This window comes from Pseudomonas emilianonis (assembly GCF_023072625.1).
Taxonomy (GTDB): Bacteria; Pseudomonadota; Gammaproteobacteria; order Pseudomonadales; family Pseudomonadaceae; genus Aquipseudomonas; species Aquipseudomonas paraveronii.
Map to the genome: position 1 here is coordinate 1 of NZ_JAKNRV010000005.1, position 47,882 is coordinate 47,882.

Below are 47,882 nucleotides of genomic sequence, written 5' to 3' on the forward strand. Positions count from 1 at the left end.
TTTGATCAACAGACCGAAGCTGCCGCCAATGCCGCCCCGGCCGAGCAAGGCGTGGAACAGGAAAATCGTCGAGCGGCCGAGCACTTCGATGATGTCGATGCCGGAGCGACCGAAAAGGCGCACCTTCGCTGTACAGGCGGATGCAAATCCCCGGCTCGACCCGGCCGCACCGGCCTTTACGCTGGTTGGCGCTGGCCTGGGAGATCGCCTCGATGGGCAGACGCTGCACCTTGGCGCGGTAGCTGTAGCGGCTGATGCGCGCGGTGCCGCTGTCGATCACATAACGAATGCCCGGTACGGTCAGCGAGGTTTCCGCGACGTTGGTCGCCAGCACCACGCGCCGGCCGGGGTGGGACTGAAAAATGCGCTGCTGTTCGGCCGGTGACAGGCGCGCGTACAGCGGCAAAATCTCGGTGTGCTTGAGCTGGGCCTTGCGCAGCATGTCGGCGGCGTCGCGAATCTCGCGCTCGCCCGGCAGGAACACCAGCACGTCGCCAGGGCTGCGCCGTTCGCTGCGTTCATAGGCGGCGATTTCATCGAGAGTGGCGAGGATCGCCTGGTCGACGGTCAAGTCGTCCTCGACGCGGTTGCCCTCCTCGTCCTGTTCCAGGGTCAGCGGGCGGTACCAAGTGTCCACCGGGAAAGTACGCCCCGACACCTCGACAATCGGCGCATCGTCGAAATGCTTGGAAAAGCGCTCCAGATCGATGGTCGCCGAGGTGATGATGACTTTCAGGTCCGGGCGACGCGGCAGCAGGGTTTTCAGGTAGCCGAGCAGGAAGTCGATGTTCAGGCTGCGTTCGTGGGCTTCGTCGACGATGATCGTGTCGTAGCGTTCGAGGTAGCGGTCGTTCTGGGTTTCCGCCAGCAGGAAGCCCGGGCAGCCGATACCGCGCACAAATCGAAAGTCATGGGCGCCGCCAAGGTCGCAATCATGTCGATGAACGTGACCGAGGAACTGGCCAAGGCCCTGGTCATGAAGATCTATCGAGGCGAAGTCCCGAACATCACGATCAGCTTTTGAGGCGCCCATGAACACAAATCCACGCCTATCCGCCCAGCTTGATTGGATGAAGGTAGGCGCCTTCTCGCCTGAGCAATTCACCGGCGAACAGCGCAAAGAGTACGAAGACGAAGCCCGCCGCATTCAGCGGCAGTGGGATAACCAACCAAACTGAGGAACTCAAATGTTCAAGAAAGCCGAACGCAAGCAGGCCGCTGCCGGGGATAAATTCGGGCGGCTCACGCTGGTCGAGCCGTGCGGCCTGGTCGGTGGGCGGCCAGGATGGAAATGCACTTGCGACTGCGGTTCGGTCGCCAACATCCGACGCAATCGCTTGGTGAGCGGCCACACGAAGTCGTGCGGGTGCATCAACAAGGAAGGCAATGCCACAAAGCATGGGAATAGGCGGAGAAGCGGCATGACGCCGACCTACGTTTCTTGGTGCGCAATGAGTCAGCGATGCAACGACCCTGGGCGTGATGGATTCGCCGGATATGGCGGGGCTGGCATAACTGTGTGTGATCGATGGAAGTCGTTCTCTGCATTCCTTGAAGACATGGGTGAGCGCCCAGAAGGTACGACCATCGACAGGGTCGACGGAAAACTCGGTTATCAGCCGGGAAACTGCCGGTGGGCTACCGACATCGAGCAGGCGAACAACAAGCATACAAACCGGACATATCGCGCCGGTGATACAGAGCGAACCCTAAAGGAATGGTCGGAGATCAGCGGGATACCGGCCTCATGCATACATAAACGAATCAACAAGCTGGGCTGGCCAGTAGAGGCCGCCATCAGCACGCCATCAAGGGGTAATCGTCATGTTCAAGAAAGCTGAGCGCAAACAAGCAAAACTTCGTTTAGCGCTTGCTGGGCCATCTGGATCAGGTAAAACCTACTCAGCCCTACTCCTTGCCATGGGCCTTGGCGGGCGTATCGCGGTGATCGACACTGAACACGGCAGCGCCTCGCTGTACGCCGACCTTGTCGACTTCGATGCGATGGAGTTGCACGCGCCCTACTCACCTGAGCGCTACATCGACGCAATCACTACGGCAGAGCAAGCCGGGTACGAAACACTGATCATCGACAGCTATTCGCACGAGTGGACCGGCTCCGGCGGGTGTCTGGAGCAGAACGAGACCGTGGCCCACCAGAAATTCCGGGGCAACACTTGGGCGGCCTGGAACGAGACCACGCCGCGTCACCGGAAGCTGACGGACAAGATCCTGACCAGCTCGATGCACATCATCTGCACCATGCGTAGCAAGACGGAGACCGTCCAGGGTGAGGGCAAGAAGATCCTCAAACTGGGCATGAAGTCCGAGCAGCGCGACGGCACCGACTACGAGTTTACGGTTGTGCTGGACCTCACCCACGACGGGCATACCGCTACCGCCAGCAAGGACCGGACGAAGCTGTTCGACCAGCCTGAGCTGATCAGCGCCGACACTGGGCGGCGCCTGCTGGTCTGGCTGAATTCTGGGATCAGCCCGGAGGAGCGCGCCAAGGAACTGCTGGTGGATGCGATCGCCGATATCCGTCAAGCAGTGGACATGGCTGCGCTGGAGTCGGCCTATAACGCTGGGCGCGTAATTGTCCACGGTTTCGACAACCTCAAGCCTGCACTGGTCGCCGCCAAGGAGATCCGCAAGGCTGAACTGAACAAAGCGAGGCAGTCAGCATGATCAGCAACCACCTAGGCATGGTCGAGGCTCTTCGGCCAGCATCGAACGAACTGGCTCACAACATCGAGGCCTTCTTGAGTAAAGGAGGGACTATCCAGGTACTGGAAGTGGTTGTTAAGCCGCCACCTGCCAGGCATCACCCAGAACCGAAGCCAAGAAAGGAAAAGGCCCGAGCGTGCATCGCGGAGCCAGTCAAGTTCCTGGACAAAATGGCGCTCCGGGACATCGAGCGCGATGAAAGGAGGGTCATGCGCGAGAAAGCCAAAGCGGATGAACTGGAGTACATCAGAGGGCTGGCCGAGACCATGACCTATACCCAGGCTATCCTGAGAACCGGCATGCACATACGGTCATTGCAGCGGCTTGCACAGCTTGGCGGATTCAAATTCCAGCCAGCAGATACGCGAGGCAAGAAGGATCTTCGGTTTGTCGATGAAGAGCGTGACGCCAGAAACGCCACACTGATCCGCGAACTCTTGGCGCGAGGCTTCAGCAGGAATCAGGCGCGAGAAAGCATCCAGACCAACCGGAAAAACTTCGAACGGTTACTGGATAAGTTCGATATCGACTATCCGAAGGCAACCAAAGGCCCGGCGCCGGCATTCTTCCCTAAGCAAGCCCATTCGGCGTGACCAATTCATGCGCCGCATAGCCCGCTCCCAGCAACGCAAACGTCAAACCTGGCTCGCACTGCCGGCCAGCGGAATAGAAGAGGTAGGCCATGGCTGCAACTCAACAGCAGCGATCTGCAAAGAGCGCGGCGAAACGCAAGGAGCTTGGCGAGGAAGAACTCCGGCACCGGGTGCGAACTGGCGACAAGCAGATGCTTGCCGACCTCATGGCCTGGACTGAAGACACTGAGCAGGCATCGGTAATCGCTGGATGCCTTCGCTACGTGCACTCGCTCGGCAAGGACGGCGCAGCAGAAGCACTTCGTTCGCGCCACAAAATCGAAGTTAAAGAAAACGTGGCGGCAGAACTCTACGCCATCGGCCAGCGCCAAGCATCACGGCTCGACGCCGAAGAAGCATAACCCGCCCTACTCGCTGCATCCGGTAACCGGAGGGCGGCGCCTGACTGGAGATAACCCATGAGCAACTACATGTACAAGACCACCGCCCCGGCCGTGGTTGCCGCCGTCATCGCCTGGGATGCCAAGCGCTCAGCCTGGAATACACAGCGCGCCAAGCTGGGCCAGGTGTTCGGCGGAGAAACATCTCCGATGCGCTCGGGCAGCCGCAGTTATGTCGGCGGAGTGAAACTCAGTGCAAGCCGGGATCTTGACGTGCATTGGTGTCGCCCCGACCAGTACGGCTACCGCGCTCTTCGGTCCAGCGCCAAGCCAGCGAAAGGCACCTCGAAAGAAGATCGCGCCGCGCAGGTCGTCGAGCACGAGCGCTTGAGCACGTTGTGGAAGGAGCATTGCCCTGCGAGCATTGATCAGGACGAAGCATGGGAAGCGATGGGCCTGAACCCTGGAGCCCTGTGGCTGGGCGGCGGCGTATTCTTTGAGTTGGACGGTGCGGTCTATTTGAACCTGGGCATCCGGCTTGAGACCGGCGTCGAGCAGATTGAAGGCGCTGCCGAGATCCTCGGCAGCGAGTTTGAAGCAGCGCGACAGCAGGTGTTAGGCCAGCGTAACGCCGCTTGAATTGTTACTCCGGCCTGGATAGCACCAGCGCATGTGCATCACTGATCTCTTGCGCCGCCTGACGCCCATATTCGTTGCTGGCAATTTGATAAGGGCTGCCGCTATCGATGATGTATATGCCAGCCTTTTCAATGATCTTTCTGACGTCCGCACCGCTTGTTTCGGCGGCTGCAATTATAGCGACGAGCGCCTGCTCCAATGCGACTTCACGATCTGTAGGCATCTGTCTCTCTCCTTGATCCGGCTCCATGCCGGTCACCCGTAATACCCCATATCAAACCAGAGTTCCACTACCCCACTCGGTGACGACATGCCTGATATGTACTCAGAGCAGCACACACGGCTGCTCAAAGAAAAGATCGCCTACGACCCAGAGACCGGCTTGTTCACTTGGAAGGTTGATCATTGCCGCCGCAAGACAGGCGAAGTGGCTGGCTCGATAAAACCTGATGGCTACGTCTACCTGAAGCTCCACGGGCAAACCTACGGCGCTCATCGGGTTGCATGGATGCTGATCACAGGGTTATGGCCGGAAGGCCCGATTGACCATCGAGACGGCGACCGTAGCAACAACCGACAGACAAACTTGAGGTCCGCCACGAGGGCGCAGAACAACGCGAATGTGCCTGGCCGAGGCGCGTCAGGGCTGAAAGGCGTGTGTTACAGCAAGGCGGACCGTAAGTGGAAGGCTCAACTCTGTATCAATGGAAAGCAGACATGCCTGGGATATTTCCATACTCCCGAGCAGGCGCACGCGGCATACCAATCAGCAGCCAATCAGCACCAGGGCGAGTTTTCGCACCACCGCTCACGAACAATCTGAACACAAAATCCCCTAAAACGAATCACGCCAGCCGGCGAGGATCCCCTATGTCCGCACAACAGAAGAAACACCCCTTCGATTTCAAAACCCAATACGGACTCGGCTTCAACCCTCAGGACGATGAGATCGTTGTCGACTTCTTCTGTGGTGGTGGCGGCGCTGGTACCGGCCTAGAAATTGGCCTGGGCCGCGCGGTGAACGTGGCGAAGAACCACAGCCCTCAGGCGATCAGCATGCACACCGTGAATCACCCAGGCGCCCAGCACTTCACCACCGACGTGTTCGAGGGTGATCCGGACACCGAGTGCGGTGGCAGGGCCGTGGGCTGGTTCCACATGTCGCCGGACTGCACGCACCACTCCCAGGCCGCCGGCGGCCAGCCGCGCAAGCGCGAGATCCGCAACCTGTCGTGGATCGGCCTCAAGTGGGCAGGCATGAAGCGCCCCCGGGTGATCAGCCTGGAAAACGTGAAACAGATCCTGCAATGGGGCCGCTTGATAGCCAAGCGTGACAAGGCCACCGGCCGCGTGGTGAAACTCGGCGGCGAGATTGCAGCACCTGGTGAAGTTGTGCCGGTGGGCCAGCAGTTCCTGATCCCTGACCCGAAGCAGCGCGGCCGCACTTGGCGCCGTTTCGTGGCCCTGCTGGAAGGCATGGGCTATGTCGTTGAGTGGAGGGTTATCAGGGCGTGCGACTTCGGCGCGCCGACCAGCCGGGAACGCCTGTTCATGATTGCCCGGTGCGACGGCCAGCCGATTGTGTGGCCGGAGCCGACGCACGCCAAGAACCCAGCCAAAGGCCAGCAGAAGTGGAAAACAGCCGCTGACTGCATCGACTTCAGCGACCTGGGCAAAAGCATCTTCGGCCGCAAGAAGGACCTGGCCCCGGCCACCCTGCGCCGCGTAGCCAAGGGCATGAAGAAGTTCGTTATCGACAGCGCGGCCCCGTTCATTGTGCCGATAGCCAACTGGTCAGGGGAGACGGTGCAGTCGGCCGGCGAACCACTGCGCACCATCACCTCCTACCCAAAGGGCGGAGCCTTCTCGGTGGTCAGCCCGATCATTGCCCCGGCAACACACCAGGGCAGCGATCGCATCAATGACCCGCTTGACCCGTTGCCGACAGTCACCTGCGCGAACCGCGGGGAACTGACGCTGATCAGCCCCGTGATGGTTACCGCTGCCCACGGCGAAGGGAAGCCGGGAGGCGTTCAGCGCTGGGGAGACGGTTGCAAATCCTCTGCTGACCCGTTGGGCACCGTCACAGCAAGCGGCGGGCACTCGATCGCATCAGCACACCTCGTGAAGTTTCGATTCAACGACGCGGGCAAGGCGCTGGATGAGCCGCTGCCGACCATCACCAGCGGCGGCAACTATCAGCGCCCGGCCGGTGCCGCTCACGCCATGGGAATATCCACGGTGTTCATGGCGCAGATGAATGGCGGCTTCAACACCACCGACGCAAAGAGCATCGAAGACCCGATGACCACGGTGACCAACACCGGCAGCCAGCAACAGATGGTGGCGGCGAACCTGGTGCACTTGCGCGGCAACTGCGATGCCAGGGACGTAAATGATCCGCTGCACACCATCAGCGCCGGCGGCCAGCACCACGGGTTAGCCAGCGCATTCATGGAGCGGGCATTCGGCGGCAGTGTTGGCCAGGGCCTGGACGATCCGGCACCGACCATCACCGCCGGTGGCGGCGGCAAGAGTTCCTTGGTGTCGCTCACCCTGTCGCCCGAACACGAAGCCGGTGCACTTCGGGTCGCTGCTTTCCTGATCAGCTACTACGGCACCGAGAACACTAGCGCTTGTGACTCACCAGCACCGACCATCACCACCAAGGATCGCCTCGCAATGGTCACCGTAATGGTGAAAGGCACGCCATACGTGATCGTCGACATCTGCCTGCGGATGCTGAAGCCGTCGGAACTGTACAAGGCCCAGGGCTTCCCGGCCGACTACATCATCACCCACGGCGCGGACGGAAAGCCGTTCACCAAGACCCAGCAGGTGCACATGTGCGGCAACAGCGTCAGCCCACCGCCGATGGCAGCACTGGCCAGGGCCAATGACCCTTGGAGGATCAGATCGGTGAACTCGCTGGCGGCTTAGTATCTTCCGGAAAATAAAAAACGCCTGTGAGATAGCTTTTGTTAATTTCAGGCGTATTTCCATTTATGAAAAGGTGTCGAATATCGTTCACATCGTCAGAAAACATTTTTATTCTGTCATTACCCTCACTTTTGAAGTGTGTTCTATGGCGCGGGACTGTAATCGCGATTCTGTATTCACTCTCAATCGAGTAAATATCCCTCTTATAAAACAAAATGCTATCCACGTCAGGAAACGCATCCGCCATTATTGCAGGATAATAACTTACATCTTTATGAATCACGGACATACCTTCAAATTTCTGAACAGCTATAGACAGAAAATGCAAAAGGTTCTCTAGGTCAATCTCTAAGCAGACATCAGCATTGAAGCGATCGAAAAGCACCTGATCATTAGGCTTACTACTAAGGCAAACACAATAACACCTGTCTACGGGCATACTTAGAACAGTACCTCCCACCATATCTGCCGGATTTATTTCCTTATCATTCACATAAAGCCTGAAATACTCTTTAGGTATTTCAAAAACCTTTGTACGCTCATCATCCCTTATTAACTCATTTTCCATTACTGAGTAATGAATTATATCGCTGAAACGCAGTCCAGACTTTCCTGAAATTATGTCACCAAGAAACTTCCTCTTCCCATAAAGATATTTTTTCACTTCCACTCCTTAGATTGAAACTGGAGGAACATCATGCCGTCAGGTGCATTTTGCAGCAAACGGATTTACCTCAGCGGCCCCATGACCGGCCTGCCCGGCCTCAACTTCGCCGCCTTCCACGCCATGACCACCAACCTGCGCGCCGGCGGCCACACCGTCACCAACCCCGCAGAACTGAACACAGACGGCGGCACCTGGAGCGACTGCATGCGCCGCGACATTGCAGCCCTGATGGACTGCGACACCGTGGCCACCCTGCCCGGCTGGGAGCATTCAAAGGGTGCGCGCCTGGAAGTCCTGATCGCCGAACGCCTCGGCATGACGGTTGTGAATGCCCATGATCTGGTGACGAGGGAGGCTGTATAACACAATCATTGTAATCATCTGTGTTAGTTGACCAACGCTACGACGGCACATCCGAGCAACTATCTATCGCTGAAACTGATGGTTCAAATATGGCCGCGATACACCGCCAACGCTGGATGACCAGTATGCTCACGAACTAGCATTCGGCGGGAGTGCTGGCTAGTATTGAAAGATTCGGTATCAATCACCAATTCCAATTAAACTGACCTATAAGGTTTTACCGTTATTTTTATTGAGCAGCCACGGATATGTGTTGACAAAACTCTCAAACAATACCGGCTGCGTCTTGTACAATTTTTGAAAATAGTCAAGACACCGGACACGTTTATCAGGATCAATCGCTGAATTAACTCCATCAGCCAAAGTTGCATTTGGCCCCATTTTAATTGCCTTATTTGCATTTATTGTTAGATCACGAAAGTCTCGATTGCTTTGCATCGCACAGGCATATAAAGCCTGACCAACTAATTTTCGCTCATTTTCATCAAGCCCTGACGGATCAGCATCTAGCTCTAAAAGCTTTTGAAAAAAGTCTACTTGAGCTTTTGACTGCTCGAAATCTAATGCAGGACTTGAACTAAAAACATCTATAATAGATACAACAGAAAAAGCTACACCGATGAGCGCAGACACCCATGAGACCGACGAAGCCCCAAACTCCCAGACAATAAACGAAACTGCAGATGACGCTCCAGCTATGAAGAATACCAAGGCAGACCAATAGCGAGCGTCATAAACTGCCATACCCCCTAGCACTAAGCCTGTCAAAAACAGAATCGCACCAACAACTAAACGCCAAGTACTCATCTTATCTCTACATCCATGTTTTTTTGAGCGAAGCAGCATAACTAGAAACACAAAATATTTCTAGATGTAAAACCTTCAACTAGCCGCTATAGCGGCCAAGGAACTGTCATGCCTGAACAAAAGATAACGTTCGTGAATGGCCTGCCCGCCAAGTGCGGCTGCAAGATGGAATTCAGCTCTGGCGGCGGGCACTACTCCGACGTGCTTTACGTCACTCCCTGCGAGGCGCACAGCGGCATCAAGCCGTTCGGGCCGGTCGAGGTGAAGCGCGATGCAGACGGCTGGTGGTATCACCCGAACATTCCGAGCTTTGGCGAAGGCGAAGACCCGGCGCCCTACATTGCCTGGGTCAAGGAACAGGGACTGGAACTGAAAGGCTGGCACTCTGGCGACGAGCTTGAGGATCTACCTGGCGAGGATGCCGCGTGCACCGCCTGGAATCCCGAATCGCCAGGCCCTGAGTGGTTCCTGATGGGGATCTTCGATACGGATGACGGCCCCTATGTGCAGTGGGCACGCCGGGTGACGCCATGATCGCCACCCTCTGGTTCGCCTACGTCTTCATCTACAAGGGGCCAAGGCCATGAATACCTATCGACACACCTTCGCAGCTGTCTGCCCTTCCGACGGAGAAACGATCATCTACCGCCTTGAGTTGCGGTCGATCACCATGATTCACGTCGAGCACATCAAGGCTGCAACAGCTCTGATCAAAAAGGGTTGGCACGAGCAGATCGCAGACCGCCTGGCTGAGTCCTTGGGCGGCGATCAAACCATCATCGCCACGCACCAGGGTGTCGAAATCGAAACAGTGAGGCTTAGCGGATGATCCATTACCACGGCTTGCCGATAACGCCAGAGACAGCCGCTGCAGCTGCGATTGGTGGTGGCCACGCCTTCGTGAGCTTCAGCGATCCCAGGCAACTCGCACTGGCGGCTCAAGTCTGCCAGTCGTTTGCCATCGACAACGGAGCGTTTTCCGCCTGGAAGCAAGGCAAACCGGTTACCGATTGGCAGCCGTTCTACCGCTGGGCGGCCGACGCAAAGCTGATCCCCGCCTGCGACTTCGCGGTGATACCTGATGTGATCGACGGGGACGAGGCCGCAAACGATGCACTGATCGAGGAATGGCCGCTGCCACGATGGTTTGGCGCACCCGTCTGGCACATGCACGAAAGCCTTGAACGCCTGGAGCGCCTAGCGAGCAGTTGGCCAAGGGTTTGCATCGGCAGCTCGGGCGACTATTCCCAGCCGGGCAGCGCCGCATGGTGGATGCAGATGAGCAAGGCAATGCGGGTGATCTGCGACGATGACGGAAGGCCTATGTGCAAGCTTCACGGTCTACGCATGCTTGACCCGGCAATCTTTGGCCATCTACCCCTATCCAGTGCGGACAGCACGAACATAGGACGGAATATCGGCATTGACCAGGCTTGGCGCGGCACGTACTCCCCGCCCACCAAAGAGGCGCGTGCGTCGGTAATGCGTAGCCGCATCGAGTCGCACAACTCTCCGGCCCGCTGGACTTACCAAATCCCAGAGCCTGCGCCAAAGCAAGGCGCACTGCTCTAACCCCAATCCCCCTACATGCCTGCCGGTGAACGGCGGGCGAGGTATTCCCATGCCTGAAATCAAATGCGAGTTCGGCCATAAGCAAAGCATCGGCACCGATGCCTGGGTCGAAACACTCACCTTGGACCAGATGAAATACGCCCGCGACCAAATGGCCGAGAAGATCAAGGCGGCCGAAGCCCAGCCAAAGCGCTGTGTTTGGCGCGTGTGCCGTGGCGGCCTCGCAGAGGGGAACTACCGCGAGGAAGACTTCGAGGACGCGGCCGATCATCTGGTGCGCATCTTCAAGGAGCGCTTCATCGAAGAAGCGAAGGCTTTCGTCGCTCACCACTACGGGACACTGCGATTCGAACGTGAGATCCCGCACCTCTCGGTCGAGCTGGTGAGCCAGTTCGAATACGACACTGAGTGGTTCCCCGCCAAACCCTAACCCACCTTCTGCCGCCCAGCGCGGCGCGGAGCAGTACCGCTATGGCAAACAAATCTGCCGCCCAGGTAGCGCCAATCCCGCCCCGATTCATACGGGCCGGTGATGCCTACGGCTACCTCGGCATGTGCCGGGACGAATTCAACAAGACGGTACGCCCTAACGTCCGCGAATTCCCCATTGGAAAACAGGGGGTAGGGTTTGATCGGTTGGAGCTTGACGCGTGGGCGGACGCCTACGTCGAGAGCAAGTCGATTGAAAAGGCGACCAATCAGGACAACAATCAGCCCCGCAGCGAGCGCCATGCGCGGGCCACAGGAGCAACGCCATGGCCCAAAAAGCAATCACCGGCCTCCAGCAAATGCCGAACGGCATCTGGAAGATCGACAAAAAATACAGAGGAGAGCGAATTCAAGAGAGTACTGGCACTTGTGACCGCGCCGAAGCAGAGCAGTACCTGATCCACAAGCTGGAGAAGTTGCGCCAGCAGAAGGTGTATGGCATTCGGCGGGTTAGGACCTGGCGGGAGGCGGCGACTCGCTTCCTGCTTGAAGTGAAGGATCAGGCATCCATCCATATTTCGGCGACCTATATGGAGCAGCTCGACCCGTTCATTGGCGACATGCCGCTGACTCACATTGATGACGATGCGCTTGCCCCATACGTGCGATCGAAGCTGAACCCGGCGACGGGCAAGCCGGTCACGAACAGGACTGTGAATATCGCGCTACAGCGGGTTATCCGGGTTTTGAACCTCTGCGCACGAAAGTGGCGAGATGAAGAGCGCCGACCATTACTCGACGTGGTTCCGATGATTTCTCTGCTGGATGAGAAGACGAACAGTCGGAAGCCCTACCCGCTTTCATGGGAAGAACAGTCGATCCTGTTCGCCGAGCTTCCGGCGCACCTTCAGACCATGGCAATGTTCAAGGTCAACACGGGGTGCCGGGAGCAGGAGGTTTGCAAGCTTCAGTGGAATTGGGAGATTGCCGTACCTGAGCTGGGAACGAGTGTGTTCCTGATACCGGCTGGATTTGGAGGAAGGAGCGCAAGGGCTGGAGTGAAGAACCGGGACGAGCGCCTGGTCGTGATGAATGACGTTGCCAAGTCAGTGATCGAGAAGCAGCGCGGCAAGCATCCGCTCTACGTGTTCCCGTTTGGCAAGCCAGATGGCGAGGGGAATGAAACTACGGTTCACCGCATGAACGACTCGGCCTGGAAGAAGGCGAGGATTCGGGCGGCGAAGAAGTGGCAGGAGAAGTTCTTGCGGCCGGCACATGACGGCTTTGCCAGAATCCGCATACACGACTTGAAGCACACCTTTGGGAGAAGGCTGCGTGCCGCTGGCGTGACAGAGGAGGATCGGAAAGCGCTGCTCGGCCACAAGAACGGAAGCATTACCAGCCACTACTCAGCGGCGGAACTGGATCAGCTAATTGCGGCGGCAAACAAGGTATCAGCAACCGACTCGCGCGCACCAGCGCTCACGATTCTGAAGAGGAGGGAAGCGTGAAGAAAAAGGCCAGGGTCACTTGGAAAGTCACTATGGCAGAAACAACAAAGCCGCTAAAAAGCGGCTAAGTCGTTGAAAAATATGGTCGGGACGGAGTGATTCGAACACTCGACCCCTAGCACCCCATGCTAGTGCGCTACCGGACTGCGCTACGCCCCGACTAGGCGTGTTACTGGGTTCGCTTCGCAACGAAGCTATCAGGAATATACCGCAAGCTTTTGAAATGTGGAAGTATTTTAAAAGCCTGAATCATTTCTTCAGAACCACCAGCACATCTTCGAGTTCGGAGATCATCTGGCGGATCAACTGCTTGTATTGGGTGGTGTCGTCTTTGGCTTCATCACCGGACATGCGCTGGCGCGCGCCGCTGATGGTGAACCCCTGGTCGTATAGCAATGCACGGATCTGTCGGATCATCAGCACATCCTGGCGCTGATAATACCGACGGTTCCCAGTGCGTTTGACGGGGTTGAGTTGAGGAAACTCCTGCTCCCAATAGCGCAGCACGTGCGGCTTTACCGCACAGAGCTCGCTGACTTCACCGATGGTGAAGTAGCGTTTGCCGGGGATGACGGGTAGCTCGTCGTTATGACTTGGTTCCAGCATAAGCCTCAACTCGGGCCTTCAACTTCTGCCCTGGACGAAAGGTGACCACACGGCGAGCCGTGATCGGGATTTCTTCTCCCGTTTTTGGATTGCGGCCAGGCCGCTGGCGTTTGTCCCGCAGGTCAAAATTGCCAAAACCGGACAATTTGACCTGTTCGTTGTCTTCCAGAGCGTGTCTGATTTCTTCAAAAAACAGCTCGACCAATTCCTTGGCCTCGCGCTTGTTCAGACCCAACTCTTCGTACAGACGTTCCGCCATCTCAGCTTTCGTCAAAGCCCCCATACGTCACTTCCTTAACGTGGCGTTTAACCTTTGTTCGAGCGATGTGAGGATATTTTGTGTCGTGGTATTCACCTCATCGTCATTAAGAGTGCGCGATGGATGCTGCCAGGTCAAGCCAACTGCAAGGCTTTTTCTATGCGGATCAATGCCTTTACCCTGATAGACGTCAAATAGCCTGAGGTCCGTCAGCCATTCGCCTGCATTTTCACGGATTACATCCAGAACAGCCGTGGCGGACACTTCGCGATCAGCGATCAACGCCAGGTCGCGACGTACTTCCGGGAAGCGCGACAGCTCGCTGAATTTCGGCATCTTGCCCGAAGCGACTTCGGCCAGGACCAGTTCGAAAACGAAGACCGGACGGTCGAGACCGAGGGTTTTCGACAGTTCCGGGTGAAGCGCGCCGACGAAGCCCACCAGGCGACCTTCGCGCTCGATACGCGCCGTCTGGCCCGGGTGCAGCGCCGGATGGCTGCCCGGCACGAACGTGAAGTCGTTCAGTGCTCCGGCAAAACCCAATACGGCTTCCACGTCAGCTTTAACGTCGAAGAAGTCCACCGCATCGCGGCCTTGGGCCCAACCTTCCGGCAAGCGGCTGCCGCAAACAACACCGGCGAGCATCGGCTCTTGCTTCAAGCCATCCAACTGCCCGACGAAACGCAGGCCACTCTCGAACATGCGCACGCGGTCTTGCTGGCGGTTCAGGTTGTGGGAAAGCGCTTTAACCAAGCCTGGCCACAACGACGAACGCATGGCGGCCATATCGTTGGAGATCGGGTTGGCCAACAACAGCGGCTCGACGCCTGGGTTGAACAGTTCGAACTGCTTGGGGTCGATGAAGCTGTAGGTCACCGCTTCCTGATAGCCACGGGCAACCAGCAGACGACGCAGTTCAGGCAGGTGTGCGCGCGCTTCAGCCTTGGGTTGCGGCGCCAGGCGCGCTTGCGGGTAGCGAACCGGCAGACGGTTGTAGCCGTAAAGACGGGCCAGTTCTTCGATCAGGTCGACTTCGAGGCTGATATCGAAGCGATGGCTTGGCACTTCAACGAGCCACTGCCCGGCTTCACCCGCAGCAATACCCAGGCCAAGGGCCGAAAGCAGACGCTCGATTTCAGCCGGCTCGATCACCAGGCCGAGCATCTGCTCAACACTTTTGGCGCGCAGGGTGATCGGTGCAATCGACGGCAGGTATTGTTCGCTGACGGTTTCAGTGATCGGGCCCGCCTCGCCACCGGTGATTTCCAGCAGCAGGCCAGTGGCGCGCTCCATGGCTTCACGCGCCAGTTTCCAGTCCACGCCACGCTCGTAGCGGTGCGACGCATCGGTGTGCAAGCCGTAGGAGCGGGCCTTGCCGGCAATGGCGATCTGGTCGAAGAACGCGCTCTCAAGGAAGATGTCACGCGTGGTTGCGGACACACCGCTGTGTTCGCCACCCATCACACCGGCAATTGCCAGGGCGCGGGAATGGTCAGCAATCACCAGGGTGTCGGCACGCAGGCTGACTTCCTGGCCGTCGAGCAGAACCAGCTTCTCGCCCTCTTCCGCCATACGCACACGGATGCCGCCATTGATTTCGGCGAGATCGAACGCGTGCAACGGCTGGCCGAGTTCAATCATCACATAGTTGGTGATATCGACGGCAGCGTCGATGCTGCGCACGTCGGCACGACGCAGGCGCTCAACCATCCACAGCGGCGTTGGCTTGGACAGGTCGACGTTACGGATCACACGCCCCAGGTAACGCGGGCAAGCGTTCGGTGCCAGCACTTCAATCGGGCGCACTTCATCATGCACCGCAGCGACTGCGGCAACCACCGGCCGGGTGACGGGAGCGTTGTACAGCGCGCCTACTTCACGAGCCAGGCCCGCCAGGGACAGGCAGTCGCCGCGGTTCGGGGTTAGGTCGACCTCGATGCTGGCGTCTTCCAGTTCCAGGTAGACACGAATGTCCTGGCCCACGGGCGCGTCTGCCGGCAGCTCCATCAGGCCGTCGTTACCCTCGCCCACCTGCAGCTCCGCCTGGGAGCACAGCATGCCGTTGGACTCAACGCCACGCAGCTTGGCCTTCTTGATCTTGAAATCGCCCGGCAGTTCGGCGCCGATCATGGCGAACGGAATCTTCAGGCCCGGGCGCACATTGGGCGCTCCGCACACGACCTGGAACGTCTCCGTGCCATTGCTGACCTGGCACACACGCAATTTATCGGCATCGGGGTGCTGCTCGGTGCTCAGCACCTCGCCCACGACCACACCGCTGAATACGCCGGCGGCCGGAGTAACGCTATCGACCTCAAGACCGGCCATCGACAGACGAGCAACCAGCTCGTCGCGACTTACCTGCGGGCTTACCCAGCCACGCAGCCATTGTTCACTGAATTTCATCCTGCTCTCCTAAAGATTCGTTACGACTAGCGAAATTGCGCGAGGAACCGCAAGTCGTTGTCGAAGAACAGACGCAAGTCGTTCACGCCGTAACGCAGCATGGCCAGACGCTCAACACCCATGCCGAAGGCAAAGCCCGAGAACTCTTCCGGGTCGATCCCGGACATGCGCAGCACGTTCGGGTGAACCATGCCGCAGCCCATCACTTCCAGCCAGCCGGTCTGCTTACAGACGCGGCAGCCTTTACCGCTGCACATCACGCATTCCATATCGACTTCGGCGGAAGGCTCGGTGAACGGGAAGAACGATGGACGGAAACGCACCGCCAGCTCTTTCTCGAAGAACACCCGCAGGAACTCTTCGATGGTGCCTTTGAGGTCGGCGAAATTGATATCGCGATCGACCAGCAGGCCTTCGACCTGGTGGAACATCGGCGAGTGGGTAATATCGGAGTCGCTGCGGTACACACGGCCTGGGCAGACAATACGGATCGGCGGCTTGTTCGCTTCCATGGTGCGGACCTGTACCGGCGAGGTATGGGTGCGCAACAGCATGTTCGCGTTGAAATAGAAGGTGTCGTGCATCGACCGGGCCGGGTGATGGCCTGGGATGTTGAGCGCCTCGAAGTTGTGATAGTCGTCTTCGACCTCAGGGCCTTCGGCGATGCCGTAGCCGATATGGGTGAAGAACTGCTCGATACGCTCCAGAGTCCGGGTGATCGGATGCAGGCCGCCCGAGGCCTGGCCACGGCCAGGCAAGGTCACGTCAATGGACTCGGCGGCGAGCTTGGCCGCAAGTTCGGCCTCCTCGAGCGACGCCTTTCGCGCATTGAGAACCTCTGTGACACGCTCCTTGGCGACGTTGATCAGCGCACCGACTTGCGGACGCTCTTCAGCCGGCAAATTCCCCAGGGTCTTCATCACCTGAGTCAATTCACCCTTTTTGCCAAGGTAGTGAACCCGGATTTGCTCCAGGGCATTGATATCTTCAGCGCTTTGCACAGCCTCAAGAGCTTGAGCGACGAGCGCGTCCAGGTTTTCCATGTACAGACTCCAGATACAAAATAGGGGAAGAGCTTGAAGGCTCTTCCCCTATTTATGACGTTTAACACCTTGGACCACAGGAGTAGCCCAGGGTGACTGTCGGGGGTACTTAAGCCAAGGTGGCTTTAGCTTTCTCGACAATTGCAGCAAACGCCGCTTTTTCGTTCACTGCCAGATCAGCCAGAACCTTACGGTCGATCTCAATGGACGCTTTTTTCAGGCCAGCGATGAAACGGCTGTAGGACAGACCGTTAACACGAGCACCAGCGTTGATACGAGCGATCCACAGAGCGCGGAACTGACGTTTTTTCTGACGGCGGTCACGGTAGGCATATTGGCCTGCCTTGATTACCGCTTGTTTGGCAACACGGAATACGCGTGAACGCGCGCCGTAGTAGCCTTTAGCAAGTTTCAGAATTTTTTTGTGACGCTTACGGGCCATGACGCCACGCTTAACACGAGCCATGAGTTACTTCCTCTATTCTTGATCCAAAATTAACGAAGGCGCAGCATGCGCTCGACTTTTGCCACGTCAGACGGATGCAGCAAGCTGCTACCGCGCAGTTGACGCTTACGCTTGGTCGACATTTTGGTCAGGATGTGGCTCTTGAAAGCGTGCTTGTGCTTGATACCGTTAGCAGTTTTCAGAAACCGCTTAGCAGCACCACTTTTAGTCTTCATCTTTGGCATGTTCGGATACTCCGCATTCAGTTGATAAACATAATCAGAAGGCCTGCCGTGCCCTATTGATTACTTCTTCTTTTTCGGGGCGATGACCATGATCAGTTGGCGTCCTTCCATCTTAGGATGCTGTTCGACCGAACCGTACTCGAGCAGGTCAGCTTCAACCCGCTTGAGGAGTTCCATCCCCAGCTCCTGGTGGGCCATCTCACGGCCGCGGAATCGCAAGGATACCTTGGCCCTGTCCCCATCACTCAGGAAACGTACCAGGTTGCGCAGTTTTACCTGGTAATCCCCTTCCTCCGTCCCTGGACGAAACTTGATTTCTTTAACCTGGATCTGCTTCTGGTTTTTCTTGGCAGCGGCAACCTGCTTCTTCTTCTCGAAGATCGATTTGCCGTAGTCCATCAGCTTGCAGACAGGCGGTATAGCATCGGCGGAAATCTCCACCAAATCGAGCTTGGCTTCTTCAGCCTTAAGAAGCGCGTCTTCAATTGACACAATCCCAAGCTGCTCACCCTCAGCCCCAATTAACCGAACCTCGCGTGCCGAGATATTCTCGTTGATCGGGGCTTTCGGTGCAGCTCGTTTATCTTGTCTCATTTCACGCTTAATAGTAATTACTCCGAATCTGGGCGACCACGCCGGGAAACCGCTTGCGCGAGGAACTCAGCGAACTGGGCGACGGGCATCGAGCCCAGGTCAGCACCTTCACGAGTACGCACAGCGACAGTCTGCATCTCGACTTCCCGATCTCCGATAACCAAAAGATAGGGAACCTTGAGCAAAGTATGCTCGCGGATTTTAAAGCCGATCTTTTCATTTCTCAAGTCGGACTTGGCACGAAATCCGCTTTCGTTGAGAGTTTTTTCAACTTCAGCAGCAAAATCGGCCTGTTTATCAGTGATATTCATGATCACTGCCTGGGTCGGAGCCAACCACGCGGGGAATGCGCCCTCGTAGTGCTCGATCAGGATACCGACGAACCGTTCGAACGAGCCGAGGATCGCCCGGTGCAGCATAACCGGGTGTTTACGGCTGTTGTCTTCGGAGACGTATTCGGCTCCCAGACGGATCGGCAGGTTAAAATCGAGCTGCAAAGTACCACATTGCCAGACACGACCAAGACAATCTTTCAGCGAGAACTCGATTTTCGGGCCGTAGAAGGCGCCCTCACCCGGCTGCAGATCATACGCAAGGCCCGCGCTGTCTAGCGCAGCGGCCAGTGCCGCTTCGGCGCGATCCCACAGCTCATCGGAACCGACGCGTTTTTCCGGACGAGTGGACAGCTTCATTTCGACTTCGGTAAAGCCGAAATCGCGATAAACGTCCATGGTCAGCTTGATGAACGCAGCGGATTCGGCCTGCATCTGCTCTTCGGTGCAGAAGATGTGGGCGTCGTCCTGAGTGAAGCCGCGCACACGCATGATGCCGTGCAGCGCACCCGACGGCTCGTTACGATGGCAGGCACCGAACTCGGCCAGGCGCATCGGCAACTCGCGGTAGCTCTTCAAGCCCTGGTTGAACACCTGCACGTGGCATGGGCAGTTCATCGGCTTGATGGCGTAGTCGCGGTTTTCCGACTGGGTAGTGAACATGTTGTCGGCGTAGTTGGCCCAGTGCCCGGATTTCTCCCACAGACTGCGGTCAACGACCTGAGGCGTCTTGATCTCCAGGTAACCGTTTTCGCGCTGAACCTTGCGCATGTACTGCTCAAGCACTTGGTACAGGGTCCAGCCGTTCGGGTGCCAGAACACCATGCCCGGCGCTTCTTCCTGGAGGTGGAACAGGTTCAGGCGCTTACCGATCTTGCGGTGGTCGCGTTTCTCGGCTTCTTCGATGCGCTGGACGTAGGCGGCCAACTGCTTCTTGTCAGCCCAGGCCGTGCCGTAGATCCGCTGCAACTGCTCGTTCTTCGCGTCGCCGCGCCAGTAGGCGCCGGACAGCTTGGTCAACTTGAACGACTTGAGGAAGCGCGTGTTCGGCACGTGCGGGCCACGGCACATGTCGACGTATTCTTCGTGGTAGTACAGGCCCATGGCCTGCTCGTCCGGCATGTCTTCCACCAGGCGCAGCTTGTAGTCTTCGCCACGGGCGGTGAACACGTCGATCACTTCGGCGCGCGGCGTGACTTTCTTGATCACGTCGTAATCTTTTTCGATCAGCGCGTGCATGCGCTGTTCGATCGCAGCCAAGTCGTCCGGAGTAAAAGGACGCTCGTAGGCGATGTCGTAATAGAAGCCTTCGTCAATGACCGGACCGATCACCATTTTCGCCGTCGGGTACAGCTGCTTGACCGCGTGGCCAATCAGGTGCGCGCAAGAGTGGCGAATGATCTCCAGCCCCTCTTGATCCTTGGGCGTGATGATTTGCAGGCTGGCATCAGTGGTGATCAGGTCGCTGGCGTCGACCAGCTTGCCGTCGACCTTGCCGGCCACGGTGGCTTTGGCCAAGCCGGCACCAATGGATGCGGCGACCTCGGCTACGGAAACCGAATGATCGAATGAACGTTGACTGCCGTCGGGAAGAGTAATAGTTGGCATGGCGCCTCCTCTCCTAGTGGTGACCCCTACCAAAGGTCACGTGGGTTGGGATGAGCCAGTACAAGATCCAATACCAGGCCGTTCAGTGATGAACGCCTGCCTTACAGCGGCAGGAGCCTTTCGGCCAACCGATGATCGAACCAGAGTGACTGGAGTGGAAAAAAAAGGAACATGGCAAGGCGGCATTTGGCGCGCCCGGAAATAGCCAAGCGCAAGATGCTAGCACAGATGAACGGTCATCGCGCCCGCAGCGCCGCAGGTAATAACAAATTCCCGCCTTTATAGGGGAAAAAGTGAACTTGAGCTGTACGCCGGCCCTCAAATCCATCGAGAATCGCCGTTCGTCCTCACGACTTTGGAGCATTTAATGATGCGTTTTTCCTCAACTTTTGCGCTTGCAGCATCCCTTACCCTTATCTCCCTTGGCGCACACGCAGCAGCCCCTTCGAACTGGCCTGCGGGTGCCAGGGACGCGTTCGTTAAAGACTGCAGCTCAGCCGCCAGCCAGAACGTGGACATCAAAACCGCCAAACAACACTGCGAATGCGGCGCCGACAAGATCAATGCCGAATTGAGCACCGCGGAAATCAAGGAACTCATGACGAACCAGAACGCGAGCCAGGCGCTAAAAAACAAAGCGGTCGCGGCGATTTCGTCCTGCAAAGTCGTGAAGAAAAAGTAAGAATCACCGCGATTCGGATGGCAGTTTTTCAGTAAAAACCCTCTTAAAACTGCCATTTCGCACAAATTACGCAGCTTTTACGGCTTTTTTTACCAGTTGATATTTCGTGCAGAAGCCCCGTAGATCGGGGCTTTCAGCCCACCGAAGGACTAAACCCAAGGCTATTGATTAGCAAACAGTGCCTTGGGGGGGCTCCCAAGCCGAACATTTCGACTATGATAGCCCAGTGTGCCCAGTTGGCCTGAGCAGCACAGCACTACTGAAAATATATGTTTCTTGGAGATACACCATGTCTAATCGCCAAACCGGCACCGTTAAATGGTTCAACGATGAAAAAGGCTTCGGCTTCATCACTCCTCAAGGTGGCGGTGACGACCTGTTCGTACACTTCAAAGCTATCGAAAGCGACGGTTTCAAAAGCCTGAAAGAAGGCCAAACCGTTTCCTTCGTGGCTGAGAAAGGCCAAAAGGGTATGCAAGCTGCACAGGTTCGCGGCGAGTAATTCTCCGCTGAGCTAAAAAAACCCCGTCCATGTGACGGGGTTTTTTATGGGCGCTGCAAAAGCCTGTGGCTATCAGCCGCAATTGACCCGGGTGATCACCAGATTGTCGTCGGTGTTCAGGTTCAGGCGGTCGGAACGGTATTCCAGGGTGATCATATCGTTAGGCTTGAGAATTCGGGCGTTCTGCGCACCGGCACGGGTACGCGCCTGCTCCAGCAACTGGGGCGAGGCTTTCTGGCCGATCGTGAACTCGGCGGCCTTCGCCTCACAGCGGCTATGACCGGCATCGGTCACGGCGGCGTCTTTGGCTGGCTCAGAGGTACCCGGGGTGCTGCAACCCGCCAACGCGAGTGCCGCCAACAAAGTACCGAATGATGCGAGCTTCCAAGGCATGAAGCCTCCTATGATAAAAAATGGACAGAGATCGTGCGACAGCAGTCAGGCGGATTGGTTTCAAGACGTAAATCGCCCGCTGGCAAGTCTGCCTGACTCAGGGCAAGCATTCGCCCGGTCAATCGTCACCAGATATGAACGAATTCAGTAGATATCGATGTAGTCAAACGGCGGTTTTGGCCAATTCTGTTTCAACGCATTGAAAATCTGCGTGACCCAGACCTCATCGCTGGCGGCCACATTTCCGACGTAACCGGAGCCCTTGGCCCAGGTTTCCAGGCGAAACAGCAACCCATCGATATCGACGCCCCCGACGGCCTGGCCGGAGGAGATGTAGGCAATACCAGCCCTGGTGACTCGCAATTGGGTGTGTTCATCGTCGCTGGCACTGGCGAGCAGTTGGCGCACGGCGCTCAGTGTCAGGTTCTCGGGGTTGTTCAAGTCGATCTGCACGCGGTGTTCCCCGGCAATTAAAACAGGCTGACAGTGTCGCACACGGCCGGCCCCATTCCGAAGTACCTCATGCATAAGTAGCAGTGCCAAATGCCGTACAAAATGGTTAACTGGCGGAGTAAGAACCGCGTTTTAGCGCATTACCCCGTACTTCCTGCTCGCGAGTCCCCCATGACCACCGTAACGCTCCAAGCCGACATCAAAGCCAAGTGGCCCCAAGGGCAGAGCTCCTACAGCCCCGGAAGCCCGGAAGAATTGGCGATCATCGGTATCGACCTGCTGGTCAAGGAGTTGGGTACCCAGGCCGCGCAAGCGTTCATTGGCCAGGTTTTCGAGAAATACCCGGCCAATCACATGGGCGCGCACAACCCCGGGCGCGAATAAGAACCGGCCGGCGAGCGCCGACCGGCAATCACCTTACTTCAGGCGCGCCAGGCGCTCGGTCAGCAGATCGAAAAAGCCCTGGGCGTCGCCATTCTCAACCCAGAACACATTCTTTTCCTGCTTCAGGCCGTCATACCAATCGACGATGGTCTGGCCAAAGGTCGGTCCTTCGCGGCTGTCCACCACCATATTGGCCTGACGCCCACTGAACAACGACGGTTTGAGCAGGTACGCGATGACCGTAGCGTCGTGCACCGGGCCGCCAGGAATGCCGTAGTGCTCCATATCGCCCTTTACGTATTCATTGAGAATATCGCCGACGACTTTGCTCGCATTGTTCTTGATGTCAGCGATTTTCTTCAGGCGCGCCTCACTGGTCAGCACCTTGTGGGTCACGTCCAACGGCAGATAGGTCAGCTTGACGCCGCTCTTGAGCACAATCTCGGCCGCGACCGGGTCGGCGAACAGGTTGAACTCGGCCACCGGTGTGATATTGCCGCCATTGAAGTGCGCGCCCCCCATCACTACCACTTCCTTGATGCCTTGGGTGATTTCAGGCGCCTGGGTCAGCGCCAGCGCCAGGTTGGTCTGCGGGCCAAGCATGGCGATGGTGATGCTGTGGGGCTTGGCGGTGCTCAGGGTCTTGATCAGGTAATCAACGGCATTGCCTTCGGCCAGGCCTTTTTTCGGCTCGTGTACGGCGACACCGGAGATGCCCTCCTTGCCGTGGATATTTTCGGCGTAGATCGGCTTGCGCAGCAGCGGCTTCGGCGCGCCCGCGTACACCGGGATCTCCTCACGCCCTGCCCACTCACGGGCCAGGCGCGCGTTACGCGAAGTCTTGTCCAGGCGCACATTGCCGGCGACGGTGGTCAGCGCCCGAATGTTCAACTCATCCGGGGAAGCCATCGCAAACAGTAAGGCCACCACATCGTCGGCACCTGGGTCGGTGTCGATGATCAGGTCGATTTTTTCCGCCGCTTGGGCGCTCGCTGCGGTGAGTGCGGACAAAAGCAGAACACTCCGGAACAGATTTTTCAGGGTTGGAAGACGTCGTTGCATAAAACACTCCTTGTCGTAGGGGGACTCTAGAACGTTACGCCGGACACCAGCGCGATATTGCAATAAGGCTGGCACTCGCCCGTGCGGACAATGGCACGCGCACCGCGACTCAATTGCTTGAAGGCTTCATGGCTGACCAGGCGCCGCTCGCCGAGCGCCGCCTGGTCGGTCAGGGCGTTGAGCGCACTGAGTGCCGGCGGTTGCTTGAGCAGGATTTCTTCGGCCAGCACATGGTTTTCCACCTGCATTTCACTGAGCACAACGCGCAAGGTGCTGATGAAGTCGGGAATGCCCTGGGTCAGTGCCAGGTCGATCAACTCGACGCCCGGCGGCACGGGCAGGCCCGCATCACCGATAACCAGGATGTCGCCATGACCAAGGGAGGCGATCAGGCGTGACAGGGCAATATTGAGCAGCGGTGTCTTTTTCATGAGGACACAAAACCTTGAACGTCGTGCAGCGTAGGAATGGAGGGTTGCGCACCCGCGCGGGTGACTGACAGCGCGGCCGCCACCTGGCCAAAACGAATAGCCTCGGCTTCGCTTTTGCCATCGGCCAGCGCTGCGGCAAAGCCGCCGACAAACGTGTCACCGGCAGCCGTGGTATCCACCGCCTTGACCTTTGGCGCCGCCAGATGCTCAAAACGCTTGCCGTCGCTGAACAGTGCGCCCTGAGCACCTAGGGTGATGATGACTTTACCGGCGCCAGCCTTGATCAACTGCATCGCGGCGAGCTTGGCGCTGTCCAGGGAGTCCACCGTCACGCCACTCAGGGCGGTGGCTTCGCTTTCGTTGGGGATCAGGTAATCGATCGAGGCGTACCACTGCGCCGGTAAAGGACCGCTGGCCGGGGCCGGATTGAGGATCACCGTCTTACCCAGTTCACGCCCGCGCTTGAGCGCATAACCGACGGTCTCCAGCGGCACTTCAAGCTGACAGACGATTACGTCGGCGGCCTGCAACACCGCGTCAGCCGCCTGCAACGAAGCGGGCATCAGCTCGCCGTTACTGCCGGCAACGATCACGATCGCATTCTGGCTACTGTCATCCACCACAATCAACGCCACACCGCTGGAACCGTCGACGCGGCTCACAGCCTGGCAATCGATGCCTTCCACCAGCAACGCATCGCGCAATTGGCCGCCGTAGGCGTCAGTGCCGACGCAACCGATCATCGCAACCTCGGCCCCCAGCCGCGCCGACGCGACGGCCTGGTTGGCGCCCTTGCCACCGGGGACGGTGGAGAACGACTGGCCTATCAGGGTTTCACCGGCGCGGGGCAGCCGACTGGCACGGGTCACCAGGTCCATATTCAAGCTGCCTACTACCACTACTTTTGCGGGCATACATCAGTACTCATCAATTCGGTTCAACGGTATTGGGCGAACACACCGGCGAGTGGCGCCGTCGACTCACGCAAGACAATACTTGGCGTCACGATGCGTTGATCGATCGGCAGTTGGGGGGTAGCAATTCGTCGCAGTAACAACTCGGCCGCCGTCTCGCCCAATTGCACGATCGACTGCCCGACCGTGGTCAGCGCCGGGTACACGTAACGGCCCATTTGAATGTCATCGAAGCCGATCACCGACAATTCACTCGGCACGCGGATGTTGCGCTCGGCCGCTGCACGCAATACGCCGAAACCGATCATGTCGTTGCTGGCGAAAATCGCGCTCGGCGGGTTTTCCGACAGCAACTTCACCGCCGCGGCATAACCGCCGATGCTGGTGAAGTCACTTTCCTGGGTGCGATTGGCTGCCACATCGACGCCCGCCTCGCGCAAAGCGCGGTGATACCCAGCCAGACGCATTTGCGCCACGCGGGTATGGCCGGGACCGCCGATGCAGGCGATATCCCGATGGCCCAGTTCAAGCAAATGTCGGGTCGCCAAGTAAGCGCCCTGCTCATGATCAATGCGCACCTGGTCGACATCAATACCGTCCAGCGCCCGGTCGACGATCACCATAGGCGTGCGCACCGCGTTCAAGCCCGCGGCAAGGCCGCTGTCGTCGCCGCCCACCGAGGTCACGATCAAACCGTCGACGCGCTTCTCCAGTAACACCCGCAAGTAACTGCGTTGTTTTTCCGCGTTGTCGTCGGAGTTGCAGAGGATCACGCAATAGCCGTTGCGCTCGCAATAGTCCTCGATCCCCCGGGCCAGCTCGGCGAAATACGGGTTGAGGCTGTTCGGCACCAGCAGGCCGATGGTGGCGGTGGTCTTGGCCTTGAGCGAACGCGCCACGGCGCTGGGCACATAGTCCAGTTGCTTGATCGCGGCTTCCACCTTGAGGCGTACCGGCTCGCTGACTGGGCGCGTCTTGTTCACTACGTGAGACACGGTGGTGTAGGAAATACCTGCAAGCGCCGCCACATCCTTAATCGTCGCCATGGTTCAGCCCCGCCGACTTGCGCGTTGGCTGCGGTAGGTATCGAGGACCACGGCAATCACGATCACGGCACCGGTGATGATGCGTTTGGTGGGTTCCGTGGCACCGATCTGCGCAAGGCCAGCCGCCAGCACCGAAATAATCAACACACCGAAGAACGTGCTGATCACCGAGCCGCGTCCGCCCATCAGGCTCGTGCCGCCGATCACCACCGCCGCGATCACTTGCAGCTCCAGACCGGACCCGGCGTTCGGGTCCGCCGCTTCCAGGCGCGAGATCTGGAACAGCGCCGCGACACCGGCCAGCAGGCCCATCAGACTAAACACCAGGATCTTGTAAGGCTTGGGATTGATCCCGGCCAGACGCACAGCCTCTTCATTCGTACCGATACCGATCAAGTAACGGCCGAATACAGTACGGGTCAACACCAGTTGGGCGGCGACGATCACCAGCAAAGCGATGATGAACGAGGGCGAAATCCCGAAGGCAATCGGGTTGGACAGCCAGGCAAAGGAGTCACCGATATAGGCCGTGCGCGAACCAGTCATCTGGTACGCCACGCCGCGCGCCATTTCCAGCACGCCGAGAGACACAATAAACGACGGGATTCGCCAGGCCACGGTGATCGAGCCGGTGATGGTGCCAGCCAACGCGGCGCAACCCATGCCAAGCACGGCGGCCGGCAACACGCTCCAGCCCCAGCTGAGAATCGCCACGCTGACCGCCGACGCCGCCAGGGCCAGCACCGAGCCCACCGACAGGTCGATACCGCCGATGATCAGGATGAAGGTCATGCCCACCGCCAGCACCATCAGGTCCGGGATCTGGTTGGCCAGGGTGCTGAAAGTGTCGTAGGACAGGAAGTGATCACTGAGCACCGAGAACAGCGCAATCATCGCCAGCAACGCACCCGCCAGCCCCAAGTAGGTGCCCATGCCGTAAAAGTTACCACCCGCTTTACCGGGCGAAGTTGTTGTTTTCATTGGGCATCCCTAAGCGCTGCGTCGTTGAGCAGCGCGTCACGTTTCTGATAGCCGGCAAAGGCGGCGGCGAGCAATTCATCCTGGGTCCAGCTGTCGCGCTCGAAGGTCTCGATCAAGCGCCCGGCAGACAGCACGCCGATGCGGTCACAGATCAACATCAGCTCACGCAGGTCGCTGGACACCACCACCAGCGCTTTGCCCTGACGGGTCAATTCACCGAGCAACGCATAAATGTCGAACTTGGCACCCACGTCGATGCCGCGGGTCGGCTCATCGAACAGCATCACCGAGCAGTCGCGCTCCAGCCAGCGGCCAATCACGACTTTCTGCTGGTTGCCGCCGGACAGTTCGGACACCAATTGCGCCGGGCTGGAACTGCGGATGCGCATGGCATCGATCTGACGCTTGGCCAGAGCTGTTTCGTCGCGACTATTTACCACGCCGCCGCCGGAAATTTCCGGCATGTTGCCCAGGGCGATATTCGCGCTGATGGATTGCGTCAGCAGCAGGCCTTCGCCCTTGCGGTCTTCGGTGATCAAGGCGATGCCGTGACCCACCGCGTCGACCGGCGAGCGAATGCTGACCACTTGGGCCGGCGACCCCAGGGCAACGGTGCCACTGTCGGCCAGGTCGGCACCGAAGATCAGGCGCAGCAATTCCGTGCGGCCGGCGCCGATCAGGCCGGAGATGCCATAGATCTCGCCGGCACGCACTTCAAAGGAGACGTCGCGGACTTTGTCGGCACGAGTCAGTCCTTTTACCGTCAAGGCCGGGCCGCCGATGGTACGTGGTCCAAGGTCAATGTGTTCGCCCAGCTCGCGACCGACCATCAAGGTCACCAGTTGCTCACTGTTGTAATTGGCCATCGGCTCGACGCAGACCAGTTTGCCGTCACGCAGTACCGCAATGCGTTGGGCGACACGGGCCAACTCTTCGAGCCGATGCGAAATATAAATGATCGCCACGCCCCTGGCCTGCAGGCGGGTGATTTGCTCAAACAGCATCTCGACTTCACGGGCGGTCAACATCGCCGTGGGTTCATCGAGGATCAGCACATGGCAGTCGCCGATCAGGTTACGGGCGATCTCGACCATTTGCTGATGGCCGATGCCCAGGCTACCGACCAGAGTGTCCGGGTCGATCGCATCCAGGCCAACCTGGGCCATTGCTTCGATCGCCGCGCTACGCAGTTGCTTGCGGCTGATCCAGCCACAGTGGTTCGGCAGGTTGTCCAGGAACAGGTTTTCGGCAACGGTCAGCGTCGGCAGCAGGTTGAGTTCCTGCATGACCATGCGCACGCCCAGCTCTTCGGCCTGGGTGCGGCTGCCGGGGCGGTAGTCCTGACCGCTGAATTGCATGTGCCCGGTGGTCGGTGTGACCAGCCCGCCGATGATCTTCGACAAGGTACTTTTGCCTGCGCCGTTTTCACCGGTCAGCGCCAGCACTTCCCCGCGATTGAGCGTCAGGGTGATGTCGGATAGAACCGGCTGGGCATAGGTCTTACCGATACCGCTGACCGAGAGGACAGCATTCGGGGCGGAAGATGACATAGGAAAATCTCCAGGCGTCCGCTCAGGGTGAGCGGACGCTGTTGGGTGCAGCCAGGATTATTTCTTGAGGACGAGTTCGACCGGGGTTTCGATCGCGCCGTCTTGAGCGTCTACCTTCTCACCCTTGACCAGCTTGAGCGCGTTCTGGATACCAAACACAGCCTGCTGTGCGGCAGCCTGGTCGGCTGTCGCCAGGATACGGCCGTCCTGCAGCATCGGCTTGATCGCTTCGATGTTGTCGTAGCCCACGACCAGCACCTTGCCGGCCTTGCCTGCCGCGCGCACTGCGGAGACAGCGCCCAGGGCCATGTTGTCGTTACCGGCCAACAGTGCCTTGAGGTCCGGATATTCGCTCAGCATCGCAGAGGCGACTTTCTGGCCTTGGTCGATTTCCCAGTTGCCGGATTGGGTGGAGACGATCTTCATGCCAGCCGCGTCCATCGCATCCTTGTAGCCTGCAGTGCGCTGCTGCGCGTTGGTGGTGGTCGGTACGCCTTCGATGATGCCGACCTTGTCACCCGCAGCCAGTTGCTTGGCCAGGTAGTCACCCACCAGCTTGGAGCCCTTGCGGTTGTCCGGGCCGACGAAGGGAATATCGAGGTTTTTGCTTTTCAGCACGCCCGGGTCCAGGCGGTTGTCGATATTGACGACCTTAATGCCGGCATCGGAGGCTTTTTTCAGCACGGTGACCAGTGCCTTGGAGTCAGCCGGCGCAATGACGATGGCGTTCACTTTGGCGAGGATCATCTGGTTGACAATATCGATCTGCGCGCTGGTATCGGTTTCGTTCTTGATACCGTTGCTGATCATGTCGAAATCCGCGGCGTGGGACTTCTGGTAGTCCTTCGCGCCTTCTAGCATGGTGACGAAGAATTCATTGGCGAGGGACTTCATCACCAGGCCGACCTTGGGTTTGGCGGCGGCGTCATCAGCGAATGCAGAAGAGAAAGGCAGCGCAGCAGATGCGGCGGCAAGCACAGCGACAGCAAGAAGACGTCCAGCGAATGGCAGCTTCATGGGTTCACTCCGATCTTATGATTATTGTGAGCAACGCTTGCACCGAAGAACACTTCGGCAGCCCTCCCACCCGGGCGGCTGATACGAGCTTTCAAGAGGTTCAGGGCGCCCCCATGAAACATCTCGCAAACGTTTGCGTTGATCAAACTATGAGAACCTTGTCGGGATTTGTCAACGGAAGAAAACCGCACGCCCTCCAAGCCCTCTAGCCCCTACTCTCTAGCCTGTCACGCTGGGTTATTAAACATCGCCGCCGCCGGATCGTTTTCTAAAACGACAGGCCGTGACGTCGATGACATACACCGCACGCGACTATCTCGTCATTATTTTCGGACAACCGAACGCAACACCCGCCCTTTGTTCGGAAAGCCGGACAATCGTTTAGATAAACCACTCTAAACGCGAATTAAATACCAATAAAATCAGTAGGTTAAATAATAACGACCGGCAGTTTCAGGCTGGTACAAATCCTGCTCCCTCCCAGCACCTCGATGCGTTCAGAACCGCTCGAGCGCTCTAGATGAACTTGCTACCGCACTCATCAAAAACCAGAGAGAAAAATAATGAAATCTGCATTGAAGACCATTGTTCCGGGCGCCCTAGCCCTTCTGCTGCTGTTCCCCGTTGCCGCTCAGGCAAAAGACGTCGAAACCAAAGCCAAACTCTCCAACGTAGTGATCCTCGCCACGGGTGGCACCATTGCCGGTGCCGGCGCCAGCGCCGCTAACAGCGCCACCTACCAGGCAGCCAAAGTCGGCATCGAGCAATTGATCGCCGGTGTTCCGGAGCTTAGCCAGGTCGCCAATGTGCGTGGCGAGCAAGTGATGCAAATTGCGTCCGAAAGCATCAACAACGAAAACCTGCTGCAACTGGGTCGCCGCGTCGCCGAACTGGCTGACAGCAAGGACGTCGACGGCATCGTGATCACCCACGGCACCGACACCCTGGAAGAAACCGCTTACTTCCTGAACCTCGTGGAAAAAACCGACAAGCCCATCGTTGTAGTCGGGTCCATGCGCCCAGGCACCGCCATGTCGGCAGACGGCATGCTCAACCTGTACAACGCCGTCGCCGTCGCTGGCAGCAAGGATGCCCGCGGCAAGGGCGTGCTGGTGACCATGAACGACGAGATCCAATCAGGTCGCGATGTCAGCAAGATGATCAACATCAAGACCGAAGCATTCAAGAGCCCATGGGGCCCGTTGGGCATGGTGGTTGAAGGCAAATCCTACTGGTTCCGCCTGCCGGCCAAGCGCCACACCATGGATTCTGAATTCGACATCAAGACCATCAAGAGCCTGCCTGACGTCGAAATCGCCTACGGTTACGGCAACGTGAGCGACACTGCCGCCAAGGCCCTGGCCCAGGCCGGCGCCAAAGCAATCATCTATGCAGGCACTGGCAACGGTTCGGTGTCCTCCAAGGTCGTCCCGGCTCTGCAGGAACTGCGTAAGCAAGGCGTGCAAATCATTCGCTCCTCCCACGTGAATGCCGGCGGTTTCGTGCTGCGCAACGCCGAACAGCCTGACGACAAGTATGACTGGGTGGCTGCCCATGACCTGAATCCGCAGAAAGCGCGGATCCTGGCGATGGTTGCCCTGACCAAGACTCAGGACAGCAAAGAGCTGCAACGGATGTTCTGGGAATACTGATTCCTGGTGACACCTGTGCAGGGGCGGATTCGCTCGCCCCTGCTTCCCCGCAGAACCCTCGCTACCCACCTCCCCGCCCTACATCAATTCGCCTAAATCGCTGTCAGACGAGCGTGCTGAGTTTTAAGCAGTTGCGAAATCGCCCACAGTCAAATACTGTATGCACGTACAGCTTATTAAGGAATCCGCCGTGGCAAAATCCTCTTCCGCAGTGCCAACCCCGCCTGACGCCTATGAACGCCTGGCCCTTCGTGTGCAAAAAATCATCAATTCGACCAACGCCCAGAAAGCCAAGGCGGCCCTGATCTTCCGTCTGCCGGATGAGCCGGAGGACGAATGGCAACGCTTGCTGGAAGAAATTGCGGAGAACGACAACGTCACACTCGCTCACCGGGACGACGGTGGCGTGCAGATTTTCTGGGTTGTGCCGAAGGAAGATTGATTCAATGAGTGTCCGTTTTACTGCTGTGTTTTTTTGCCTGTTTTTTGCCGTCACTGCCCATGCCCAAGCGCCCCGAACGTTCAGCGAAGCCAAGAAAATCGCCTGGAAGCTCTACGCACCGCAATCCACCGAGTTCTATTGCGGCTGCAAATACACGGGCAACCGCGTGGACCTGAAAGCCTGCGGCTACATCCCACGCAAAAACGCTAACCGCGCCGCGCGCATCGAGTGGGAACATATCGTGCCGGCCTGGCAGATCGGGCATCAGCGCCAGTGCTGGCAGAATGGCGGGCGTAAGAACTGTACGCGGCATGACGACGTGTTCAAACGTGCTGAAGCCGACCTGCACAACCTCGTGCCGAGCATCGGCGAGGTCAATGGCGACCGGAACAACTTCAGTTTTGGCTGGCTGCCGGTGCAAAGTGGACAGTACGGCTCATGCCTGACCCAGGTCGACTTCAAGGCCAAGAAGGTCATGCCGCGCCCGTCCATTCGCGGGATGATCGCACGGACGTATTTTTACATGAGCAAACAATACGGCTTGCGCCTGTCGAAACAGGATCGTCAACTGTACGAAGCCTGGAACAAGACCTATCCGGTGCAGCCCTGGGAGCGCCAGCGCAATCAGACGGTGGCCTGTGTGATGGGGCGTGGGAATGAGTTCGTCGGCCCGGTAAATCTGAAAGCCTGCGGCTGAAAACGAGCGGGAAAAATCGGCATTTCCCCGCTCAATCTTCCGGTTACTGCGCGACCTTGTGTTCGATAACCTGCGACTCGGTATCGTTTTTCTTGGCGCGGGCCAGCTTTTCCGTAAGCAGGGCCTGCTTGGCTTCAGCCTCGGCCTGGGTAGGAAATGGCCCCAACAGCACCACGTCCTTGCCGTCTTCCTTCACGATATAAAAATTGAAACCATGCTCCAGCAACCAGGCGGTCAGGTCGGTGATCGCCTGCAGCTTGTGGTCCGGCGGGCCTACGCGCACGTCCCATTCCTGGGCGGCAATCGCACCGATTTGCGGCTGGCTTTCAGTCACGGCCGGCTTCGCCTTGGGCTCTTCGACACGCTTGCCTTCACCGCAACCGGCCAATGCCAACACCGCCATTGCCATCGCTACTTTACGCACTGCCCTGCTCCTTTAAGGATAAAGAGGCAACTTTATCATCCACTGTCTGTTCTGGCGGTCATAAACGTTGGCTTAAACAATGCGAATCATGTATCGCAGACCTGTATGATGACGCCATGGGAATTAATGTCGCCTCTATGCGTCCTAAAAGAGGCAGTCACAGGGAAGCGCTTAGCAGTAAGCTACACACATCCGACACCTGCCCTGTCTGAATCATGTGTCCTTAAAGGTAATCAAGGAGAAGTCCATGCTGATACTCACCCGTAAAGTTGGTGAAAGCATAAACATCGGTGATGACATTACGATCACCATTCTGGGCGTCAGCGGCCAGCAAGTAAGAATCGGCATCAATGCACCTAAGGATGTTGCCGTGCATCGCGAGGAGATTTACCAGCGCATCCAGGCTGGCCTGACGGCGCCAGATAAAAACCAGACGCCTTGAAGCGCCTTCAGTAGCCAGCCTTTTCGTTCACTGTAACGGCTGGCGAAAACCCTTTTGGCCTGCTCGCGTTCTTTTCGCGCTCAGCGTGTCCCACCCCTTCATCGTCGCTGAAAGATGAAACTGTCATCACGCCCGGAACTTGTTGCATGATTCGCGGCCGAATCTCGTGAAACCCTCTTCCCCCATACGAGTGCACTCAGGAGCACATCGATGAGGCCTACCACGAAGCGCCCCTTTGCCGCCCGCTCCTGGATGATCGCCCTGCTCATCGGGTTCGTCTTTGCGGGGTTGGAATGCGGTTTGAGATTCGAAATCAAAGGCATCTACGTCACCGATGTACCCTCGTGGCTAGACTTGACGCTGTTGCTCGGCGGCTACCTGTTTGTATTCTGCCTCCAGCCAATCCAGAAAACCGTCCAGCGCAAAATGTGCCAGCGCGCGGCTCTGGGGGGACACCGGAGAACTGCACGTTGATCGCCAATGCCTCGCTATCAGATCGCCGGTATTTACAGCCCCGCCCCAGCACCTATGCTTGCCCTTGCACGGTCAGTTGAAAGGCGCTGAAGCCGATGGACACCCTGAGCAAATCCCAAATCGAATCTGCACTGGCATCACGCTTACCCAGCTATAAGGTCGCCTGCACATTGCATGCTGACGGCACCCTTTCAGCCATTCTCAGCGGCCCGAACACCGACCACTTCACGATCACCGGCATCGTGCGCGCACACTATCGCGGCGAAGAAGCGATTGCCCGACTTGCCAACGAGATACTCAGGGAGATGGCGCTATCGCGCCGGGGTGTGAAAAGTTATCCGTTGCAGATGCCCGGCGCACCCAGCACTTGCGAAGAAGGCCAGGGCCGGTAGAGGGCGCAGCCTTTCCTCTCAATCCATTCGGCGCTCGACGCGCAGCAAGCCTTCAGCGTCGCGCTGCACCTGAATCTGTTCATACCCGTCGATAGAAGCATGCGCCGTCACCATGAGGGTCAGGTGCGTCGAAGTCACGACCATCACATCCGCGCCCGCCGCCTCCCCCGCTCGAATCCCTACCGTTGCATCTTCAAATACCAGGCAGTCCTGGGCCGCGACACCCAGACGCTGCGCGGCGAGCACATAGCAGGCGGGGTCGGGCTTGCCGTTGTCGACATCCTCGGCCGTCACCCACACCGCCGGCGGACTGATGCCGGCCGCCTGCAGGCGCCGTAGCGCCAACTCCCTGGGAGCGGACGTCACCAACCCCCATTGATCACCGGGCACACTGCTCAAGAACGCAACAGCGCCGGGAATCGCAACGACCCCTTCGACATCATTCAGCTCAGCCTCGGTGATCCATTGCGCCTCAGCCTCAGGGTCGACTCCAGGCAGCGCCTGACGCTTGATCGTATCGATCGCGCGGGCGCCATGAATGGTGGTCAGGAACGCCGCCACATCCAGACCATGACGTTCAGCCCAGATACTCCACACCCGTTCTGCAGCCGCAATGGAGTTGAGCAAGGTGCCGTCCATATCGAACAAGAAGGCGCGGTAACGCTGGGCAAATACAGCAGGACCAGGGATGGACACGGCGTGGCTTCCTTGTAGGCGGCGACAAAAATAGACCCGATGCAATCTACGGATCACCTCGGCGGTTGTAAACGCCAGCAGAGCTGGCGGGACAGCGCACGGCCGCATAACTTCCCACGACGGGCTCACGCGATCGTAAGCGAAGGGCTCGAACCCGCCAGCAGTAAGGTGTGCATCCTGACCTCACATCAACAGATAAAGCAGGACAATATTGACCACCAGCATCATCAACGCGGTCGGCAACTGCGCCTTGATCACCGCGTTTTTGTCCGGCAGTTCCAGCAACGCTGCCGGCACGATATTGTAGTTGGCCGCCATCGGGGTCATCAGCGTACCGCAATAGCCGGAAAACATGCCGATCGCCGCCATCACCGCCGGGTTGCCACCGTAGATGCCGACCAGCACCGGCACGCCGACGCCGCCGGTCATCACCGGAAACGCGGCGAAACCGTTACCCATGATTACCGTAAACAGCGCCATGCCCAGCACGTAAACCATCACCGCCACCAACTTGAAATCCAGGTTGATGTAAGTCGTGGTGACGTGGGCAACCGCAGTGCCGACTCCGGCTTCGTTGAACAGCAGCCCGAGCATTGCCAGCATCTGCGGCAACACCATGGCCCAACCCAGTGCCTCGGTGAGGCGACGGGATTCGCGCAAGGCTTGCACCGGCGTATCGCGAGTCAGCCAGCAGGCCAGGCCCAGGGCAATCAGGCAGCCGATCCCCAGGGAGACGAACGTGGTGTTTTTCGGGTCCAGCAACGGTACGCCGCCGATCTCGGTGTGCTTGAGCAAGACCGAGCCAATCACCGTAGTCAGGGGAATCGCCAGCGCCGGGATAAACAACTTGTGGCCCAGGCGACCGGCACTCGCTCGGGACGCCTTGTCGTGCAATTGGGCATGGGTGCCACGCCCCACGCCGCCCAGACCGGCGATCAATGCCATGACCACCACGCCCGCGCCGATCACCACCGACGGCAAGCGCTCCCCCACCAGGAACGGAATGGCGAACAACAGCCAGAACAACGCGCTGGACCAGCGCTTGGGGTGGCTGCGATCGAGCAGGATCATGCCCGCAGTGATCAGCAGCAACACACCGGCCAGCCAGTACAAGTATTGAATGGAAATGATCATTGCGCAGCCTCCACTGGCGTGGCGACGGCAGTCATCTCACGGGTCAATCGTCGATCGAACCGATGCAGGCGGACCGCGTGAATAATGAAGGCGCAGATCGCCGTGGGAATGCCCCACACCGCGATGTGCAGTGGCTCCACATCAATCCCCAAACCCAGCAGGAAGGTGTGCATCAACGCAATCGCACCAAACGCGACAAAGATGTCTTCGCCAAAAAACAGCCCGACGTTATCGGTGGCGGCACACATCGCCAACACCTTGTGACGCACCTTGTCCGGCAGTTTGCCGTAGCGTTTTTCCGCCGCACCTTCAGCCATTGGTGCCAGCAGCGGTCGCACCATCTGCGGATGCCCGCCGAGACTGGTCAGCCCCATGGCCGCCGTCGACTCGCGCACAAACAGGTAGATAATCAGCAAACGCCCGACCGTGGCCCGCTCAAAACGCGCGATCCAGTTCTGCGCATGCAGGCGCAAGCCATGGCGTTCCAGCAAGCCGATCACCGCCAGGGGCAATAACAGGATCAATTGCAGGGCGCGAGTCTGAAGGAAACCATCGCCCATGGTCGCGAGGATTTTTTCTAGCGGGAAATGGGCAGCCAACCCGGTGGCGATGGCGGCGGCGGTGACCACCAAGAGCGGATTGAAGCGCAAGACAAAGCCAACCACGATCACAAGCACGCCGATCAGCGGCCATAAGTTCACAACAGTTTGCATGGCGGTGAGGTCCTTTAATGCGCGCTGCGGCGCCAATGACAGCAGGATGTGAACAAAGGGTTCACAGCAGGACAGTGGCGTGCAGTCGGCTCGGTTTTTTATTGTTGACCTGGAAGGTCGAGCGTCGATGGCGGCAACTTTGCTGCCTGGGGGCGGGAGGTGTCCAACAAGAAAAATTGGTGCTGCAAACCAATAAATTTTGTGAGTGATTGCCTTGTGTCGGCTCAGCGTGAAGATTCTTATTCAGCCACTACACTCAACAAAGCAGCTGCGCGGTTCGTGCACCGCTGCCCACGGCAATGTTACCGACAGGGAGGCAAACCCCTATGTACGCCGGACAAACGCATATGGAAACGTTCAATGGCGAGATTCTCTGCCAAATGCTCGTCCAAATCATCTGCCTGCTAGCGGTGGCTCAGCTTTTCTTCTGATCGCCCGCCTCACCGTCCGCCGTGAACGGGGTGTGGCGAAGCTGTGCCAAAAATTCCAGGCAACAAAAAAGGGCTCACCTTTCGGTGAGCCCTTCTAGACCGCCCAGCAGAGCGGATTTTGTTTGGTAGGCGCGATTGGACTCGAACCAACGACCCCCACCATGTCAAGGTCTGCTTGAGCAAGCTCCAAGCCTTGGTGCTCAAGGGTTTCACAGAACGCCCATTCACATTATGAGGCGTCAACAATGGCTAATTTCCGCTTACTTCCGTCCGGCAACTGGAACGCTCAGGTACGGGTAAAGGGTAAATCTCCACAGTCGAAAACCTTCAGCACCAAAGCTGAAGCAGAGTTATGGGCGAACCATCTCGAAGCCGTGACGGTGGAACGCAAGCATCACACTATATATACGCTGGGCATGACCTACTGCGAAACCATGCTCAAAGGGAAAGGCAGCTACGACCACGCACTGAGGATCGTGGAGCATCTGGGCAAGCACTTCACCCAACCCATTCACGAAATCACGCCGCAGATGATCAATGACTTCAAGATTATGCGATTGAAGAAGGTGAAGCCATCCACGTGCAGGACGCAGCTCGCCTTCATGTCCCGCTTCTTTCGATTCGCCAAACGCGGGTTGTTGATCGACATTCACAACCCTGTAAGCGATATCGCACTTCCAAAGCCCGACCGGTCTTCTGACAAGGTGATTAGTGCAAGCGAGCTTGAGCGGTTACTGGCGAAGCTGTCACCCATCATGAAACCCATTGTCGAACTGGCATATGAGACTGCCATGCGGCGCTCTGAAATCCTGAAGCTGACAAAAGACTGCCTGCACCTCAAAGACCGTATTGCCGATGTGATCGACGGGAAGAACGGCACTCGATCCGTACCTCTCACCCACCGAGCCGTTGAGATTCTTGAACTCGCCCAACTGTGGGCCACTGTGGAACGCCATCCATACGGCATGATTTTCACGGTCACTCCGCATGCCGTCTCTCAGGCCGTGCGTCTGGCACGTGTTAAGGCTGGACTAGATAGTAGCGTTAGGCTGCATCAACTCAGGCACACCAGAATCACCAACGTGGCGAAGAAAGGATTCAACAACGCTCAAATCATGATCGTCTCAGGGCACAGGGATACGCGATCCGTCGCACGATACTCTCACCTAAATGTCAGGGACGTACTGCACCTCATCGACTGATCAACCGAACGGACTGCCAACCTTGACGAACTTAGGTTGGCGGCTCCTGAAACTCACCCATTACCTCCGAAAACCGCGTCAAAACCAGCACTAGATTCGCCTGCTTGCGAACGAGCACTTCCGTTCTGCCCAGTGTTAACGGGCTTACATGGGTGCGTAGACTAAGCAGGAGGCGTTCTCCCTCGCCGGAAACCGGTTTTGTGCTTATTAAGTCTATTGGAGGCGTATGGGGATGGGAGTGCTTAGATTCCACAGTGCGTTTCATAGTTATCACCCAGCGTCAACTAGTCCTTGACAGAAAGTGTCAAGCTGCGTAGAATGACCACATCAGAAAAACATGCCGAACACGTCCCGCACCCATACAGTGCCAGATGATCGGTATAGTGCTGTCTATATATTGGCTAACCACCACTGACGGTCAAAGCAACACCGAGAGACTAACGATGAATCAGCCACAAATGATCCAACTCAGAAAAGAGGCAAAGCACCGACGCTAACAGAGTTCACTACTTCTTGAAGATAGAACGATGACGACGATGCCGACCTTGAGTCGGTTTTTTTGTGTCTGAGATTCGTCAAACCATTCAGGCACAACCTGAGAGGACTATGCCCATTTATTGAACTGAACAAGGAGAAACGTAATGCAAAAATTCAACACCGCTGCATCCGAAGCAAACACCCCGGCCAATCTGACCGCCTATTTCCGTGCTAATGGCGATCACGAAATCGCCGATAATCTCCTCATTCAAAGTGGCCCATTGGAGCTCTGTTCTGATCAGAGCTATCAACACTCAGATGAGCGCCCCTCCGTCTCCGAGATGGAAAAAGAGTTGGCATTTATTCGCCAGCATATGATCGCGTTAAAGACTCATCCCGAGACGGTCACGCCAGAACCCTCAGATGCTGTTATTCGAGCTCTTTATTCTCTGGCATACGATGCCTTGGAACAACTGGCTGACCGCTAGCAATTCCCAGTGAAAGCCTATCGACTTTAGTTGTCGAGTCGTTCAGGCACGCTTGAAGTAATAAAACCTTAGAACGCTGATCATCCTAGCGGAGTACTCCGCTGGGTGTGATTCCTCATACCCTAGCAATAACGCCAACGGCACAACCAATATCAGAGGTGAACGCCAACCCAAAACAACATAGGAGAAATATAAAAGTGTCGAACTACATCATTATAGATAGAGGGTCAAATCTGATCGTTAGAGTCATTAGCTCAAGCGTCAAGCTGAGGGTTACTGCGAAGTACCGAGCAATACGAGTATCCGATGCCATTTTGGCCAAGTACGATAAGCGAGCTAGGCTGAAGTCCCGCAATGGCACCTTGGTAGACGCTGGAGAGCTAGCGAACGTCAGCCCTGCGTTCTTTGAGCTGTTACAGGTTCGCAGCTAACACCACTGTTTACTGACGAAAATCCATGTAAAAGAGCCTACCCCTACCTACCCTATGGGTTGGGTGTTTTTACATGGGTTTCAGCCAATGAATACGGGGGTGTAATGGCCGATATCAGGCAAAGCACACCCTCAACAAAATATTGAAATGAACAAACGGCAATACCCGAGGTAACGCCTATCGAAATGAACTGAAGAGGAGAAACGAAAATGACCAGCATCGCCCCCAAAAAAGTGATTCACACCACTGTATCGGCAACCGATATTCGCTCCACACTCATCAAGCACAGCACCTCCACCATTGATAACCTTGTCTTCGACAAGAATACAGGCGAGCTGCTGGGCTGCTACACCTTCTCGGACTATGATCCCGAACCGATTCATTATCCAGCGGCGGCCAATCAAGCACAGGCTAATTACATTACTGACGAGGATGGTAGTCCAATCCCGCTTTTCATATCAGTAGCGAATAACAATAGTATAGCGACAGTCTCCGCCCTACCCGCCCCAAATGCTCAACCGCTCACGGGCGTAAAAAGTGGAAAAGGTCGAAAAGAGCAGGTCATTAAGAATCCGATGCACGCGGTATTTTCGATAGCCATGGTTGAAGAGACACCCATCCCTTGGCTGGACGACTATGTCCGAGGGGCCATCAATACGGGGCCAGGAGTGATTAACGGCAAGTACAGCGTATCTCCTGCTGACGTCACTAGATTACTCAGACTGCCGGAAATATCAGTAGATAGCGCGTCAAAATGGTTGCTGAACCACGACCGCAACCCCATGAGCGTGAGACAGATTCAGCGTGTCGTCGAAGCCGCGAGAGTAGCATTGAAGGGGATCGCATTGTATTTGGAGCGTCATCCGAAGATACTCCCCAACCTCGGTGCTGAGATTGACTTCAGCTCGTTCTGGACAAGCTACGCACCTGAGAAAAAGCAGCAAGGGCGAAAGGAGCACCCGAAGCGACAGGAAGTATTACGCCTGCTGGAGCAAGGCGAAGATATAAAAGCGATTGCACGGAATACTGGCGTCTCAAGACACACTATTCGGAAATGGCAACGAGAACTGCTCGCCGCCTGAATCAAGCTTACTCACCCCTGACGGGAAGACTGTCAGGGGGGGGCAGTAACGTGTATTAACGACAGATATATAAGAGAGAGCGAAGCGAACGAAAGCTTTGTACTGGAGACGGGACGTCTCGACGTAGCACTGTCGGCGGAGCCGAAGAGTTAGCACAGTCAAGGCGGCAGCCTGATGGTATTACTCTTGAAAGTCTATCATTGCTAGAATAGTAATAAAAATTACTGATGAACGAAGTAAATCATTTCTAACCTAGCACCTACCATCAAGCTTGCTTGATAATGTTATACCTTCTTAACTTCGTTCATGGTTTAGCACGGACAGGCGACAGCCTGAGAGCAACCTTCTTAAGTACGGGATTCACTGACGTTCATTAGTACCCGTAATAAATTTCAATGTAATCAGACTTCAGTGTGAATCACGTTTCAGTGTGAATCACTTCAGTTGTAATCCTACTGAAAGCTTCCGCTTTCCTGATGATGCTTCGTTGACCTTCAGTCCCGCTGCTTGAGTACTAGTCAGTGCGTGGGGGAGCAATCCTAAAAGGCTTCTTAGGAAAGGTCCCCTCCCAATCATCGTGCATCGCACCGAATTTTCTACCGCAGGTAGAAGTAAAGGAACACCACTACCAATACGACAAAAATCACTCGCCCTTGAATTACGTCAGAGTTCGCCTTGTCCACCTTGATCTGTTTGTAGGTGTCCACGTCGCTCAAGCCTTGCGTTTTGTAGAGCATGATCTGATTGATTTGCTTGTCCAGTTTCTTGTTGTGAGCGTCATTGCTCCGCATGGTCAGACCCCACACGATCAACCAAAGTCCTCCAGTCAGGACGGTCATGATCACGTGCAAGATGTGGTTCGTGTTCTTCTTCTGGCTGGTCAGAAAAAACAACTTTTCGTTCATGGTGATTTCCTGTCAGGTCTAGCAAGGTGAGCGACGAGAATACCAATGTATCAATTGGTGTGTCATCATTTGGTGTGTTCACGATTGGAGCACATCCGACCATCATTCGGAGATGCAACCAAATCAGAATCTAAGAAAGGGCTTCGGCCAACGAATCCGAGAGCTACGCACCAGTCAGGGCTTCAGTCAGGAAGCTTTCGCTGATCGTTGTGGCTTTGTCCGAACATACATGTCACGAATTGAGACAGGCACTGCCAATCCCAGCCTAGACGCGGCCAAGGTACTTGCTGATGGTTTGGGTCTATCGCTTTCGGAGCTGCTGCAAGGGCTTTGACTTGTCTTGCCGTACCCAAGCTGGTTTGTGAGTGGCGTAGAAAGTGAAACACGTCGGTTAGATCTCGTGCAGGTTTTCGATTTGTGCAAAGTCTTAGGAATCGACTTAAAAAGCCTGATCGAAGAATTTGAAAAATTGTTATCGGACTGAAATTTTGGTATTTTCTAGGGAGTTCTTTTTAAGAAACGATGCATTGGGATTTACGCAAAATGAATCCCCCCGAAGAGTGCTGAACTTACAATTGGAGAGTGGCAAAATCGTGGTGGATATTTGTAAATATTCAGCATTGATATTGAGAATAATTTATTAGGATGAACTGGGGTAGGACAGGAGTGTAATTTATGGCGACAAAGAAAAACTCTGCGAAAAAGAATCTTGAGTCCATCGATCCCAAAATATATCTCGCAGGCCACAATATCAACCCAGCTTTTAATATATTGAGAAAACTGGGAGATCTTAATAAAGCCAAACGATTAGACCTAATCATGAGTTTGGCCGCCAATAAAATGCTCCCTAAATCACTTCTACCCGTCTATAACGAAACCAATTATTATAATGCGTATTCGACAACTCGATTTATCGACAAATGCAATAGCATCTATTGGACACTAGGGATATTTAAAAATCAGATAAAAGAACTTCATGAATTTGTTCGTTTGCGAGAGCTTTTCAATGTTCAATTGCTAGCGAGCGACAGTATAAGCGCCAAAAGCGTTCTAGACTCAGTGGATGCGATGTCACTTAGTTGGTGGTCTATGGAGAATAGAGCTCACCTTTTAAAGGAAGTAGATAAAAGTAACTCAAAAGAATATTTGAAAAAAATAGAAAAATACTTCACTCAAAAAGAGATTAAAAACAAACTTAATGACCTTCTTGTTTTATCAGAAAGCAACTCCGTTGATTTTTTTATAGAACACATTTTAGAACGACTTTCAGAGTTCCGCAATTCTGGAGAAGATCAGGCTAACAATTGGGCCTCGTGTATATCGACACTGATATTACCCATCAGCTATGACCCCGAACGCGAACTAGATTTATCTGTACTTTATTACTATAGAAACGAGTCAATATTTGATCAGTACGTTTTATTCAAAAACGTTATTATTGAAATGTACGCAAAAGGGAAAACGATTCCGAATAGAATTGCGGCCGTAGTAAAACAAATTGCAATTGAGATCGACGACAAAGAGTTGACCTGTTTGCTGAGTGATTGCAAAGACTTCAGTGAAAGCAAACTTGTGGGTTCTGTAGTTTCTGCTTATACCAAGGGAAGCTATCATGAGGTAATTGAACTTATTAATGAAGCGTTGGAGCATCGGTCACCCGATATATTTGGGTTACTTGAAATTTATGCAAGAGCTGGAAAGTACATAAAGTTTAATTTTGGATTAACGTTGTTTGGCCAAATCGCGAATGCTTTTTCAGATATCGTTTCTGTTGATATTGCCAGCCGAGAAAAAATAGATTACCTAACCCGCTTATTGATAAAATTTCGAAGCGAGTCGTGGTGCAAGTCGGTGAGTTTTCATCTGATCTCCATTTTAAGCGAAGTTAATCCAGCAGCAAGTATAGAGCTGAGTCGAAAGGTAATTCAAAGCCTAGGTGAAAGGAACACCCCAAAAGCAAAAATCAAAAACTATACGCTTGAACTTAACAAAGATATCGCTTTACAAGAAATACCATACCATCGAGCGATAAAATACGAGCTTGAAAGCCAGACAGCGCCTGAACTTGATCGCAGTAAATTTCCAATATTGTCTGACTACATCCAACAGCAATCAAAAGCGTATATTAGCAACAGTTCATGGAAAGAGCTTATAGATTTTTCTATCCGAGAATATTTGGCTAATAAAGTGTCGTTCTTTTTCCTACCCATAAATCGCCTATGCAGCGAGATTGAGAATCTTTCATCGAATGGTTTAAGCGGTTCTTTTATATCTGAAATTGTAGTTTTGGACATTTATGGTCGAGAGATCAATAGTGCGTATGACGAATACAAAACAGAACTATTTGAAGAATGGCTGGATATACATGAAACACACCGCCCCTCCGAAATTTTTGAAAGCTTGGAGTTAAATGCCGTTGATGAATATTTTCTAGAGAACATTTGCACTCCCAACCAATTGGACAATATAGCCACTTACAACAGCAATCTTGAGGTCATACACGAGCGCGTTAAAATATTGAATATACTGATCTCGAGAAACAATGACTCAACTAGTGATTTGATTCGAGAAAAAATTCGCATTATCGAAAATCTGTTCGCAGATCAGTTCAGAACCAAAATCGAAACTGGCAAGCTATTCGTAGATATTCAGGCGCTAGAGACTCATAGGAAAAGCGTTTATAGATCCATGTTTGATCACATAAAATCAATTGAGGGTGGAATCATTCTTGATGAGGTTGATGATATTCTCGCAGCAGGATCATCGAAGGATATATTCGATCTTGATAAAAAGACAGAAGGCGGGGTACCTTTAGTTGCGCCTTCCAGTGAGAAAACTGATGTTCTGGCAAAAATATTTATACAGATCGCTAAAGATTTTTCACTCAATGAGAACTACGGACTAGACAAATATCTTAGTGCCGAAATCCGACATGTTGTATTCGAAGAACAGTTACGTTCTTGCTTTGAGAAAACAAAATTAATAACGATGATCGAAGGCGGAGTATATTCATCCAACGAATTTTGGCGTACCCGCTATAGTTTTGTATTGCCGGGGCCTTTGGACAAAATAGATGAAGCTTTCAAAGAATTTTCTTTCGCCGTTGATAATAAGCTCAAACAGATCAACAATAGATTCAGAGTTGGAATAGACTTCAAAAAATCCGGCGATTATATTTTTGACTTCTCTCCATACTACAATTACGTTGTCGAAATTTCAAAAATTGTCGAATCGAACGATGACTTTGATGATTTTTTTTCTAGCCTAATTAGTTTTATGTGGGAGGTCACCGATGAGCATGCCAAAGAGGCGCAGGCGTTAATTGACAACGACCTTAAAGTTAAAGTATTACGGGAACTTGACCTTTTAGAACAAAAAATAATAATGGCAAAAGGTAACGTCCCCATGAACGAACTGATGCAGGAGATTAGAGATGCTCGCTCCTTGTTCAATAACGGCGTTGAAGTTGTATTGAACTGGTTCAGATTCGTGGGGGCAGAAGACGGAACAAGTTTTGAACCACTAGAAGTGATAATCGAAGCAGTTGTAAGGTCGGTTGACTCTTTCTACAAGCATAAAAACATACATCTTGTGCTGTCTCAGGATGTATCGGACCTACAGTTAAGCTATCGCGAGGCAAGAGCTTTATTCGTTGCATTATTTACCGCATTAGAAAACGCTTATAGATACAATTTCGAATCCAGATCCATAAGTGTATCGGTGACACGTAACGCCCATACCGACACTATTACAGTTATCAACCACGCCGACGCATCAAAGTTCACCAACCCTGAAGAATTCATTCAAGAACAACGAAAAAAATGGAATGATGGCAACTCTAGTCTAAGCCGAAAAGAAGGCGGCTCCGGACTATATAAAATTCACAATTTATTGTGCAATTCATCGAAGGGATTCGAATTTGACATCGCTTATAAACAAGGGCGCTTCTCAGTTATCGTGAGGTTAAATCATGAAGATTTTATTAGTGGAAGATAATCACTTCAAACGTGAAAAAATAATCGAATTTGTGAAGCAGTTTTCAAACATGACTGTACTTGAAGCAGCGTCGTATAACATGGGGTTGACGTTGGCGACGGCAGACAAATTTGATTTGATTATTCTTGATATGAGCATGCCCACATTTGATAGAACAGAGGCTGAGAATGGTGGCAGATTTAGAGTTCTAGGCGGAAAAGAAATAGCTACGCGGTTAAAAAAACAGAATAAGCTTTCCCCCTTTGTTGTGTTGACAGGCTATTCAAACTTCAGCGATGGCAGAGACAAACTTAGTCTTGCCCAAATTAATGACTTGTTAGCCATGTTTGGGGATGACTATAAAGGAACCATATTTTTTGACTCTGCAAGTTCTGTTTGGAAGGAAGAGTTAACTTCCGTGATCGAGAATCTACCGAATGATTAAAATCCTCATCGTTGATGACAACATCAAGAGGTCGCAATTAATTTCTAAAGAAATAGAAACCAGAGGCTTGAGTCGGGTTTCTGTGACAGTATGTGATTCTGCTGATTCTGCAAGACTCGAACTACATGCGCTTTATGACTTAATGATTCTAGACGTACTCTTACCTAAAAAGAGTGATGGCGTTCCTCAAGCCATACACAGCTTCAAGCTGCTAGAGGACATATACAACCCAAATAAGCGCTACTTAAAGCCAAATTTGACCGTAGGGCTGACTGCAGAACTAAAGGACATTGGGGACTTCAAAGAAAAATTTGAAGATCGTTTTGCTGTGGTAATTCCAGCGTCGATGAACTCCATCGACTGGCTAACCAAAATCATGGTTTGCGTTGATGGTGTACTCGGACAAGAACAAAAAATAATCAGTAGCAGCACGGATAAGTTATTGATCACAATTCATGGCATTAGAACTTATGGGAAATGGCAACAAACACTTAAAGAGGCAATCGACAAGTACTCAAGAGAGTTTGAACCTATCGAAATGAAATACGGATTTTTTGACTTGATATCATTTTCCATACCCTACTTAAGAGACAAAAAAGCAGACAAAATCGCTAGAAGACTAATAGGCATCCTCAATAAGAACCCAGAAAAAAGCATTTACATTGTGGCTCACAGTTATGGAACTTATATATTATCTCGAGCACTTTCTATGAATGAGTTTGACGGAAAAATACGTAGGGTGATTCTATGCGGGAGCCCACTTCAGCATGGAGCTAACATTGATCACATTGTAAATAAATCCGACATAACCATTAACGAGTGCGGCGTATCAGACTACATTCTAATGATTGCTCGCTCCTTATTGATTGGGTTGGGAGATGCGGGACGTGTCGGATTTTCTAGAGAGAATGGGCGAGATTTTGTAAATCGATATCACCCCGGAGGACATTCGCTTTACTTTGTTGAGTCCGAACATCCAACATTCTATGAAAAATATTGGGTACCTCTGCTCACAACAGACGCGGAACCAATACACTCAGACTGCCGACAAAACTTCGTCGGTGAAGATTTTCTGGATTTAACAGTTAAAATCCTGAGCCTGATAAAGCCCGCCATATATTTTGCGCCTCTGTGCCTTGGTTTATTTTATTTGTTCAAGCTAAGTTAGCCTTTCGCGGTAGTATCAAATGCAATCCCGGCAATTAAGAGTGGTCGGCGGAGGAAAGCGGTAACCACATCACTCAAGGAGTCTTTTGATAACGGGTGTGGTTCATTTTAACTTACGCGTCATTTATCAAACAGAGCCTTCACATAGAAAAAATAACGCATTATCGAGTTGAGCGATACTTTCAAAGAACAAAAATAGTTTAACAGTCCTCGACTCATCACTAAGAATCGTAACAATGTAAAGCGACAGTGATGCCTACGTATCAAAAGCGGACGTGCTAACGCTATTGCTACACGATCAACATGCATTAGCCGCTGTAATAGAAGAAGTTGTCCTATGGGCTAAAGCCAGTGGCTCAATTGAAACTCATGAAAACGCCGCCACCGCATTGGATGCTCTCAATGCAAAAGCGTCTGCCATCACCGCTGGAATTTCCAAGCTTCGGCAAATCACTTGAGGCTCTCGCAGTAGACCAAGGCTTACATCGACGGCGTTAGAGTGTAAGCGCTCCATAAACCCCACATTCAAAGCGCTTAGCTGATCCCGGATGCTGTGCTCCCGATTTCTTTCTGGAGCCCCGCCGTCATGATGCGACCCGATGCCAAAGTCGAAAAAGTATATCTCTACC

The 47,882-nt window shown here is 55.1% G+C and carries 56 protein-coding genes, 1 tRNA gene and 2 pseudogenes; 29 read left to right on the forward strand and 30 right to left on the reverse strand.

The window, feature by feature from the left end; translation table 11 throughout:
• The 3 genes and pseudogenes from L9Z73_RS01205 to L9Z73_RS01215 form a co-directional block, all read right to left on the reverse strand.
• A pseudogene (locus L9Z73_RS01205) lies at positions 1–123 on the reverse strand (ABC transporter permease); the annotation flags it as partial.
• 1 nt (position 124) lies between these two features.
• Positions 125–877, reverse strand: a pseudogene (locus L9Z73_RS01210) (helicase-related protein); the annotation flags it as partial.
• Positions 878–1,049: 172 nt separating this feature from the next.
• Positions 1,050–1,670 carry a hypothetical protein gene (locus L9Z73_RS01215; RefSeq protein WP_247395766.1) on the reverse strand — a complete coding sequence of 207 codons (621 nt, stop codon included), beginning with the start codon at positions 1,668–1,670 and terminating at the stop codon, positions 1,050–1,052.
• Between the two features lie 154 nt (positions 1,671–1,824).
• Between L9Z73_RS01215 and L9Z73_RS01220 the strand changes: the two genes are divergently transcribed.
• From L9Z73_RS01220 to L9Z73_RS01235, 4 genes are all read left to right on the forward strand, one after another.
• On the forward strand, positions 1,825–2,691 hold the full coding sequence (locus tag L9Z73_RS01220) for an ATP-binding protein (protein WP_247395767.1): 867 nt from the start codon (positions 1,825–1,827) through the stop codon (positions 2,689–2,691).
• A complete protein-coding gene (locus L9Z73_RS01225; protein WP_247395768.1) occupies positions 2,688–3,323 on the forward strand; it encodes a hypothetical protein in 636 nt (211 codons plus the stop codon). The genes L9Z73_RS01220 and L9Z73_RS01225 overlap by 4 nt, the downstream gene beginning before the upstream one ends.
• 89 nt (positions 3,324–3,412) lie before the next feature.
• Complete coding sequence (locus tag L9Z73_RS01230) at positions 3,413–3,724, forward strand: hypothetical protein (RefSeq protein WP_247395769.1); 312 nt, start codon at positions 3,413–3,415, stop codon at positions 3,722–3,724.
• 57 nt (positions 3,725–3,781) lie between these two features.
• Positions 3,782–4,342, forward strand: coding sequence for a hypothetical protein (locus tag L9Z73_RS01235; protein WP_247395770.1), 561 nt, complete (start codon positions 3,782–3,784; stop codon positions 4,340–4,342).
• Positions 4,343–4,346: 4 nt separating this feature from the next.
• Here L9Z73_RS01235 and L9Z73_RS01240 read toward each other — a convergent pair whose 3' ends face one another.
• Complete coding sequence (locus L9Z73_RS01240) at positions 4,347–4,565, reverse strand: hypothetical protein (RefSeq protein WP_247395771.1); 219 nt, start codon at positions 4,563–4,565, stop codon at positions 4,347–4,349.
• 87 nt (positions 4,566–4,652) lie between these two features.
• Here L9Z73_RS01240 and L9Z73_RS01245 point away from each other — a divergent pair, with 87 nt between their 5' ends.
• Together L9Z73_RS01245 and L9Z73_RS01250 are read left to right on the forward strand one after the other, a co-directional pair.
• The gene (locus L9Z73_RS01245; RefSeq protein WP_247395772.1) at positions 4,653–5,165 is read left to right on the forward strand and encodes an HNH endonuclease; all 513 of its coding nucleotides are present in this window, start codon (positions 4,653–4,655) and stop codon (positions 5,163–5,165) included.
• Positions 5,166–5,212: 47 nt separating this feature from the next.
• Positions 5,213–7,282, forward strand: coding sequence for a DNA cytosine methyltransferase (locus tag L9Z73_RS01250; protein ID WP_247395774.1), 2,070 nt, complete (start codon positions 5,213–5,215; stop codon positions 7,280–7,282).
• On the opposite strand, the gene L9Z73_RS01255 is transcribed toward L9Z73_RS01250, so the two are convergent.
• Positions 7,254–7,946, reverse strand: a complete 693-nt coding sequence (locus tag L9Z73_RS01255; RefSeq protein WP_247395776.1) for a hypothetical protein — start codon at positions 7,944–7,946, stop codon at positions 7,254–7,256. The two genes, L9Z73_RS01250 and L9Z73_RS01255, sit on opposite strands and share 29 nt — an antisense overlap.
• A 33-nt stretch (positions 7,947–7,979) precedes the next feature.
• Between L9Z73_RS01255 and L9Z73_RS01260 the strand changes: the two genes are divergently transcribed.
• On the forward strand, positions 7,980–8,312 hold the full coding sequence (locus tag L9Z73_RS01260; RefSeq protein WP_247395777.1) for a DUF4406 domain-containing protein: 333 nt from the start codon (positions 7,980–7,982) through the stop codon (positions 8,310–8,312).
• A gap of 207 nt (positions 8,313–8,519) precedes the next feature.
• Here L9Z73_RS01260 and L9Z73_RS01265 read toward each other — a convergent pair whose 3' ends face one another.
• On the reverse strand, positions 8,520–9,119 hold the full coding sequence (locus tag L9Z73_RS01265; RefSeq protein ID WP_247395778.1) for a hypothetical protein: 600 nt from the start codon (positions 9,117–9,119) through the stop codon (positions 8,520–8,522).
• A gap of 108 nt (positions 9,120–9,227) precedes the next feature.
• On the opposite strand from L9Z73_RS01265, the gene L9Z73_RS01270 reads away from it, so the two are divergent.
• Genes L9Z73_RS01270 through L9Z73_RS01295 form a run of 6 tightly spaced genes read left to right on the forward strand, consistent with a single transcriptional unit; the run spans position 9,228 to position 12,631 of the window.
• Positions 9,228–9,653, forward strand: coding sequence for a hypothetical protein (locus tag L9Z73_RS01270; protein WP_247395779.1), 426 nt, complete (start codon positions 9,228–9,230; stop codon positions 9,651–9,653).
• Between the two features lie 49 nt (positions 9,654–9,702).
• Positions 9,703–9,948, forward strand: coding sequence for a hypothetical protein (locus L9Z73_RS01275; RefSeq protein WP_247395780.1), 246 nt, complete (start codon positions 9,703–9,705; stop codon positions 9,946–9,948).
• The gene (locus L9Z73_RS01280) at positions 9,945–10,691 is read left to right on the forward strand and encodes a hypothetical protein (RefSeq protein ID WP_247395781.1); all 747 of its coding nucleotides are present in this window, start codon (positions 9,945–9,947) and stop codon (positions 10,689–10,691) included. The genes L9Z73_RS01275 and L9Z73_RS01280 overlap by 4 nt, the downstream gene beginning before the upstream one ends.
• Before the next feature lie 49 nt (positions 10,692–10,740).
• The gene (locus tag L9Z73_RS01285; protein WP_247395782.1) at positions 10,741–11,121 is read left to right on the forward strand and encodes a hypothetical protein; all 381 of its coding nucleotides are present in this window, start codon (positions 10,741–10,743) and stop codon (positions 11,119–11,121) included.
• A 41-nt stretch (positions 11,122–11,162) separates the two neighbouring features.
• Entirely contained in the window at positions 11,163–11,579 is a 417-nt protein-coding gene (locus L9Z73_RS01290) for a hypothetical protein (RefSeq protein ID WP_247395783.1), read from the forward strand.
• Complete coding sequence (locus L9Z73_RS01295) at positions 11,480–12,631, forward strand: tyrosine-type recombinase/integrase (RefSeq protein ID WP_247395829.1); 1,152 nt, start codon at positions 11,480–11,482, stop codon at positions 12,629–12,631. Before L9Z73_RS01290 ends, L9Z73_RS01295 begins: the two co-directional genes overlap by 100 nt.
• Before the next feature lie 82 nt (positions 12,632–12,713).
• Here L9Z73_RS01295 and L9Z73_RS01300 read toward each other — a convergent pair.
• The 9 genes from L9Z73_RS01300 to thrS all read right to left on the reverse strand — a co-directional run bounded on the left by L9Z73_RS01300 (position 12,714) and on the right by thrS (position 20,169).
• Positions 12,714–12,790 (reverse strand) — tRNA-Pro (locus L9Z73_RS01300).
• Positions 12,791–12,880: 90 nt separating this feature from the next.
• Positions 12,881–13,237 carry a MerR family transcriptional regulator gene (locus L9Z73_RS01305; RefSeq protein WP_003174972.1) on the reverse strand — a complete coding sequence of 119 codons (357 nt, stop codon included), beginning with the start codon at positions 13,235–13,237 and terminating at the stop codon, positions 12,881–12,883.
• A complete protein-coding gene (gene ihfA, locus L9Z73_RS01310) occupies positions 13,218–13,520 on the reverse strand; it encodes an integration host factor subunit alpha (RefSeq protein ID WP_002553164.1) in 303 nt (100 codons plus the stop codon). Before ihfA ends, L9Z73_RS01305 begins: the two co-directional genes overlap by 20 nt.
• Positions 13,521–13,523: 3 nt before the next feature.
• Positions 13,524–15,902, reverse strand: coding sequence for a phenylalanine--tRNA ligase subunit beta (gene pheT, locus L9Z73_RS01315; protein ID WP_247395784.1), 2,379 nt, complete (start codon positions 15,900–15,902; stop codon positions 13,524–13,526).
• 26 nt (positions 15,903–15,928) lie between these two features.
• Positions 15,929–16,945: a phenylalanine--tRNA ligase subunit alpha gene (gene pheS / locus L9Z73_RS01320; protein ID WP_247395785.1), complete on the reverse strand. Its 1,017-nt coding sequence runs from the start codon at positions 16,943–16,945 to the stop codon at positions 15,929–15,931.
• A 109-nt stretch (positions 16,946–17,054) separates the two neighbouring features.
• On the reverse strand, positions 17,055–17,411 hold the full coding sequence (gene rplT, locus L9Z73_RS01325; protein ID WP_003219940.1) for a 50S ribosomal protein L20: 357 nt from the start codon (positions 17,409–17,411) through the stop codon (positions 17,055–17,057).
• A gap of 29 nt (positions 17,412–17,440) precedes the next feature.
• Positions 17,441–17,635, reverse strand: a complete 195-nt coding sequence (gene rpmI, locus L9Z73_RS01330) for a 50S ribosomal protein L35 (protein ID WP_002553160.1) — start codon at positions 17,633–17,635, stop codon at positions 17,441–17,443.
• A 60-nt stretch (positions 17,636–17,695) separates the two neighbouring features.
• Positions 17,696–18,247 (reverse strand): translation initiation factor IF-3, encoded by a 552-nt coding sequence (gene infC, locus L9Z73_RS01335; RefSeq protein ID WP_247395830.1) that lies wholly within the window; start codon positions 18,245–18,247, stop codon positions 17,696–17,698.
• Positions 18,247–20,169, reverse strand: coding sequence for a threonine--tRNA ligase (gene thrS / locus L9Z73_RS01340; protein WP_247395787.1), 1,923 nt, complete (start codon positions 20,167–20,169; stop codon positions 18,247–18,249). Before thrS ends, infC begins: the two co-directional genes overlap by 1 nt.
• 367 nt (positions 20,170–20,536) lie before the next feature.
• Between thrS and L9Z73_RS01345 the strand changes: the two genes are divergently transcribed.
• Positions 20,537–20,851 carry a hypothetical protein gene (locus L9Z73_RS01345; protein ID WP_247395789.1) on the forward strand — a complete coding sequence of 105 codons (315 nt, stop codon included), beginning with the start codon at positions 20,537–20,539 and terminating at the stop codon, positions 20,849–20,851.
• A gap of 289 nt (positions 20,852–21,140) precedes the next feature.
• Positions 21,141–21,353 carry a cold-shock protein gene (locus L9Z73_RS01350; RefSeq protein ID WP_003234260.1) on the forward strand — a complete coding sequence of 71 codons (213 nt, stop codon included), beginning with the start codon at positions 21,141–21,143 and terminating at the stop codon, positions 21,351–21,353.
• Between the two features lie 72 nt (positions 21,354–21,425).
• On the opposite strand, the gene L9Z73_RS01355 is transcribed toward L9Z73_RS01350, so the two are convergent.
• A complete protein-coding gene (locus L9Z73_RS01355; RefSeq protein ID WP_017847669.1) occupies positions 21,426–21,746 on the reverse strand; it encodes an I78 family peptidase inhibitor in 321 nt (106 codons plus the stop codon).
• Positions 21,747–21,890: 144 nt separating this feature from the next.
• Complete coding sequence (locus tag L9Z73_RS01360; protein WP_247395790.1) at positions 21,891–22,199, reverse strand: hypothetical protein; 309 nt, start codon at positions 22,197–22,199, stop codon at positions 21,891–21,893.
• A 171-nt stretch (positions 22,200–22,370) separates the two neighbouring features.
• Between L9Z73_RS01360 and L9Z73_RS01365 the strand changes: the two genes are divergently transcribed.
• Positions 22,371–22,583, forward strand: a complete 213-nt coding sequence (locus L9Z73_RS01365) for a hypothetical protein (RefSeq protein WP_247395793.1) — start codon at positions 22,371–22,373, stop codon at positions 22,581–22,583.
• Positions 22,584–22,616: 33 nt separating this feature from the next.
• Here the strand turns inward: L9Z73_RS01365 and L9Z73_RS01370 are convergent, their stop codons facing one another.
• Genes L9Z73_RS01370 through L9Z73_RS01400 form a run of 7 tightly spaced genes read right to left on the reverse strand, consistent with a single transcriptional unit; the run spans position 22,617 to position 29,584 of the window.
• Positions 22,617–23,645, reverse strand: coding sequence for a nucleoside hydrolase (locus L9Z73_RS01370; protein ID WP_247395795.1), 1,029 nt, complete (start codon positions 23,643–23,645; stop codon positions 22,617–22,619).
• 26 nt (positions 23,646–23,671) lie between these two features.
• Positions 23,672–24,076: a D-ribose pyranase gene (gene rbsD / locus L9Z73_RS01375; RefSeq protein WP_247395797.1), complete on the reverse strand. Its 405-nt coding sequence runs from the start codon at positions 24,074–24,076 to the stop codon at positions 23,672–23,674.
• A complete protein-coding gene (gene rbsK / locus L9Z73_RS01380) occupies positions 24,073–24,990 on the reverse strand; it encodes a ribokinase (RefSeq protein ID WP_247395799.1) in 918 nt (305 codons plus the stop codon). The genes rbsD and rbsK overlap by 4 nt, the downstream gene beginning before the upstream one ends.
• 23 nt (positions 24,991–25,013) lie before the next feature.
• Entirely contained in the window at positions 25,014–26,036 is a 1,023-nt protein-coding gene (locus L9Z73_RS01385) for a LacI family DNA-binding transcriptional regulator (protein ID WP_247395801.1), read from the reverse strand.
• A 3-nt stretch (positions 26,037–26,039) separates the two neighbouring features.
• The gene (locus L9Z73_RS01390; RefSeq protein ID WP_247395802.1) at positions 26,040–27,017 is read right to left on the reverse strand and encodes an ABC transporter permease; all 978 of its coding nucleotides are present in this window, start codon (positions 27,015–27,017) and stop codon (positions 26,040–26,042) included.
• Positions 27,014–28,567, reverse strand: coding sequence for a sugar ABC transporter ATP-binding protein (locus tag L9Z73_RS01395; RefSeq protein ID WP_247395803.1), 1,554 nt, complete (start codon positions 28,565–28,567; stop codon positions 27,014–27,016). The genes L9Z73_RS01390 and L9Z73_RS01395 overlap by 4 nt, the downstream gene beginning before the upstream one ends.
• A 57-nt stretch (positions 28,568–28,624) precedes the next feature.
• On the reverse strand, positions 28,625–29,584 hold the full coding sequence (locus L9Z73_RS01400) for a sugar ABC transporter substrate-binding protein (protein ID WP_247395804.1): 960 nt from the start codon (positions 29,582–29,584) through the stop codon (positions 28,625–28,627).
• Between the two features lie 563 nt (positions 29,585–30,147).
• Between L9Z73_RS01400 and L9Z73_RS01405 the strand changes: the two genes are divergently transcribed.
• The 3 genes from L9Z73_RS01405 (at position 30,148) to L9Z73_RS01415 (ending at position 32,375) form a co-directional block, all read left to right on the forward strand.
• A complete protein-coding gene (locus L9Z73_RS01405; RefSeq protein ID WP_247395805.1) occupies positions 30,148–31,236 on the forward strand; it encodes an asparaginase in 1,089 nt (362 codons plus the stop codon).
• A 190-nt stretch (positions 31,237–31,426) separates the two neighbouring features.
• Positions 31,427–31,678: a DUF1654 domain-containing protein gene (locus L9Z73_RS01410; protein WP_247395806.1), complete on the forward strand. Its 252-nt coding sequence runs from the start codon at positions 31,427–31,429 to the stop codon at positions 31,676–31,678.
• Positions 31,679–31,682: 4 nt separating this feature from the next.
• Positions 31,683–32,375, forward strand: coding sequence for an endonuclease (locus L9Z73_RS01415; RefSeq protein ID WP_247395807.1), 693 nt, complete (start codon positions 31,683–31,685; stop codon positions 32,373–32,375).
• A gap of 43 nt (positions 32,376–32,418) precedes the next feature.
• Here L9Z73_RS01415 and L9Z73_RS01420 read toward each other — a convergent pair whose 3' ends face one another.
• Positions 32,419–32,799: an SPOR domain-containing protein gene (locus L9Z73_RS01420; protein WP_247395808.1), complete on the reverse strand. Its 381-nt coding sequence runs from the start codon at positions 32,797–32,799 to the stop codon at positions 32,419–32,421.
• Positions 32,800–33,046: 247 nt separating this feature from the next.
• Here L9Z73_RS01420 and csrA point away from each other — a divergent pair, with 247 nt between their 5' ends.
• From csrA to L9Z73_RS01435, 3 genes are all read left to right on the forward strand, one after another.
• Positions 33,047–33,241: a carbon storage regulator CsrA gene (gene csrA / locus L9Z73_RS01425; RefSeq protein WP_003192511.1), complete on the forward strand. Its 195-nt coding sequence runs from the start codon at positions 33,047–33,049 to the stop codon at positions 33,239–33,241.
• Positions 33,242–33,451: 210 nt separating this feature from the next.
• On the forward strand, positions 33,452–33,715 hold the full coding sequence (locus L9Z73_RS01430; protein ID WP_247395809.1) for a hypothetical protein: 264 nt from the start codon (positions 33,452–33,454) through the stop codon (positions 33,713–33,715).
• A 95-nt stretch (positions 33,716–33,810) separates the two neighbouring features.
• Positions 33,811–34,107 (forward strand): hypothetical protein, encoded by a 297-nt coding sequence (locus L9Z73_RS01435; RefSeq protein WP_247395811.1) that lies wholly within the window; start codon positions 33,811–33,813, stop codon positions 34,105–34,107.
• An 18-nt stretch (positions 34,108–34,125) separates the two neighbouring features.
• Here the strand turns inward: L9Z73_RS01435 and L9Z73_RS01440 are convergent, their stop codons facing one another.
• From L9Z73_RS01440 to L9Z73_RS01450, 3 genes are all read right to left on the reverse strand, one after another.
• Positions 34,126–34,803 carry an HAD-IA family hydrolase gene (locus L9Z73_RS01440; RefSeq protein WP_247395813.1) on the reverse strand — a complete coding sequence of 226 codons (678 nt, stop codon included), beginning with the start codon at positions 34,801–34,803 and terminating at the stop codon, positions 34,126–34,128.
• 183 nt (positions 34,804–34,986) lie between these two features.
• Positions 34,987–35,937 (reverse strand): DUF979 domain-containing protein, encoded by a 951-nt coding sequence (locus L9Z73_RS01445; RefSeq protein ID WP_247395815.1) that lies wholly within the window; start codon positions 35,935–35,937, stop codon positions 34,987–34,989.
• Positions 35,934–36,650, reverse strand: a complete 717-nt coding sequence (locus L9Z73_RS01450) for a DUF969 domain-containing protein (RefSeq protein WP_247395817.1) — start codon at positions 36,648–36,650, stop codon at positions 35,934–35,936. Before L9Z73_RS01450 ends, L9Z73_RS01445 begins: the two co-directional genes overlap by 4 nt.
• A 676-nt stretch (positions 36,651–37,326) precedes the next feature.
• Between L9Z73_RS01450 and L9Z73_RS01455 the strand changes: the two genes are divergently transcribed.
• The 3 genes from L9Z73_RS01455 (at position 37,327) to L9Z73_RS01465 (ending at position 40,761) form a co-directional block, all read left to right on the forward strand.
• On the forward strand, positions 37,327–38,283 hold the full coding sequence (locus L9Z73_RS01455; RefSeq protein ID WP_247395818.1) for a tyrosine-type recombinase/integrase: 957 nt from the start codon (positions 37,327–37,329) through the stop codon (positions 38,281–38,283).
• A gap of 641 nt (positions 38,284–38,924) precedes the next feature.
• A complete protein-coding gene (locus tag L9Z73_RS01460) occupies positions 38,925–39,248 on the forward strand; it encodes a hypothetical protein (RefSeq protein ID WP_247395819.1) in 324 nt (107 codons plus the stop codon).
• A 640-nt stretch (positions 39,249–39,888) separates the two neighbouring features.
• Positions 39,889–40,761, forward strand: a complete 873-nt coding sequence (locus L9Z73_RS01465; protein WP_247395820.1) for a helix-turn-helix domain-containing protein — start codon at positions 39,889–39,891, stop codon at positions 40,759–40,761.
• Positions 40,762–41,357: 596 nt separating this feature from the next.
• Here the strand turns inward: L9Z73_RS01465 and L9Z73_RS01470 are convergent.
• Positions 41,358–41,666, reverse strand: coding sequence for a hypothetical protein (locus L9Z73_RS01470; protein WP_247395821.1), 309 nt, complete (start codon positions 41,664–41,666; stop codon positions 41,358–41,360).
• 112 nt (positions 41,667–41,778) lie between these two features.
• On the opposite strand from L9Z73_RS01470, the gene L9Z73_RS01475 reads away from it, so the two are divergent.
• The 4 genes from L9Z73_RS01475 to L9Z73_RS01490 all read left to right on the forward strand — a co-directional run bounded on the left by L9Z73_RS01475 (position 41,779) and on the right by L9Z73_RS01490 (position 47,254).
• Positions 41,779–42,000: a helix-turn-helix domain-containing protein gene (locus L9Z73_RS01475; protein ID WP_247395822.1), complete on the forward strand. Its 222-nt coding sequence runs from the start codon at positions 41,779–41,781 to the stop codon at positions 41,998–42,000.
• 341 nt (positions 42,001–42,341) lie between these two features.
• Positions 42,342–45,662, forward strand: coding sequence for a hypothetical protein (locus L9Z73_RS01480; RefSeq protein WP_247395823.1), 3,321 nt, complete (start codon positions 42,342–42,344; stop codon positions 45,660–45,662).
• Positions 45,637–46,086, forward strand: a complete 450-nt coding sequence (locus tag L9Z73_RS01485; RefSeq protein WP_247395824.1) for a response regulator — start codon at positions 45,637–45,639, stop codon at positions 46,084–46,086. The genes L9Z73_RS01480 and L9Z73_RS01485 overlap by 26 nt, the downstream gene beginning before the upstream one ends.
• Positions 46,079–47,254 (forward strand): hypothetical protein, encoded by a 1,176-nt coding sequence (locus L9Z73_RS01490; RefSeq protein ID WP_247395825.1) that lies wholly within the window; start codon positions 46,079–46,081, stop codon positions 47,252–47,254. The genes L9Z73_RS01485 and L9Z73_RS01490 overlap by 8 nt, the downstream gene beginning before the upstream one ends.
• A gap of 366 nt (positions 47,255–47,620) precedes the next feature.
• Here L9Z73_RS01490 and L9Z73_RS01495 read toward each other — a convergent pair.
• A partial coding sequence (locus L9Z73_RS01495; protein ID WP_247395827.1) for a hypothetical protein occupies positions 47,621–47,882 on the reverse strand: 262 nt, incomplete at its 5' end.

What these genes read in the sequence shown, in the direction of transcription:
- L9Z73_RS01215 (WP_247395766.1), bottom strand. Translation starts at nt 1,670, where the DNA reads ATGCTTGTTGTTCGCCTGCTCGATGTCGGTAGCCCACCGGCAGTTTCC.
- L9Z73_RS01220 (WP_247395767.1), top strand. Translation starts at nt 1,825, where the DNA reads ATGTTCAAGAAAGCTGAGCGCAAACAAGCAAAACTTCGTTTAGCGCTT.
- L9Z73_RS01225 (WP_247395768.1), top strand. Translation starts at nt 2,688, where the DNA reads ATGATCAGCAACCACCTAGGCATGGTCGAGGCTCTTCGGCCAGCATCG.
- L9Z73_RS01230 (WP_247395769.1), top strand. Translation starts at nt 3,413, where the DNA reads ATGGCTGCAACTCAACAGCAGCGATCTGCAAAGAGCGCGGCGAAACGC.
- L9Z73_RS01235 (WP_247395770.1), top strand. Translation starts at nt 3,782, where the DNA reads ATGAGCAACTACATGTACAAGACCACCGCCCCGGCCGTGGTTGCCGCC.
- L9Z73_RS01240 (WP_247395771.1), bottom strand. Translation starts at nt 4,565, where the DNA reads ATGCCTACAGATCGTGAAGTCGCATTGGAGCAGGCGCTCGTCGCTATA.
- L9Z73_RS01245 (WP_247395772.1), top strand. Translation starts at nt 4,653, where the DNA reads ATGCCTGATATGTACTCAGAGCAGCACACACGGCTGCTCAAAGAAAAG.
- L9Z73_RS01250 (WP_247395774.1), top strand. Translation starts at nt 5,213, where the DNA reads ATGTCCGCACAACAGAAGAAACACCCCTTCGATTTCAAAACCCAATAC.
- L9Z73_RS01260 (WP_247395777.1), top strand. Translation starts at nt 7,980, where the DNA reads ATGCCGTCAGGTGCATTTTGCAGCAAACGGATTTACCTCAGCGGCCCC.
- L9Z73_RS01265 (WP_247395778.1), bottom strand. Translation starts at nt 9,119, where the DNA reads ATGAGTACTTGGCGTTTAGTTGTTGGTGCGATTCTGTTTTTGACAGGC.
- L9Z73_RS01270 (WP_247395779.1), top strand. Translation starts at nt 9,228, where the DNA reads ATGCCTGAACAAAAGATAACGTTCGTGAATGGCCTGCCCGCCAAGTGC.
- L9Z73_RS01275 (WP_247395780.1), top strand. Translation starts at nt 9,703, where the DNA reads ATGAATACCTATCGACACACCTTCGCAGCTGTCTGCCCTTCCGACGGA.
- L9Z73_RS01280 (WP_247395781.1), top strand. Translation starts at nt 9,945, where the DNA reads ATGATCCATTACCACGGCTTGCCGATAACGCCAGAGACAGCCGCTGCA.
- L9Z73_RS01285 (WP_247395782.1), top strand. Translation starts at nt 10,741, where the DNA reads ATGCCTGAAATCAAATGCGAGTTCGGCCATAAGCAAAGCATCGGCACC.
- L9Z73_RS01290 (WP_247395783.1), top strand. Translation starts at nt 11,163, where the DNA reads ATGGCAAACAAATCTGCCGCCCAGGTAGCGCCAATCCCGCCCCGATTC.
- L9Z73_RS01295 (WP_247395829.1), top strand. Translation starts at nt 11,480, where the DNA reads ATGCCGAACGGCATCTGGAAGATCGACAAAAAATACAGAGGAGAGCGA.
- L9Z73_RS01305 (WP_003174972.1), bottom strand. Translation starts at nt 13,237, where the DNA reads ATGCTGGAACCAAGTCATAACGACGAGCTACCCGTCATCCCCGGCAAA.
- ihfA (WP_002553164.1), bottom strand. Translation starts at nt 13,520, where the DNA reads ATGGGGGCTTTGACGAAAGCTGAGATGGCGGAACGTCTGTACGAAGAG.
- pheT (WP_247395784.1), bottom strand. Translation starts at nt 15,902, where the DNA reads ATGAAATTCAGTGAACAATGGCTGCGTGGCTGGGTAAGCCCGCAGGTA.
- pheS (WP_247395785.1), bottom strand. Translation starts at nt 16,945, where the DNA reads ATGGAAAACCTGGACGCGCTCGTCGCTCAAGCTCTTGAGGCTGTGCAA.
- rplT (WP_003219940.1), bottom strand. Translation starts at nt 17,411, where the DNA reads ATGGCTCGTGTTAAGCGTGGCGTCATGGCCCGTAAGCGTCACAAAAAA.
- rpmI (WP_002553160.1), bottom strand. Translation starts at nt 17,635, where the DNA reads ATGCCAAAGATGAAGACTAAAAGTGGTGCTGCTAAGCGGTTTCTGAAA.
- thrS (WP_247395787.1), bottom strand. Translation starts at nt 20,169, where the DNA reads ATGCCAACTATTACTCTTCCCGACGGCAGTCAACGTTCATTCGATCAT.
- L9Z73_RS01345 (WP_247395789.1), top strand. Translation starts at nt 20,537, where the DNA reads ATGATGCGTTTTTCCTCAACTTTTGCGCTTGCAGCATCCCTTACCCTT.
- L9Z73_RS01350 (WP_003234260.1), top strand. Translation starts at nt 21,141, where the DNA reads ATGTCTAATCGCCAAACCGGCACCGTTAAATGGTTCAACGATGAAAAA.
- L9Z73_RS01355 (WP_017847669.1), bottom strand. Translation starts at nt 21,746, where the DNA reads ATGCCTTGGAAGCTCGCATCATTCGGTACTTTGTTGGCGGCACTCGCG.
- L9Z73_RS01365 (WP_247395793.1), top strand. Translation starts at nt 22,371, where the DNA reads ATGACCACCGTAACGCTCCAAGCCGACATCAAAGCCAAGTGGCCCCAA.
- L9Z73_RS01370 (WP_247395795.1), bottom strand. Translation starts at nt 23,645, where the DNA reads ATGCAACGACGTCTTCCAACCCTGAAAAATCTGTTCCGGAGTGTTCTG.
- rbsD (WP_247395797.1), bottom strand. Translation starts at nt 24,076, where the DNA reads ATGAAAAAGACACCGCTGCTCAATATTGCCCTGTCACGCCTGATCGCC.
- rbsK (WP_247395799.1), bottom strand. Translation starts at nt 24,990, where the DNA reads ATGCCCGCAAAAGTAGTGGTAGTAGGCAGCTTGAATATGGACCTGGTG.
- L9Z73_RS01385 (WP_247395801.1), bottom strand. Translation starts at nt 26,036, where the DNA reads ATGGCGACGATTAAGGATGTGGCGGCGCTTGCAGGTATTTCCTACACC.
- L9Z73_RS01390 (WP_247395802.1), bottom strand. Translation starts at nt 27,017, where the DNA reads ATGAAAACAACAACTTCGCCCGGTAAAGCGGGTGGTAACTTTTACGGC.
- L9Z73_RS01395 (WP_247395803.1), bottom strand. Translation starts at nt 28,567, where the DNA reads ATGTCATCTTCCGCCCCGAATGCTGTCCTCTCGGTCAGCGGTATCGGT.
- L9Z73_RS01400 (WP_247395804.1), bottom strand. Translation starts at nt 29,584, where the DNA reads ATGAAGCTGCCATTCGCTGGACGTCTTCTTGCTGTCGCTGTGCTTGCC.
- L9Z73_RS01405 (WP_247395805.1), top strand. Translation starts at nt 30,148, where the DNA reads ATGAAATCTGCATTGAAGACCATTGTTCCGGGCGCCCTAGCCCTTCTG.
- L9Z73_RS01415 (WP_247395807.1), top strand. Translation starts at nt 31,683, where the DNA reads ATGAGTGTCCGTTTTACTGCTGTGTTTTTTTGCCTGTTTTTTGCCGTC.
- csrA (WP_003192511.1), top strand. Translation starts at nt 33,047, where the DNA reads ATGCTGATACTCACCCGTAAAGTTGGTGAAAGCATAAACATCGGTGAT.
- L9Z73_RS01430 (WP_247395809.1), top strand. Translation starts at nt 33,452, where the DNA reads ATGAGGCCTACCACGAAGCGCCCCTTTGCCGCCCGCTCCTGGATGATC.
- L9Z73_RS01435 (WP_247395811.1), top strand. Translation starts at nt 33,811, where the DNA reads ATGGACACCCTGAGCAAATCCCAAATCGAATCTGCACTGGCATCACGC.
- L9Z73_RS01445 (WP_247395815.1), bottom strand. Translation starts at nt 35,937, where the DNA reads ATGATCATTTCCATTCAATACTTGTACTGGCTGGCCGGTGTGTTGCTG.
- L9Z73_RS01450 (WP_247395817.1), bottom strand. Translation starts at nt 36,650, where the DNA reads ATGCAAACTGTTGTGAACTTATGGCCGCTGATCGGCGTGCTTGTGATC.
- L9Z73_RS01455 (WP_247395818.1), top strand. Translation starts at nt 37,327, where the DNA reads ATGGCTAATTTCCGCTTACTTCCGTCCGGCAACTGGAACGCTCAGGTA.
- L9Z73_RS01460 (WP_247395819.1), top strand. Translation starts at nt 38,925, where the DNA reads ATGCAAAAATTCAACACCGCTGCATCCGAAGCAAACACCCCGGCCAAT.
- L9Z73_RS01465 (WP_247395820.1), top strand. Translation starts at nt 39,889, where the DNA reads ATGACCAGCATCGCCCCCAAAAAAGTGATTCACACCACTGTATCGGCA.
- L9Z73_RS01470 (WP_247395821.1), bottom strand. Translation starts at nt 41,666, where the DNA reads ATGAACGAAAAGTTGTTTTTTCTGACCAGCCAGAAGAAGAACACGAAC.
- L9Z73_RS01475 (WP_247395822.1), top strand. Translation starts at nt 41,779, where the DNA reads ATGCAACCAAATCAGAATCTAAGAAAGGGCTTCGGCCAACGAATCCGA.
- L9Z73_RS01480 (WP_247395823.1), top strand. Translation starts at nt 42,342, where the DNA reads ATGGCGACAAAGAAAAACTCTGCGAAAAAGAATCTTGAGTCCATCGAT.
- L9Z73_RS01485 (WP_247395824.1), top strand. Translation starts at nt 45,637, where the DNA reads ATGAAGATTTTATTAGTGGAAGATAATCACTTCAAACGTGAAAAAATA.
- L9Z73_RS01490 (WP_247395825.1), top strand. Translation starts at nt 46,079, where the DNA reads ATGATTAAAATCCTCATCGTTGATGACAACATCAAGAGGTCGCAATTA.